The sequence below is a fragment of the Clostridium prolinivorans genome (genome assembly GCF_004011155.1).
GTDB classification, from domain to species: Bacteria; Bacillota; Clostridia; order Clostridiales; family Clostridiaceae; genus Clostridium_AT; species Clostridium_AT prolinivorans.
In genome coordinates this window covers 1-57,671 of record NZ_RJWG01000012.1, presented here as the reverse complement: position 1 = coordinate 57,671, position 57,671 = coordinate 1, and the positions used below count along the sequence as shown (strand labels likewise).

The window sequence follows — 57,671 nt, the reverse complement described above, 5'->3', positions numbered from 1 at the left end:
ACATAAACATTTTTTGGTATAATTTTACATAATATTATTCAAAATTTAAATAAAAACAATTTTGTATTTATTTCTATTTTATTATTAAAATCACAATGCATTCCTAAATTCATATAATAATTATAAATAAAAGTTAAAGCAGGTGATGTATATGTTAGGTTATTGGTCTTATACTTCTCCTTATAGAAATATGATAGTAGGTGTAGATACAAAAGTTCCTTTATCAAATGGAAACTCCTCAACTTATATAAATTTTGATAATGCTGCTACAACTCCTCCTTTTGTATCTGTACTTAAAGAAATTATAGATTTTTCTCCCTGGTATTCTTCTATAAATAGAGGTAAAGGTTACAAATCACAAATTTCTTCTAATTTATATGAAAATTCAAGAAAAATAGTTTTAAACTTTGTAAAAGCAGATGAAAAATATAATACAGTTATATATGTAAAAAATACTACTGAGGGTATAAATAAACTCTCTTATAGACTTTGCGACAAAAATAATGAATGTGTAATTTTAAGTACAAACATGGAACATCATTCAAATGACTTGCCTTGGCGTGATAAATATAAGTTAGATTATATAAAGTTAGATAAAAATGGACGTTTATCTATGGAAGACCTAGAACAAAAATTAATAAATTATAAAGGCAATGTAAAACTTGTAACAATTTCTGGTGCTTCTAATGTTACTGGCTTTTTAAATCCTATTTATGATGTCGCACGTCTTGCACATCAATATGCGGCTAAAATATTAGTAGATGGTGCTCAATTGGTCCCCCATGTACCTATGGATATGAAAAATCAAGACTCTTTAGAGCATATAGATTTTTTAGTTTTTTCTGCTCATAAAATGTATGCACCTTTTGGAATAGGAGTTTTAATAGGTCCTAAAGAAATCTTTAAAAAGGGAGAACCTCATTACAAAGGTGGAGGCACTGTAGATTTTGTAACTCATGACTATGTAATTTGGAATGATCCTCCAAACAATGAAGAAGCAGGTACTCCTAATGTTATGGGAGTAATAGCTTTAGTTGCAGCTATTAATACATTAAATCAAATAGGTATGAATAATATAGAATCTTATGAAAATGCCCTGCTTCGTTATACTGTATCAGCTCTTAAAAACATAGAAGACGTGGAGCTTTATGGAGATTTAGATAATTTAAATAACAAAGTAGCAATTATTCCATTTAATATAAAAGGTATTCATCATAGTAAGGTTGCTGAAATATTATCTTCTAAAGCAGGAATAGCTGTAAGAACAGGATGTTTTTGTGCACAGCCCTATGTTCAAGAACTTTTAAATATTTCAAAAGAAGAATCTTTAAATTTTATTAAAGATTCTAAGCAAAAAAGACCTGGTATGATAAGAGCTAGTTTTGGACTTTATAACAGTTTTTTCGAAATTGACTATTTTATAAATGTTTTAAAACATATAGTAAAAAATAAAAATCTTTATATTAATTAATCATATATATATCTATAAAAAAATAAAAGTTAGTTTGAAATATAAAAGTTCTAACATCTATAAGAAAAATAAATAAAATATCTGTAATAAGTATTAAGATAAGTCTAAAACTCTAATTACACATATTTTATTTATTATAGCTTAATTTCAAACTAACTTATATTTTACGACAGCCATTTTTACTTATAATTTGTGAAATATTAATTTTAGCTATAAAACTAATTGATAAATATTATTCTTTATAATAAAATATCAATAAGTATCTTCAAAAATAAATTTAAAAAGAGAATGAGAGAGTGATATAAATGAAATTTGTTTCATGGAATGTAAATGGATTAAGAGCCTGTATAAATAAAGGGTTTTTAGACTATTTTAATAAAATAAATGCAGATATTTTTGCTATACAAGAAAGTAAGCTTCAAAAAGGACAAATTGATTTACATCTTGAAGGATATTATCAATATTGGAATTATGCAGAAAGAAAGGGTTATTCCGGTACTGCAATATTTACTAAAAAAGAGCCAATTTCTGTATCCTATGGAATAGGTATAGAAGAACATGATAAAGAAGGTAGAGTTATAACTCTTGAGTATGAAGATTTTTATTTTATTACAGTATATACTCCAAATTCAAAAGAAAATTTAGCTAGATTAGATTACAGAATGGTTTGGGAAGATGAATTTAGAAATTTTTTAAAAAATCTCGAAAAAAAGAAACCTCTTATAATTTGTGGAGATTTAAATGTTGCACACAATGAAATAGATCTTAAAAACCCTAATAATAATAGAAAAAATGCTGGTTTTACTAATGAAGAAAGGGGCAAATTTACTGAACTTTTAAATGCTGGTTTTATAGATACCTTCCGTTATCTTTATCCAGATAAAGAAGGAATATATTCTTGGTGGTCTTATAGATTTAATGCAAGAAAAAACAATTCAGGTTGGAGGATAGATTACTTTTTAGTTTCAGAAGCTTTAAAAGATAGAATTATCGATAGCCAAATACATACAGAAGTTTTAGGATCAGACCACTGTCCTGTAGTTTTAGAAATAAAAGATAATTAAAAATAAAAATCATGCATAAAAATTTTTAAACCTATTTTATGCATGATTTATTAATTTACAAAATAATTTATGTATTTATTTATGTATTTTAAAATATACATATTTTTTATACCAATTATATCTTTAAGTTATCATTAAATATTCCCATAATTAAATAATTACTCATATCTGAAATTTTTATGTTTAAACTTTTTTCATCAAGAAGAAGTGCTAATGCAAAAATATTAGCTTCATGTTCTAATTCACTGTTTCCACCTTCATCAAAAGAAGCTGTAAAAATTGGATGTAAAAATTCTGTATGCAATAAGGCATGCCCTAATTCATGAGCGCAAATAATTTTTTGCGCTTTAAGATTAAAATTAGAATTTATAACAATATGAAGTTTATCAAAAATTTTAATACAATATCCTTTAATTGCACTTCCATATTCACGATATATAATAGGTATGCCTAATTTTTCTGATATAATAAATGGGTCTTTAGTGCCAAAGGTTTGTGTAATTTCATTTGCATTTTTAACAATTCTTTCGTATCCCATATAATCCTCTCTATTTTGCAAGTCCCTTTGCTTTCCAGTAAAGGTCCGTAATATCTTTAAAAATAGCTTCTTTATCTTCTTTAGTTAAATTATCACTAAGAAATAAGGCTTCTGCTTGAAGTATAAAAGAATTTTGATTTAAAGGTTTTTCATCTATCTTTTGAGAAATTTCTTCATTACTTGTATCCTTAAATAGCATATACAAAGGTATATTAAAAGCTTCTGCAAGCTTTCCTAAAGTTTCTACACTTGGTTGTTTTTTATTATTTTCAATATCAGATAAAAAAGAAGCTGTAATTCCTACTTTTTCTGCAAGTTCTTTTAATGTTATTTTTTTACTAAGTCTATAAGCTTTAATAGTACTTCCCAGATTCATGGTTTCACTCCTATTATAAATAAACAAATCCATTTTTATTTATAAATTATTTATTTATTTATATTTTTCTTATTGTAATTGTACTAAATTTATACTATCATGTAAATATTAACTTGTAGCGAAATTTTATGTATATATTAGAAAATCACTGTAAAACTTAACTAATCTTAATTTAATATGAATTTTTATAATTATTATATAATTGAATTTAGCTGTAAGTGAAATTATTATATTTATATAAATATAATGGTGTTTTTATAAAATTCAGTAAAATATAAAATAGATGATTACAAGGGAGGAAATTTTTAATGGATATGGATGTTTTTTCAACCTTCCCTGCCAACATTAAAGTAGTAGGAGTAGGAGGCGGCGGAAATAACGCTGTACATAGAATGATTGATTCCGGCATGAAAGGTGTTGAATTTATTATTGCTAATACAGATTTAAAAAGTATTAGATCTTCAAAAGCAAATAGAGTTATACAAATAGGTACCAAACTTACAAAAGGTCTCGGTGCAGGCGCTGTCCCTGAAATAGGTGAAAAAGCAGCAGAAGAGAGCGAAAATGAAATACGTGAAGCCTTAATGGGAGCAGACATGATATTTTTAACTGCTGGAATGGGCGGAGGTACTGGTACAGGTGCTACTCCTGTAATAGCTCGTATTGCAAAAGAACTTGGAATACTTACTGTTGGTATAGTTACAAAGCCTTTCCCATTTGAAGGTTCTAAAAGAATGTCTAATGCCGTTAAAGGAATTGAAAAACTTAAAGAAAATGTAGATTCTCTCATAGTTATATTAAACAAAAATCTTTTAAATATAGCCACAAAAAAAATGACTATAATAGAGGCTTTTTCTGCGGCAGATGATGTTTTAAAAATAGGTATACAAAGTATTTCAAATATAATAAATATTCCTGGCCTTATAAATCTTGATTTTGCTGATGTAAGTACAATTATGAGAAATTCAGGTCTTGCACATATGGGAATGGGTGTTGCAAAGGGCGATGAAAGAGCTATTAATGCTGCAAAACAAGCAGTAAATAGTCCCCTTTTAGAAACTGCAATAATTGGTGCAAATGGACTTTTAATAAATGTAACAGGAGGAAATGATTTATCTTTAACCGAAATAGACGAAGCTATTGAATATATAAGAAGTGAAGTTAATCCTGAAGCAGAAATAATTTTTGGTGCTTCTATAGATGAAAATATGAAAGATGAAATTCATATTACTCTTATAGCTACTGGTTTAAACAAAGAAAAATCACCTTTAGTTGAAGATTCTTCTAAAAATGAAAATTCTAAGGATTCTACTTTAAATTTTTTAGAACCAGACATTATTGAAATTCCTACAATACTTAGAAGAAAAAAAATATAAAAGGCAAGAGGATATCCTCTGTCTTTTTTATTATGTAAAAAATTTTTAAATAAATATTATTTTTTATTTTAACTTTTCTAATTTATCCCAAATTTCTGGATTTTTCTTTTTTATGTTTATTATCTTAAAATTATTTTTATCTACAAAAGTCTGAATTGTTTTCCCTTTTGAAATAAGCTTATTATCACTTTCTCTTATAACATTATAATTAAGAGTTATCTTAACCGGAGTAAGTTCTTCTAAAGTAGTTTCTATTTTAATACTATCTCCATATTTTGCTCCTTCAATGTATCTGCATTGTGTCTCGATTAAAGGCATCATTATTCCTGTATCTTCAATATATTTATAAGAAATACCTGCACCTTTTATAAAATCTTCTCTTGCAGCTTCAAAATATATATAATAATTAGAATGATGTACTATTCCCATTTGGTCTGTTTCTACATATCTTACCTTTAAATTTGTTATGCTTTTATACATAAAAAATCACTTCCTTTCACATATTAATTATAAATTTATTAATATGATTATCTCACAAAAATTATTTTCCCTTAGAATTGACAACTATATTTTGAAGTAAATCAATAATAAACATACTACTTATTGTATAATAGAAATTTATTTACAGCTTATTGTGTTTTAATCATTAATATAAATTTATAATATACTTTCCATTTAAATTTAAAATTTATATATATATTAAATCAGCACAATTTAATTGTCAATTATACTAATTTAACTAACTAATTATAAAAACAATATATTTAAAAATTTTTATAAAATATATTGAAATTTTGTCCGTCATGTATTAATATATAATTGAAAGAAATAATTCAAATGTTATTTTTTAATGCAACAAAAATTTTAATATATAATATAATGTATTATATATTATATCATGGGGGTGCTTATAAAATGTTTGGTTTAACTTACGAATACTTGAAAACTTATGAATTAAATGAAAACGAATTATCTCAAGGAAATGAATTTTACAAAAACGAAAGAAATTATAATAAACTTGCTGGAAGCTCCCGAGATACTATACGTGATATTTTATTAAATCTTCCATTCTTTAGATTAATGTAATATACAATTTTTAAATTATCTTTGCAAAATATATTATGCTGCATAACTATATTAATCATATATAAATAAAAAAGTTCCATGAAAAATTCATGGAACTTTTTTTATTATATGGCTTTAGTCGCTTGCTTTAAATATTCAAGTTCTTCAGTTTCAAGATATGGTGATAGCTTTTCAAAAACCATCTTGTGATAGTTATTAAGCCATAATCTTTCTTCATCATTTAATAAATCTAAAACTATAGCATCAGTATCTATTGGGCATAAAGTTAAAGTTTCAAATTTCATAAATTGACCACCATAATAAGTTTTTTCATCTTCCTGAACAACAACTAAATTTTCTATTCTTATTCCATGTTTATTTTCTTTATAAACACCAGGTTCATTGGAAACAATCATTCCTTTTTCAAGTTTTACAGTACTAGGTGCCATAGATATTCTATGCGGACCTTCATGTACATTTAAGAAAAATCCTATACCATGACCTGTTCCATGCTTAAAATCCATTCCTGCATTCCAAAGAGGCATTCTAGCTACTATATCTAGATTAGATCCTGTAGCTCCATATAAAAATCTCTGCTTAGATAAATCAATCATTCCCTTTAATACAAGAGTATAATCTATTTTTTCTTCTTCTGTAAGTTCCCCTACAACTATAGTCCTAGTTATATCCGTTGTTCCATCTAAATATTGAGCCCCTGAATCTACTAAATAAAATCCTTCAGGTTTTATTAAAGATTGATTCTCTTTTGTTGCATGATAATGTGGCATTGAAGCATTTGCTTTATAGGCTGATATAGTTTCAAAGCTTAAATCATAAAAATTATCTCCTTGTTTTCTTATTTCTTCTAATTTATCTGCAGCATCTATTTCTGTAATTTTGCCTGATGATACATTCTTTTTTATCCAATTTAAAAATTTAACCATAGCAACGCCGTCTCTTATCATAGCTTTTCTTAGATTTTCAATTTCTACATCATTTTTTACAGCCTTAAGCATTGTAGTTATATCAGTTTTTTCTATTATTTTAAGTTTAATAGAACTATAAATTAAAGTATTAGTCTTAGATGGGTCTAATAAAATTGTGCCTTCATCAAGATTTTCTAAAAAGTTTACTATACTTTCATAAGGTTTTATAAAAACTTTTGATCTTTCAAGTTCTTCTCTAACTTTAGAATTAATTTTACATTCATCAATGAATAAATAACATTTTTTTTCTGAAATAAATGCATAAGATATAGTAAGAGGATTACATTCTATATCTCTTCCTCTAATGTTTAAAAGCCAAGCTATATCATCTAATGATGATATTATGTAATAATTTGCTCCTAAATCTTTCATTTTTTTTACTACTTCAGAAATTTTTTCTTCTCTTGATTTTCCTGCATATTTTATATCATGTAAAATTACTTCTGTTTGAGGCTTTTTAGGTCTTTTATCCCAAATTTTATCAATTAAATCCTCATTAATTTGATAAGAAAAATTTTTTTCTTTTAATAAATTTTTCATATTTCTAAAATATTTTTCAGAAATTACTTGACCATCAAATCCTATTTTAGCACCATCTGGTAAATTTTCTTTTAAAAATTCTTCAATAGTTTTAACTCCTTTTTCACCCATTTTAAATAAAGTTATGCCTGTACCTTTAAGCTCATTTTCAGCTTGGATAAAATATCTGCCATCAGTCCATAATCCAGCTTTATCTAATGTTATAACTGCTGTCCCTGCAGAACCAGTAAACCCTGTTATAAAAGCTCTTGCAGCATAATGCTCAGCTACATACTCACTTTGATGAGGATCGGAACTTGGTACTATATAAGCATATATATCTCTTTCTTTCATAAGACTTCTTAATTTTTCAATTCTTTCTTTTATTTCTATGATAATCACCCCGTTTGTTGTATATTTTATTTTTCATAATTTATTATAACATAATATTTTTAAATATTTTAAAACTACAAAGTGTTTCTTCCATAAAAAACAAAGACGACAACTATAAAATTCGTCATCGCCTTTAAAATTTATTTTTATTTAATATAATTAAATACTCTTTGCATTGGTTTTAATAAATATATAGTTGCTATAAAAGTTACTGCTGCATTCCCTAAAGATACTTGAAACCCCATTAATAGTCTTATAATAAAAGCTTTATAACTTAATTTTGCACTTATCATAAATGGTAAATCAATAAGTGTACCACATAAAAATGCTAATATAAAACCTACGGATGCTAATATATATTGATTTTTAGTTTTATTTTTTACTAAAGAATATATAAGTGCATATTGAGGAAATACAACTAAATACATTATACTCCAAGGTGCTATACCACGTGTAAGCATTACAATAAGACAAAATACTACAGTTGAAAGCCATGCCTCTTTTCTTTTAAGATAAACACCATAAGTAAGTATTGTAAAATTAACAAGCTCAAAATAAAGTACGAATGAACCTAAAAATTGTATTATATAAAGGAAGGCTGCAAGTAAACTTATTTTAGTAATTTCCCTAGCACTCATATTCATTTTACATACCTGTGTTCTTTGTAAATACTAACTCTATTTCATCTTTATCATGCAAACCAAGCTGTTCTGCTCCTGGTGCTTCTCCAATTTTCATTTTAACATTTTGGCTTGGAGAATTATATGAATACATCCACCATGGTCCTTTACTCATATCTGTAGTTTTTAATCCTTTTAATCCAACTATGAAACGTCCATATTGAGAATTTTGCATTTCTACTTGAAATTCATCTTTATATTGATCCAAAAATTGTGCTAAATTTTCTGCATCTGTTTTATACTTTTTCTTATCAACTAAAACTTTATTTGATGTATCATCTTTAATTGTTATAACTATTGTCTTGTTTCCACTTTGACCACTTAATACATTTTTAATTCCAAAGTATCCAAGGAAAAGAACTAAAACTGCTAATACTGTAACTCCTGCTTTTATTAAATTTGATTTTTTCATATTTTATCATCTCCTGTTTTTTAATTAATATGACTTTGATTGAAATGAAATTTCCTCAATGTTATTTAATCTGTTTATTTCTAAAGAAAATACAAATAATATATTTGCCGTTAAATTAGCAAAATCAATACAAATTTCAGGTACATTTATACCTTGTTGTTTTAATAAATATAAATTTCTTGAAATAATTTTTGCTTCACATCTTGCTTTATGATATTCACAAGCTATTGTATGGCCTGTTGGATATATAAACCCATTTACTCTATGTTTATTTTTCTCTTTAAAAGAATTATAAATAGCTAGTCCTTCTTTTAGATCTTCTTCTGTAATTGCAAGCTTACCTCTTATTGATCCATTAAGATGCAAAATTTTATCCATAAGCCACCAAGTTTCCTCTTTTAAAGGAGTATCAATGGATAATATATATCCTAATGTTGCAGAAAGTTTATCTGTCAAAATCTCATGATTTACTAAAGAAGATTTTTCACTTAAAAAAGGATAAGCTATTAAATCAAAATTCTTTGTATCCATTTTATTCACCTCAATTCAATAAAAAAAACTCCTCATTGCGGGGAGTTAAGGTATAAAAGCATGATGCAAAGCTTAAAAGCTGCTATCAAACGTTCCTCCTTTCCCTCCGAAAGTTGAATACTTTAACTTTTAGGTAGGTCTCCTGGCTTATGGCTCATAGCTTGGTACACCTTCCCATAGTTTCCTACAGTGGCAAACGACCAAGCAGCACCACATACAGTAGCGGGGGCTGCAGCGTTTCACGCATTTCCCTGTTATGTTTTTTCAAACACCTAAAAGCTTTATTAAGTTTTCATCATTAAATTATATACTATACTTTATTAAAATTCAATGTAAATAATATTACAATCAATATAATATAAGCTTACACATACATTATTTCTTCTTTTAATATACCATTATCCATAGATAAAACCCTGTCAGCTACCATCTTAGCAAAAGTCATATCATGAGTTATAATTAAAACTGTCATAGATTTTTCAGCTCTTACTTTTTTTATAAGATTAGCAACTTCTTCTGTCATACTTGGATCTAAAGCAGAAGTAGGTTCATCAAAGCATATAAGTTTTGGTTCCATAGCAAGAGCTCTTCCTATAGCAACTCTTTGTTTTTGTCCTCCTGAAAGTTCAAAGGGATAATTTAATTTTTTATCTTCAAGCCCTAAAAATTTTAAAATTTCTAAAGCTTTTTCTTCAGCTTTAAAAGCTTCCATATTAAGTACAACTTTAGGTGCTTCGGTAATATTTTGTAAAACATTCATATGAGGAAATAAATTGAAATTTTGAAATACCAAACCTATGTCTTTTCTTATTTCAATCTCTTCTTTTTTTTCTGCCATTACTCCATTTTTATATAAGTATCTTCCATTTATCAATATAGATCCATAATCAGGTTTTGTAAGCCCATTTATACATCTTAATAATGTTGTTTTTCCTCCACCTGAAGGCCCAACTATAACACCAATCTCTCCCTCTTTAAGTTCAAGATTTACTCCTTTTAGTACTTTATTTTTACCAAAACTTTTTTCTAATCCCTCAATTTTAAGCATAGTTTAATCACATCCCTATTGATAATAGCTGTATCTTTTTTCTACTTTTTTAAAAATCCTTGTAAATATTGCAATTAACAGCAAATATATAATTCCTACTACAACTAAAGGTATTAATGAAGCTTCTCTATTAGAAGCCATCTTGCCAACCTTTAAAAGCTCATCCAAGCCAACTACATATACAAGAGCAGTATCTTTCACAAGAGTAATAATCTCATTAGCTGCTGCTGGCAATATTACTTTTACAGCCTGTGGAAGTATTATTTTAAAAAATGTATATTTGGGAGAAAAGCCAAGAACTTTAGCACCTTCATACTGTCCTTCATCTATAGATGCTATACCCGCTCTAAATATTTCTGCAAAATATGCTGCATAATTAAGTACAAAAGCTAATATAGCTGCAGGAAATCTATCAAAAGTTATTCCAACTATAGGCAATCCAAAGAATATAAATACTATTTGAAGTAAAAGCGGAGTTCCTCTCATGATTAAAACATAAAAGCCTGTTATCTTATTTAATATAGGATTTTTAGATAATCTTCCTAGAGCTACTATTATTCCAAGTGGTATAGAAAAAAGCAGTGTAAGTATAAAAACTTCTAAAGTTACTATAAGACCTTCACCTATTTGAGGCATCAGGCTGATTATATTATTCATGAAAATCCTCCTATAATTTTATTTAAATAAATTTTCTCCAAACCATTTTTCGGATATAGCTTTTGCAGTACCATCATTTTTCATATCTTCAAATGCTTTATTTATTTTTTCTAAAAGCTCTTTATCATCTTTTCTTAAACCAACACCATAAGTTTCGCTTCCAAAATCATCATTTAATATTTTATATTTTTCTGCACCTTTTTTATTTATATAATACCTTACTAAAATTTCATCTGCAACTACAGCATCTATTCTCTTTGCTTCTAAATCCATTAAAGCATCATTATTAGTTTCAAAAGTATAAACTTTCCCTCCATCAAAGCTTTTTAAAAGCTCTGGCTCTTTATTTATTGCATCAACTGCACTTGATTCATTTTGTGCTCCTACTTTTGCTCCTTTTAAATCAGCTTTACTATTAATCTTTGAATCTTTTAAAGTTATTATAACTTGTCTATTATCCAAATATGGATTTGTAAAACTTACTTTTTCTTTTCTTTCATCAGTTATAGTATATCCATTCCATATTAAATCTATTTTCCCTGAATTAAGTTCTGATTCTTTCATAGACCAATCTATAGGCTGAAAAGTTATTTCTTTACCAATTCTTTTAGATACTTCTTTTGCTAAATCTATATCAAAACCTACTATTTCCCCATTTTCATCTTTAAATCCCATAGGAACAAATGTATCATCAAAACCAAGCACAAGACTTTCTTTTCCCATTGTATCTTTTGATTTATTGCTACATCCAGCTGCACCTAAAACTATTACTCCAATTATTCCAACTGCTAAAATTTTCTTTATTATTTTGTTCATTATAAGCACTCCTTACATATTTATCAATCTACGATATTACTTTATCATGATAAAGTAATAAAGTCAATACTTTTTTTATATATTAGAAAAATTTAATAATAAAAGTCATTTATAAAAAAATGAAACGCCCCTTTTATGTAAGCAGTTTTATTTTTTAACTGTCTACTATAAAAGAGGCCTATAAAAAAGTTTCTCTTAATTTATGATGTATTTTTAATTTATACAATCATTTTTACATTTTATTAGAAATTAACTATAAAATAGAATACAAAAACTATAATAATAAAACTTAAATATTTATCTATAATTTTAAAATATACCTGCAATTCCTGCAATAATTACTATAACTGCAAATATCATTCTATAAATAGCAAAATTTTTCATTGGTTTTTTCTGAAGGTAAGAAATAAATTTTTTAATTACAATAAGTGCAACTATAAAAGAAACTACAAAACCTACAATAAGAGAATTTAATTCTTGAGAAGTAAGAATTGAAAGTCCTCCAAGTTTTAAAATTTTTAAAAAACTCATTCCAACCATAACTGGTATTGCCAAAAAGAAAGAAAACTCTGCAGCAGCAACAGTTGTTAAGCCTGCTACCCATCCTCCAATTATAGTTGATGCGGAACGAGACATCCCTGGAATTATAGCCAAACATTGAAATAAACCAATTATAACAGCCTGTCCTGGAGTTACATTTAAATCATCTTCATTGTAGTTATTATTTCTAAATACTTTTTCAGCATATATCATCCAAATAGCACCTAAAAATAATGTTATGGCTACTGGTACTGGTGCTAATAAATATTTATCTGCTAAATCATCAAAAAGTATACCAAAAATACCACCGGGTATACATGCTATAAATATCATAAACCAAAATTTAAATCCAGATCTTTCATATCCAACTTTCTTTGGAGAAAAATTTATTAAAGTGTCTTTTATCTTCTTCCAATAAAGAATAATAACAGCAAGTATAGCTCCAAGCTGTATAACATAAGTATACATTTCAATATAATTTTCAGTAATTCCTTTAAAATTCATTAAATTTTGAAATATAATTAAATGGCCAGTAGAAGATATAGGTAAAAATTCTGTTACTCCTTCTACAATTCCCAAAATCATAGATTTTATTAAAAAAAGTATATTATCCATAAAAAACATCCTCTCTTAAAATAATACCTAATTTAACATAACATAAATTTCACAAAAATGGTAGTATATTATTATACTAATAACAATATTTTTTATTGAAATTTATGTTAACAAAAAATATTTAAGGAAGGAAGATTTTTATATATTTAAAAATCTTCCTTCCTTTTTATGATTAATTTACAATTAACCTCTTGATTTCTTTTTTGAAATTACATCAAAAGCTACAGCCATTAAAAGTACAAAACCCTTAATTGTCATCTGCATATCGCTTCCTACTCCAAGTATAGACATACCATTATTAAGAACTCCCATTACAAGAGCACCTATAATAGCTCCAACTACTGTTCCAACTCCACCATAGGCAGAAGCTCCTCCTATAAAGCAAGCAGCTATTGCATCCAGCTCAAAATTTGTTCCTGTTTGTGGTGACGCTGCATTAATACGAGAACTAAAAGCAATACCTGATACAGCAGCTAAAACTGCCATATTAACATATGATAAGAAAAGTACTTTATTTGTATTTATACCTGAAAGTACAGCAGCTTTTTCGTTTCCTCCCATTGCATAAATATAACGTCCAGATATAGTTTTAGTTGTAAAGAAAGAATAACCTCCTATAAGAATTCCTATAAGTACTAAAATTATAGGTATACCTTTATATGATGCTAACCAATATGAAAAAAGATTTATTATAAATAATGTTAATATTATCTGAGCTGCAAAAATTCCAAAAGGTGTATCATTAAAATTATATTTCTGTCTTTCATTTCTTCTTTTTAATTGTAAGTATACATAAATAACAGAAATTATAAGTCCTATTAAAATTGTTGTAATATTTAAATTTGTTCCAAGTCCCTTAAATATATCTGGTATAAAACCCGCACTTACAAACTGATATTTTTCTGGAAATGGAGAAAGAGTTAACCCTTTAAGCATTGTTATGGTAAGTCCTCTAAACATAAGCATACCTGCTAAAGTTACTATAAAAGCTGGTATCCTTACATATGCAATCCAAAACCCTTGCCACATTCCTATAACAAGCCCTATTAATAGACAAATTACCACTGCAAGAATTATATTCATTTTCATATTTATCATAAGTATACCTGCTATTGCTCCGATAAAAGCACATACAGAACCAACAGAAAGGTCTATATTCCCCCCTGTTAATATACAAAGAGTCATACCAATTGCTAAAATAATTACATAACTGTTTTGAAGTATTAAGTTTGTAACATTCATAGGAACTAAAAGTATACCATCAGTTAGTATTTGAAATAATATTATTATTGCTACAAGTGCAATAAGCATTGCATATTGTCTTATATTGCTTTTAAAAGTGCTTTTTATTGTTTCCATAATTTTTGATGATGATTTATTTTCAGAAATTTTCTTAACAGGTTCCATCATACTACCTCCTTATTGCTCTGCATTATACACTTCATTATGCTTTCTTGTGATGCATCTTTATTATCAAGCTCTCCAACTATTTTCCCTTCATTCATTACATAAATTCTATCACACATTCCAAGTATTTCTGGGAGTTCAGAGGATATAATTATAATAGATTTCCCTTCCTCTGCAAGCTTATTTATAATTGTGTAGATTTCATACTTTGCCCCAACATCAATTCCACGAGTTGGTTCATCCAATATTAACACATCAGGATCTGTAAATATCCATTTGCTTAACACAACCTTTTGTTGATTTCCGCCTGATAAATTGCCAGTTTTTTGTAAAATGCTTGGTGATTTTATATTAAATTTTCGTCTATATTCCTCTGCAACCTCAATTTCTTTATTTTCATCTATAATTTGATTTTTGCTTATTTTTTTAAGCTTAGCCAATGTTATATTTTGTTTTATGCTTTGTATAAGAATAAGTCCTGCATTTTTTCTATCTTCTGTAACATAAGCCAGTCCATTTTCTATTGCCTGTCTAACATTTTTTAATACAATTTCTTTACCATCTTTTATTATTTTCCCTGTTATACGTTTTCCATAAACTCTTCCAAAAATGCTCATGGCAAGTTCTGTTCTTCCTGAACCCATAAGACCTGATATTCCAACAACTTCACCTTTATGAACTTTTAAGTTTACATCCTTAATAATCTTTCTCCCTTCAATTATAGGATCATATACATTCCAATTTTGTACTTCAAAATATACATCGCCAATTTTAGATTTTCTCTTTGGAAATCTATTAACTAAATCTCGGCCTACCATTCCTTTAATTATTCTATCTTCATTTACATTTTCATCATTTTTAAAAGTTTCAATTACAGCACCATCACGAATTTGGTGTTAGTATAATATTGTAGACACAGAAAGCCGAACACATTAAAATATAAATAAGATAAGGATGTGTTATAAATGGCAAGAAGTCAAAAACAATATACAGAAGAATTCAAAAATACAATAATAGAACTTTATAATGCTGGTAAGAGTTTATCAGCGTTAAGCAGCGAATATGCCCTATCAAAATCAACAATAGCAGGATGGATAAAGAAGAATAAGCCTATAGCTGTGGATAAAGATACAACTATAACTGCAGCAGATTATCAAGCTATAATTAAAAAGAATAAGCAGCTTGAAGAAGAGAATGAAATATTAAAAAAAGCCATGGGCATATTCGCAAGGAAGTAACTACTGTATTTGAATTCATAACTAACAACCAAAAATATCATGATATTAAGCTTATGTGCAAAGTTTTAAAGGTGTCTAGGAGCTCTTATTATAAACACCTACATAAAAAGCCTAGCAATAGAGCAATAGAAAATAAAAACAAATAGAAAATAAAAACATAGGAGAAAAAATTATAGATATCCACAAAGAGAGTAAACATCGATATGGAGCAAGTTAAGATAAACGAAGCTTTAAAATCAACAGGTATAACTATTAGTCTAAAGAGAACCCAAAGATTAATGAAGAAACTGGGGATAAAATTTGTAATAGTAAAAAAATATAGACCTACTTCATCCAAAAAGAAAATAGAGGCACAAGAAAACGTTTTAAAAAGAGATTTTAATACTACTACAATTAAGGAAAAATGGGTAACAGATATAACGTATATTCACACAATTAAAGACGGATGGTGCTATTTAGCCTCAGTTATGGATTTATATAGTAGAAAAATAATTGGCTATGCTATGTCTAAATCTATTGATACGGCACTTGCTCTCCAAGCTGTAAAAAACGCTATAAAACTCCAGAAACCAACCAAGCCTCTAATTTTACATAGTGACTTAGGCTGTCAGTATACAAGCTCTGCTTTTAAAGAGTATATAGAGAGTACTAAACTAATTAAACATTCTTTTAGTGGTAAGGGTTGTCCCTATGATAATGCCTGTATTGAGTCTTTCCATGCCTCTTTAAAAAAGGAAAAAGTGCATCTTGTTAAGTATTTTGATTATGATGCTGCAAGACTTGCTATATTTGAGTACATAGAAGCCTAGTATAACAGAAAAAGGATACATGGTGCTATTGGATATTTAACTCCCCAAAAATGTGAAGATTTGGCTAGAAAAATCTCATAAAAAGTTCAACTTTTGTGTCTAAGATATTGACATAGATCCAGAAGTCTCTTAGAATATTTTTTTGTACATAATTATTTTCCACTTTTCGTATATTCTTATCTTGACATTTATATATTTTACTAATTAACATCTATAAAAATATTTTATTCTAGTAATCTAATAATAATATTTTTATTAGTATTTATATTAACAAAATTTTTTAAGAAACAAAATTTTTTATATATTTATTTAATAAAACTCAATAAAAAACACTATTTCTTATTAAAAATGTTTTTAAATAATATCAGTCATTTTTTTAAGAAATAGTGCTTTAAATTTATTTTGTTATTTTATTAATCTAATATTAAAATCATAAATTATCATTTGTATAAACTATTTATTTCAATATTTTATATAAATTTCTATTATTCTATAAAACTTATTCAACATCTTGCAATGCTTCATAACCTTCTTCACCTGTACGTACCTTAATTACATTTTCAACATTATATATAAATATTTTTCCATCACCAATATTGCCTGTATATAAAACTTTTTTAGCTACATCTATAACTTTTTTTACTGGAACCTTAGTAACCACAATTTCTACTTTAATCTTGGGCAAAAGATTAGTATCAACTTCAACACCACGGTAATATTCCGTTTTTCCTCCTTGTATACCATAACCAAGTACATTAGTTACGGTCATACCTGTTATGCCAATTTTATCCATAGCACTTTTTAGTTGTTCAAATTTACTTTGTTTTGTTATTATTTCAATTTTAGTAAATTTATAACCAGAACCAGAAATTGTATTATTAGATTTTATATCTTGAGCAGGTAAAGATTTATCCTGAGAAACTTGTTTATCATCATCTTCTTCATTTTTTAAATCAATTGAATAGTTATTTACATTACTATAATCAGAGCTTATAAAATCTGCATAAGCACTTTCCAATCCATGTTCTGAAATATCTAATCCATTAATTTCATCTTCATTAGAAGCACGTAAGCCAACAGTTTTATTTATTAAAAAGAAAATAATTATCATAGTAACAGAAACCCAAATAATAACTGATACAACTCCTAATAATTGAATTCCCAAAAGCTTAAATCCTCCACCATAAAGCAATCCTTTAGGCATTGTTCCTCCAGCATATGAATATTCGTTAGCTGAAAATAAACCAACCATAAGTGTACCAAAAGCACCGCAAAGTCCATGAACACCAATTGCTCCAACCGGATCATCAATTTTTAAAACTCTATCAATAAATTCAATACCATATACAACTAAAAAACCAGCCATTATTCCAATAAAAAAAGCACCAACAGGAGTTACTAAATCAGTACCTGCAGTTATAGCAACTAAACCAGCTAATGAACCATTCAATGTCATTGAAACGTCCGGTTTTTTATAACGAATCCAAGTTATTATCATTGCTGTTATAGTTGATACAGCTGCTGATAAATTAGTAGTAAAGAAAATATTCCCCATAGAAGATAATACATTATCTCCTTCTGCAGAAACAGTAGAGCCACCGTTAAATCCAAACCAGCAAAACCATAAAATAAATACACCTAATGCAGTAAGCGTTAAATTGTGTCCAAGAATAGCTTTAGGATTACCATTTTTATCATATTTTCCTATACGTGGACCAATAGTTTTAGCCCCAATTAGTGCTGCAACTCCTCCAACCATATGAACAGCAGTAGAACCTGCAAAATCATGAAATCCTAATTGTGAAAGCCATCCACCTCCCCAGATCCAGTGACCTGAAATAGGATATACAATTGCACTAATTAATGCACTATAAATACAATATGAAATAAATTTAGTTCTTTCTGCCATAGCACCAGATACAATAGTAGCAGAAGTAGCACAAAATACTGTTTGAAAAATAAAAAAAGCATACTTAGGAACACCTTCTGGAAGTATATTACTGTATGCCCCTCTACTTAAAAAATCAATGCCTCCAATAAATGCACTATTTCCAGCAAACATAATTCCAAACCCAAAAAGCCAATAAATTAAAGTTCCAATTGCAAAGTCCAGCAAATTTTTCATAATAATGTTCCCTGCATTTTTGGCTCTTGTAAGTCCACTTTCTACCATTGCAAAACCTGCTTGCATAAAAAATACAAGAGCTGTTGCTAATAATACCCATATAGTATTTAGAGATGAATACATAAAAATCCCCCTTTGAATAAAAAATTATTTAAATTTCAAAAAAGAAAAGGTGCTGTGGATTTACAAATCCACAGCACCTTTGCTGATCTTGTTTAAATTATATATCTTGTAACTATATTTTGTCAATATAATTTTTTATTTTTTGCAAGTTTGTTTTATAAATATTTCACGAAACAAATATTGTATAATTTTCTATTTATGGTAAGGCTGATTATTTAAAATACGATATGCACGATAGAGCTGCTCAAAAATTACAGTTGTTATAAGGCCTAAATCCATTTCCATAGAGCTTATAGAAATAGCCTCATCATATGTGATTTTTGCAGCACCAATAATTAATGCAATATCTGAATTTCCAGATATACAAAAGGTGTTAATCTTATCTGCAAGTTCTTCTGATGATATATTTTGTCCAGTAACTCCTATAGATATTTTATAGTACTTATCAGAAATTTTCTTTAAAATCTGTTCTTCATTTTTAACTTGAATTAATTCAATTTTGCAGTAACGAGATAATCGTTTTTTATATTCTTTTATTGCTTCAATATAAAATTTGTCTATCTTATTTGATACAGTATATATTTTAAAATTCATATAAATACTCCCAATTTCTTTTAAACTATGATTTTGATAATTATTATAAATGCTCAATAATTATATATAAATACTCAATAGAAAAATAAATATAATTTAGTAAAAATTTAATTCAAGAAATAGCTAATTTTTATTCCTTGTAAAATGCTGATAAAGAACAAATTTGTTCTAAAAGTATAACTCTCATAAGCTGATGTGGAAAAGTCATTCTAGAAAAAGATAATTTATAATTAGATCTATTTAGTACTTTTTCAGAAAGGCCCAAAGATCCACCAATTATAAATGCAATATTATTTTTCCCTGTAAGTTTTAATTTTTTTATAAAATTTCTAAAATCTGGTGAAGAAAGCATATTCCCATCTATAGCAAGTGCTATAACATACATATCATCTTTTATATGTTTTAAAATTAAATCTCCTTCTTTTTGTTTTATCTGAATTTCTTCTTTTACTGAAGCATTATCTGGAATTTTTTCGTCTGGTACTTCTATTATTTCAAATTCGCAGAATTTTGAAATTCGTTTTAAATATTCTTCTACTGCATCTTTTAAATATTTTTCTTTTAATTTACCTACAGTTATTAATTTTATATTCATTTATTTCTCCTTATATTTTTATATAGTTAGAAATTATTTCTTAGGAAATAATTGTTTATTTTCTGCAATAAGCAAGTCTACCATTCTTCCATAACTTTGTACTCCATCCTTTTGTCCATTAGATTTTAAGTATGTATTATTTATATTATTAGAAATTTTTTGTGCTTTCCCTTCATATTTTTCCCAAAACTTTTTATCATAAATAAGATCTTTTTTTACTAAATCTGAATATTTGGCTTTAAGTACATTAAAACCTTCAATATCGTTTTTATATAATTCATTCATAGAATATACAAGTGCAAGCATTATACCTGAATATTGAAAATCTTTATCTGGATGCATAGTACAAGTTAAATAAGCAATATAATTTGCTTCATCTTCTCTTGCAAAGCCTCTCTGATGCGCCATTTCGTGAGCAACAGTAGAAGGAATAGTAAATTCTGTTATATTTACATTTACATTAGCTTCACAAGTATAAGGAATATAAATACCAGTTATTCCTGTATATGACATTAATTTTGAAAATAATATTTTTTTAGGGATACCATATTTATAAGAAAGTTCCGGATATATTTCCCCTGCTTTTTCATATCCCTTTTGTGCTCTTATAAATGCATCTTTATAGTTTATGTTTACTATGCCTTTTGAATCTCTGTTAACTTCTTTACTTAGAATATTTGCTCTATTAATTAAATTTTCACAAAGATCATAAAGATCCTTTGTAGATGATTTTTTTATATCTAATCCTGCTATTTTATCAAATGATAATCTATTATAGTTAAATCCCCATAAAAACATGAATAATATATATAATACTGAAATATAAGTACAAAGATTTATAAAATTTTGCAAAAATCTATTTGTTTTAAAACTAAATAATACTAACACAAATAAAATAATTAAAATTACTGCAAGTATAATTATTAAAAACTCTGCTATAGAAAAAGGAACCAATCCTGTAATTGAACTTATTACTTGGATTGTAATTTTATTTATAAATAAAGAATAATATTTTTCTATAATATAAGGAAATTTCTTTAGTATTATATTTATTAAAAATGTAATTGAAGCCAATATAATTATAATAAATTTAGTTTTATTCTTCATATTTTTTCACCTAAAATAAAAGAGCTGTTTTTAAAATATATAAGTATATTAAATAAATTCAAAAGCCATACATAAATTAGGTAAAACTCCTTTTTTATGAATGGCTTTTATACATAAATTTACATAAATAAAACTTTTAATATAGCTCTTTTGTTGTTTTTTTATAATTATTTATTTGTTTGCACCACAGCATTTTTTGTATTTCTTACCACTTCCACATGGGCATGGATCATTTCTTCCTATTTTGTATTCATTTACAATAGTCTTTGACTGTCTCCATTTAATTTGGATTTCTTTTCTCTTTTCTTTGGAAAATATTCCTTCCCATTGTGGAAGTTCATATAAATAATCTGCTTTAGCATCAAGCATATTAAAATATAATTTTTCAAAATCTATTTTTAATTCAATTTCAGAATTTTCCTCTAAGTTTTCTAAATTTAAACTCTCTATTAAGCTTTCATTTATTCCGTCTAAAAATCCCATAAAAAATACAGGTGTTACTCCATATTCTTTCGCTAAATCATTAATGCTTCCTTTAATTTCATTTTTATGATTAGCTAAAAGCTTGCTGTATATATTCTTTTCTATTTCTCCGTATTCTTTCCAAAAAGCACTTTCTCCTTTTGTTTTTACATATTCTATAACCATATCTGTCCACTGTTTATACAAACTCATTTTCTCTATCTCCTTTGTAAAAATTTATATTTCTGTATAAATTATGATTATAATAAATTACTTTTTATTTTTTAATATTATTTCTAAATCTTCCTTACCAATAGGCTTAGAAACATCATAATTTCCACCAAGAAAATCAGTATCTTTATTATTAAGCATTATTTTTACCTTCTTTACTGAAGGAAGCTCAGTTAATGAATTTACCAAACTTCTTAATGTTGCTTCTTCTTTTTGCGGGCTCATTGTAACTCTTGCTTCATCATTTAAGTTAACATATGCTATATTATCTTTTATTGAAAAGCTTAAAAGTTTAGTCCCTTTAGGTAAAATAGGCTTTAAGTTACTTACATTTGAAGGTCCTTTTAAAAGTTCCTGTACTATGATTTCTCCTAAAAATTCTTCTTTATTTATAAGCCTTTCTTCTTTTGAAACGCTAACACTTTTATCATCCGAAGAATCAAAATATAAATTAATTTGTATAGCGTTATCTTTTTCATTTGGTAAAACAATATTTTCAACTTTTTCTTTATTATTTATGCTTGCATTATCTTTTTTTTCGCATCCAAAGAAACTCAAAAGAACAAGTGTCATAATTCCTATAAAAAAAAATGATAAAGCTTTTTTCATTATATCACTCCTTTATTTAAAGGTAGAGTTAATGCTTCATATAAATATTAAAATTTAATATAATTACTTGGCATGTCTCTTTTTGCAACAGTAAGACCTATATCTTTATTTAATTCTACATTCATTTGCTTTAAAAAACTTACTACGGTTTGATATGCAAGTTCGGGATAATTATTAGTTTTACTTAAATGTCCAAGTATAACTCTTTTTCTTTTTTGGCCAATTATATCAACTATAGCTTTTGCACAATCTTCATTTGATAAATGTCCTATATTACTTAATATTCTTCTTTTTAAAGTATATGGATACGGTCCAAATTTTAGCATTTCAACATCATGGTTACTTTCAATAAGAACTACGTCTGAATCTACTATATTTTTTTTAATTTCATCAGAAAAATGTCCTATATCTGTAGCAATAGCAGCCTTTTTATTTTTATTATATACTGCATATCCTTGAGGCGAAGCAGCATCATGAGGTATTTTAAAACTTACTATATCCATATCTTTTATGCTTAAACATCCACTATTCATAATCTTTATATTATGTTCTTTTATTTTTCCTATAGAACCCTCCATAGCCTTCCAAGTAAATTCATTTGCATAAATAGGTATATCATATTTTCTGGATAATACACCAACCCCTTTAACATGATCAGAATGCTCATGTGTTACAAAAATTCCATCTATTTCTGAAGGATTTTCATTAATATCTTTTAAAGCTTTTTCAATGTTTTTACCAGGAAGTCCTGCATCTATAAGTATTTTGGCATTTTCGGAGGATACAAATATACTATTACCACTGCTACCGCTATATAAAGAACAAAAAATCATAATTTAATCCTCCTGAATTTTTATTTAGCATTCTTCTATTTTAACCCTTTTTATATCTGCACCCAACATCTTAAATTTTTCTTCTATATGTGGATATCCTCTGTCAACGTGATCAATTGAAGTTACTTCAGTTGTACCTTCTGCCATTAAACCTGCAATAATCATAGCTGCACCAGCTCTTAAGTCTGTTGCTTTAAGCACTGCTCCAGTAAGCTTATCTACCCCTTCTATAATTGCAGTCCTTCCTTCAACCTTTATATTGGCTCCCATTTTTTTAAGCTCATCTACAAATTTAAATCTGCTCTCCCAAATACTTTCATTAACTATACTTCTACCCTTAGAAACTGATAAAAGTGTAGTCATAGGCTGCTGTATATCTGTAGGAAATCCTGGATAAGGGAGAGTTTTTACATTAACACCTCTTAATTTTTTATCAGACTTTACAATAATAGAATCCTCTTTTTCTATTATTTCAACTCCCATTTCTATAAGCTTTGCTGATATAGATTCCATATGTTTTGGAATAACATTATTTATTATTACCTCTCCTCCACAGCCTGCAGCTGCTATCATATATGTACCAGCTTCAATCTGGTCAGGAATTACACTATAGTTACAACCTTTTAACTCTTTAACACCAGTTATTCTTATAATGTCAGTTCCTGCTCCCTTTATATTAGCCCCCATTGAATTCATAAAATTTGCTACATCTACTACATGAGGCTCCTTTGCTACATTTTCAAGTATAGTAGTACCTTCTGCAAGACTAGCTGCAAGCATTACATTTATAGTAGCTCCTACACTCACTACATCAAAATATATGTTAGTTCCTATAAGCCTGTCAGCTTTTGCTGTAATAACACCATGTTCAATATTAACAGAAGCTCCTAAAGCCTCAAAACCTTTTATATGCTGATCTATTGGTCTTACACCTATAGAACATCCCCCTGGAAGAGCTACTTTAGCTTCTTTAAATCTTCCAAGAAGTGCCCCTATAAGATAATAAGAAGCTCTCATTTTTCTTACATCATCAGTGTTTGCACAAACACTATTTATAGCTGTACTATCTATAATAACTGAATCTTTATTCCTTGTTATTTTACCATTAAGACTTTCTATAATTCTTTCTATACACTGAACATCTTCAATATCTGGAATATTATCAATAACACTCTTTCCTTTACTCGCCATAACAGCTGCTGGTAATATTGCAACAGCAGCATTTTTAGCTCCGCTTATATCAATTTTCCCAAATAACTTTTTTCCACCATTAATAACTAGCTTTTCCATGCCAGCACCCATCCTTACCAATTTTATTTATATTAATTATTAACTCTTTAAATGTCTTGGCCTTGATTTTATTACGAATTTTATTATAGCATAACAAAATAAAATTAACAAAATTTTTCTTAATAACATTTATAGATATTTTTTGCATTTATGGTTAAAAAAATACATAACAATTATATAATATATTTTCCTTTCTTTCTATAGGAAATAATTTAAAAATTAAGAATTAATCTGTTGTAAAATAAATATTTATGTAATTTAATAAATAAAGCCATTCATAAAAAGGGATTTCACCCTTAATTTTATGAATGACTTTTAAATTTATCTAAAATTTATGCATTTAAATTTAATCTTAAACTTTATTAGCTAAGTTCAAAACTTCCGCAATCAGTACATTCTGGTGTTTTCGCACCTTGTTCATGTTTTACAACTTCTATCTTTTCTAAAGTACAATAATTATTATTTTTAGAGTGAAATCTGCACTCTGAAACAGTACACCCTACACTTGAATTATATTCATTAGCTTCTAATCTCTGTTTCATATTTTTTCCTCCTACATAATTTAAAATTTTATTTGTAAACATTTTTATTATTTCAATAAACAATTTATATTATACTTAGTATAAATATGTTATAATATTGTTATATTTCTAATTGTTGTTAATGTTATAATTCGGGGGATAAAAATGAAATATTATTTAGTTGCATTATTCGATCGTGAATCTTATTTATCTATGGAACAAATTCAAAGAAATATATGTAAAAAATATAAACTTTATAAAAATGCTCATACTCTTTGTATAGCTCTTGAAATAATAGAAAATCCTGATATTAATAAACTTAATAGTGTTATAACTAATATACTTAAACCTTATAAAAAGTTTAAAGTACAAACAAATGGATTTATTTATTTTGATGCTCCATATAAATCAGTTAATCTAAAAATTGAAAGCAAGGGTTATATAATAAGGCTTGCTAGAAATATAAATGATACATTAAAGCTTCATGGTTTTAATGTTAGAGAAAATATTGATAATTTAGATTTACATGTCTCTCTTGCAAATACCAATTACGCTTTAAAAGATTTATCTGGTAGTGAATATATAGCAGCTTGTAACTCATGTGAAAATAATGACTTTTATAAACTTGCTAAAATAGAAAGAATAGAGCTTTGGAAAACTATAAATAATAAAAAAGAAATATTTGTGAAAAGTTTTCCTTTAAGAGATTATTAATTAAAAAAAGCCTAAGTTTTTATATTTCTTAGGCTTTTTGCTCTTTACCGCATTTAGGACAAAATTCTGCATTTTTATCTATTTCTAATCCACAATTTTTACAATTTTTTTTATCTTTAATCTTAAGAATTTTCTTTTTAAGAGAACTTATCTCCTTTTCTATTTCTTCTATTTCTTTGCATTTATCTATAATATTTTTGTTATTTATTTTTCCTTCTTTAAAATCTTTATATATTTTTTCTCCTATTTTAATATAAATTTCTTGTATTCTCTTTTCTTTAGAAGATATAGCAATATTTAATTTTGAAATTTCAACAAAATTGCTAGATTTTAATGCAGCATTTGATGCTCCATCTTCTATATATTTTCCTATTTTGGATAAATTATCTTTAATATTAATAATATCCATAATTTTTCTCCTAATATTTCTTATACTTTAATATATGAAAAAAATAAAGAAAGTGATTTACACTTTCTTTATTTTTATTAAATATCAATTAAATTTTTCTTATAATTTGAATAAAGTTTTCTAAGTATTTTCATTTTATCATCAAGTTCAAGTTGAAGTTTTGAAACTTCCTCATAATCTTCATTTGCTATAGCTTCTTTTATTCTTGTAAAAAGACATTTTTGAGTATAAGAGTCTTTCATTATATAATATCTTAAATTATTAATTTCCATCCAATTTGAAACATCTAAATCAAGTGCTTTATCTAAAGAATGAAGCATTTTATAACTTCTTATTTCTTCCATAAAATTAGGAATTATTCTTCCTAAAATTTCAGTAACCCATTTATTTCTTGTAGCTAATTTAAAACTATTAATAAGACTGTCATTTATAACATCGCCAGCTTTAAGCACTTTAAGCTTTTCTGGAAATTTTTCTAATGCTGATAAATTTTCGTAAACTGTAGCTGGTGCCTTTCCAAAATATCTTTCCCTATCTTCAGGAGTAAAATCTTCAAATACATCTTCTTCTGTTCTATATGCTCTTTCTTTTTCAAGATATGAAGCATCTTCTCCAGGTTTTTTGGAAAGTTCTTTTAAAAGATCATCTTCATTTTTATTATTTGTTATTGCGTACTTAATACCATCTATCATAGCCATATATAAACTTGCTAAGCATATAAAAGTATTAGTATGTGGATTTGGAGACCTAAGTTCAAATCTTGTTGCCAAAGGATTTTCTGGATCTCTAATTAATCCTACAAGTATAGTTCTGTTTCTTGATGGCATATCTACACTATGACCTAAAGAAGTAACTATGCAAACTGGAGCTTCAAATCCAGGTTTTAATCTTCTAAATGAATCATTAGTTGCAGACACAAAAGGATTTATTATTTCATAATTTTTTAAAATTCCCATAAGAGAAGCATAGCCAATTGTACTTAAAAAATGCTCTCTGGTTGCTGTAAATAAATTTATTCTTTTACCATTTTTAAGTTTAATTGCCATACCAACATGTGTATGTTCGCCGCTTCCTGCAACTTTATCTATAGGTTTTGCTAAGAATGTTACTTCTAATCCATGTCTTCTAAAAGTTTCTCTTACTAAGTTTCTAACAAGTATCTCATTATCTGCAGCTTGAAGTGAAGTTGAATACTTCCAATCTATTTCAAGCTGTTCCATAATGTGAGTTAATTTACCTGTTTCTGTCATCTTAGCTTTAACTCCGCCTACTTCTTTATGCCCCATTTCAGGTTCTATACCATATAATTCCATAAGTATCAATGTTTCTTCCATTGCAGTACGCACAGAGCCTCTAGTTCTGGTCCAATACTGCTCGTGTAATCCTTGAGAAGTTGTTAATTCTTCTACAACAGCTTCTTCATTAGGAGTTTTTACCCAAAATTCTAATTCTGTTGCTGATGTAGGAACTAAATCAGCAATATCTTCATAATTAATTCCATAAACTTTTAAACTTTCTGGATATTTTTTAAATAAATCTAAAAGTGTACTTTTAAAATAGTTTATAGAATTTTTTAAAATATATCTTGAGTCTACAGCCTTACCTTCATGATATAAAAAACTTGGAATTCTTAACGTACCAATTGGCTTATTTGTTTCACTGTCAATAAATTCATAATTATAATCTACAAACCAATTAACATCTAAATCAGCAACTATGTCTACTTTTGCATTGTTTAAACTTGCAATTCCTGGAAGAACAACAGAGGAGCCATCAGTCTGAACTGCACCATTTAGAAATGTTTTAATGTCTTCTAAAAAAACTTTCATAGGTATTTTTTCATCAGTATCATGTCCTGCTAAATCTATAGCTACCAAAGATACAAACTTTATTTCAGGATGTTTTTCGTGCAGCCTTTTTAATGCTTCTTCTGAATGTTCTTCTTTTGGAACAACATAAACTAAATCCTTATACATAAGTTTCCGCCCTTTCTATTTCCAATCATACATAAAATTCTATTATTACATATGTTATATGTCAATATAAGAAATGAAACTTTATAAATTAATAATTTATGCCGCAATTTTATTACAATGAAATAATTCTTTCATATTTTTTTGACATATTAAAAATATAACCTTCTTATATTGAATACTATTATTTTAAATAGTTATTTCCTAAATGAAATTATTAAATACACAAAATAACTTTTTTAGGTTATAATAGTAATATATTTTTCTATGGATAATAACAAAATTTATTGTTATTGGTGGTGAATATTTTGGATAATATGTTAAAACCTATTGGTTTTTTTGATTCTGGTATAGGTGGAATAAGCGTACTTAAAGAAACAATCAAAATTCTTCCTCATGAAGATTATATATATTTTGGAGATTCAAAAAATGCCCCTTATGGAACAAAAACCACAAACGAAGTAAAAAAGCTTACATTTGAAGCTGTAAATTTCTTATTATCAAAAGATATTAAAGCTATTGTTATAGCTTGTAATACAGCTACAAGTGCAGCTATAGATGATTTAAGAAAATTTTATAAAAATATTCCTATAATAGGAATTGAACCTGCTCTAAAACCTGCTGTAGAACTTAAAAAAAGAGGTAAAATTATTATAATGGCAACCCCTATGACTCTTTCTGAAAAAAAGTTTAATAATTTAATGAATAGCTATAAAAATGATAATGATATAGAACCTCTTCCATGTGCAGGATTAGTAGAACTTATTGAACAAGGGTTATTAGAAGGAGAGGAACTAAATTTTTATCTAAAAAATAAGCTACAGCCATATTTAAACAGTAATATAAGTTCTGTAGTTTTAGGTTGTACTCATTATCCTTTTATTAAAAAAGAATTGTCAAAAATACTAAATAAAGATATTGAAATAATTGATGGAAGTCTAGGAACTGCAAAACAGTTGAAAAGGCAGTTGTTAAAAGAGAATATTTTAAATCCCAAATTATCTTTAGGCAAAGTAGAAATTCTAAATTCTCTTAATGATGATAATATAATTGAATTAAGCTATAAATTATTAAACTATCAATAAATTTTTAGTTTAAGCTTTATATATAAAATTTAAACTCACAGTATCTATAAATATAAAAATTACATATTGGACTTTAAAATAACTTTATTCCAAGTACCTATACAAAATAGAACATATTTTAACCACTTAGAATATACTAAAGTATAAATATACAGTAGAAATAAGGTGGTTAATTTATGAAAGTTTTTTATCTTGATAAACCTACTGATAAAGATTATAATTCATTTTTCAGAAGTTCAGACAACATAATAAATGTTTCTAAAATATGTATTGAAGAAAACTTTCCTTTTAAGTACCTAACGATTAATAATACAAAAGATAGTAATTATATATTATCATTATATAGCATTAAACTTAAAACAAAAGATGATAATACAGCCACTCTTTTTATGGGTGAAAATTTAGTTCTCGAAGAAAATTTAAAAGAGATAGACAATTTTAAAATTGGACATAAAGTTAACTTTGAAGATACTTCATCTTATATAGAGCTTTATTCTGTTAAAACTTATTCTAAAAATCCAGTAGATCTTCTTGATAATCACTATATACTAATGATACCTGGTGGAAGTGTAATTATAAAATTTGATATAGAAATTTATAATGTAGAATTAACTTTAAACTCATTAATTCAAAAAATTTAAGGGACCATTGCAAAATAGTAACTTAATTTTAAGCTACTATTTTGCAACAGTCCCTTCTTCAATTTTTTTGAAGTTTATTGTATAATTATATTTGATATGGCAATAACTAGTAAAAGAATATTTTAAGATTTAAGGAGAGATTATTATGGCAAATCCTATAGTTACTTTTAAAATGAAGGATGGAGGCATTATGAAAGCTGAACTTTATCCTGAAATAGCACCTAATACAGTAAAAAATTTTATAAGCCTTGTAAATAAAGGTTTTTACAATGGTCTTACATTTCATAGAGTAATTCCAGGTTTTATGATACAAGGTGGAGATCCAAAAGGTAATGGTACAGGTGGTCCTGGATATTCTATAAAAGGTGAATTTACAGCTAATAACTTTAAAAATGATTTAAAACATACAGAAGGCGTTTTGTCTATGGCAAGAGCTATGAATCCAAATTCAGCAGGAAGCCAATTTTTTATTATGGTTGCAGATGCTCCTCATCTAGATGGACAATATGCTGCTTTTGGCAAACTTATAGAAGGATTGGATATAGCCAAAAAAATAGTAAATGTCAAAAGAGACTATAATGACAGGCCTTATGAAGATCAAATTATAGAAGAAATTACAGTAGATACTTTTGGAGTAAATTATAGCGAACCAGAAAAACTATAATTCTGTATTTTCTAAAGGAAGGAGTAAATGATATTGAGTAATAATAAACTAATGCTTATTTATGGTTTTGAAGAAAAGGAAAAAGATTTTTTAGACAAAATTATTTTAGAGCTAAATTTACCTTCTTATAAAATAATTGAAAAAACTATGGGCAATATGACTTTAAGAGACATTATAAATGGACTTAAAATAGAAACTTATAACCAGTATATACCAGATGAAAAGGTTATTCTTTTTAATAACTTTTCTGATGAAGAAGTTAATGCTGCTGTTAAAGCTATAAGATCAAACAAAGAATTAAAACCAATTTTAGCCGTTGTAACTCCAACTTCAATAAATTGGGAATTCCATACTCTTCTTGAACATCTTTTAGAAGAAAGAAAGCAGGCTCAAAAATATATAAAACAAAAAAATAAGTAAAATACAAGCTCGGCTTACAGTTAGAATTTATATGATTTTAAGTTTCATTAATTTCATAAAAAATTCTTTACTGAAGCTGAGCATATTAATATTTAGCAAATCATATTTTTAAACTTAATAAATTATATTACATTTCTTATTTTTACTTTTCATTAAACAAAATACTCCATTTATTTTAAATTTATATGTAAAATATCCTTTTATTAGTAATAATTTTTTAACAATTCACTCAAATTCAAAAAATTTTTAAAATGAAATAAATATTTTTTTGTAATAGTTTTCATGACTTTAAAATTTCGTTAACTTTATGTAAAATATATTATAAGATTAAAAATTTATAATATCTGCTAAAGAAAGGCGGCTTTTGTATATGAATTTGGAAAAATTATACGAGTCTCAAAATAAGCTGGATAAACAGATACATTCAATAGTAAATTTAAAGGAAAAGACATTGCTACCAGAAAAAATTTTGGCTTTGCAAGTTAAAATCGGCGAACTTGCAAATGATACTCAATGTTTTAAATTTTGGTTGTCAAAAAAAACTATGACAGAAAGAAAAGTTTTAGAAAAGTATATACAAGTTCTTTCTATGGCTTTAAGCATAGGGATTGAAAAAAATTTTACTGAAACTGAATTCCCTATCAAATCAATAGATTCTAATCTAACAAATCAATTTTTAAATTTATTCATTGATATTAATGATTTTATGGTCTGTTCTTCAAAGGATCACTATATTACATTAATAGAAGACATTTTAAGTTTAGGTTTAACTTTTGGATTTACCGAAGAAGATATATTAGAAACTTATAACAAAGTTTTTATAGCCTGATACTTTCTTATAGCAAATGTATTTATTTAAATCGATAAATCAATATAAAATCACCTTCATTATACAATATTTTAAAGCACATAAATAAAATATATAGTTACTGTATAAACTAAAAAAGTATATATTTTATTTTAAGCTTTAAATATATTTTAGAAGGTGATTATTTTATGATAGGAGTAATTTTTTCAATAATAGCTGGTATTGCAATGAGCCTTCAAGGAGTTTTCAATACAAGACTTGGTGAAAAAATAGGTACATTAGAGACAAATGTTATTGTTCAGGCTTCTGGATTATTGCTTAGCATAATTGTTTTGTTGATTTGGGGAAATACTGGAAATTTCAAAAACATAAAATACGCAAACAAATTATACTTACTTGGAGGCGCACTTGGAGTTATTATAATAATTACAGTTATGATGGGAATAAAATCTTTAGGACCTACCTACGCAATTTCAATTATTCTGGTAGCACAACTTATTGGAGCTGCATTAATCGATGCTTTGGGATTATTTGACTCAACAAAAATTGTTTTTGCTACTAATAAAATAATTGGAGTAATAATAATGACTGTAGGAATAATAATTTTCAAATGGAAATCCTAAATAAAAAAACAAATTCAGGCATTATTTAATTTTACTGCCTGAATTTGTTTTTTATTTAATTCATAATTGCCTAATTGCCATTAAAACAGCTCCATAAGCAGCATCATGCTTCATATTAGATATTTCTACAAATGGCAGATTTTCATTCATTAATCTTTTAAATTCTCTATTAACGCATTCATTTTTTACTATTACACTCCCATTTATAGCTAGTTTTATATTTTTATCATTTAAATTTAAATTATATATAACTGCTTTTGCACATAAAAAAAGTTCAAAAGCTGCTTTTAAAAGTATTTTCTTCGCTGCAAAATCTCCTTTTTTATAAGCTTCATCTACAAGTATTGCAAGATAGGCTATTTCACTCTTTCCGGCACCGCTTCTATAAACATAGTCTATTAAGTCTTGAGGACTTTGAAGCTTTAAATAATCAAGTATTAAATCAGTCATTATAGTTTTTTCATTTATACCATCATAAGCCTTAGCTATGTAGTTAATAGCATTAATTCCTATATAATATCCACTGCCTTCGTCCCCTATTATATGTCCCCATCCACCAGCTCTTTTAATTTCTCCTTTTTTGTTTCTTCCATAACAAATTGAACCTGTCCCTGATATTACTATAATTCCTTCATCTTCACAAGTTCCGCCAAAAAGAGCTATTTCTCCATCATTGGTAACAATTATTTTCCCATTAAACCCTAAATTTTTAATTATTTTTTCAATTATTTTTTTATCAGAAGGCCTGTCCACACCTGCTGTACCAATACATAAAGCTTTAATATCTTCCATTTTAAGACAAGTTTTAGTTAATGTATCTTCTATAAGTTCTTTTAGCATATTTTTAACATATACTTCTTTCATGGAATTTATGTTACAAGGTCCACCTTCATTTTCTAAAAGTATATTCCCCTCTTCATCAGCAAGCTTTAATGCTGTCTTTGTTCCTCCACCATCAATACCTATAACATACCTCATTATTATTCACCTCTATATTTTGTTGTTATGATTATTCCACAAAAAGTATTTTTCTTAAAATTAACCACTATATGTTGAAGTAAATAAATAACGAACCTACTTACTCATTGTATAGTAAAAATTTATATACAGCTTATTGTGTTTTAACCATACTATTACTTTATAATTATAAGTAATAGTTTTCAATACTTTTATCTATAATCGCACAATCTCCAATTCTCTTTTTTATAGTTTCAGTACTATCCAAATAATTTATATAACTTCCATTGTTAAGCTTAACTTTATTATTTTCAAAATCAACTTCTTCTATAAATTTTATATTTATATATCCTATACATTTATCTCCTCTTGCAAAAGGTTTTATTGTTTTTATAGGTATAAGAATTACCCCTTCTTTTATATAAAGAGGAGTAATACATTTTTTGCCTGTAATAGATCGACATATTCTTTTTATGCTATGTATACTTCTCATATTTATACTGCAATAATCATTAATTATTTTATCCACAGAATATTTTATATATTCATATCCGCCTTCTTTAAAATATATTTTTGTAACTTTCCCTGTTCCTGTTAAATAACACGGAACAAAAGCACAACCTTTTTGAAGCTTATTTATATATTCATGGTTCATTGGTATTCCTCCTTCGTCTATATTTTTATTTTAATACGAACATATGTTCTTATCAATAGTTTTTATAATTTAATTTTTTATATATTTCGACAGATTTATAATTCAAAAAAATGATTTTAATTATAAATTTTATTTCATATATTTAATTTATTCACATTATTCTATACTTGTCCACAGTTTTGTGAATTTTATACACAGATTTTGTGGATAACTCTAAAACATTGAATTCGTTAAATTTTCATTAAAAGACAATTTTTTTATCCACATTATCAACAATTGCTATGTTAATAACTTGTATATTTTTTTGTGGAATACTTTATATTTTTTTGTTTTTCTACTTTCATTTTTTTTACTTTTCATAAATTAAAATTATATATATCAATAAAGCTTTAAATTTTAATTAAGATATATCATAAAACTTATATCAATACTTAGAAAAAATTTTCCCTCTGACTTGAAATTTTAATTTAAAGATATAATAAATTGCTTGAAATATAGTAAAATAAAAAACTTCCGTAATTTTTAATAATACGGAAGTTTAAAAAATAATTGATTTATTATATATTTATATTACTTTCTTCTTCTAAACTTTCAGGATCAAATTTAATTTGAAGCTCTTTTAGCAAATCATTTTGAAAAAACATAATACCATAGCATAAAACTGCCAATATAAATAATATAAGTACTGATGATGACTTAGTATTAAGTAAAAAATATGTTATAATAAATAAACCTACACAAGATAAAGTTACTTTCCACTTTTTAACTAAATAATAAAATGATATTTTTATTATATCTAAATTTTTTAAATAAAATCTTGATAGTATAGGATATATATAAATTCCTACTAAAACATCTAAAATCATTAAAGCATAAAAAATAGGAATAAAAAATCTTCCATAGCTTTTTATAGCAAAAAACCTTATGTCAATTAACAAAATAGAAAATATTACTAATTGTGCTGTCCAGAAAAATAAAGATTGAAAAAAATTAGTTTTATAAGCTTTAAAATAATCTCTTGTAAGATTAATATCGTTTTCTCTGACTAGTTTACCCATTACACTTAAAAGTGCTGTATATGCAGGCCCTATAGGTATAGAGAATAAAATAAATAATATCCAATATTCTGTTGTAAAATTTCCATTAAAGCTTAATAATATAAATAAAAATGGTATGTTACATAACATAAAGTAAATGTTTCCACCAAAAAACCACATTATGTAATTAGTTATAGTATAAATAGGTCCATCTCCAAATTCTCTTTTTTTACTCATGCCTTTATCTGCTAAAGTGCAGATTCCCCCCTTAACTGTATATTTTTTATTTTTTAGTTATTTTATTTTTTAGTTATTTTATTATAACATACTATTAAATTAAATAAAATCAAAAAATCTGTGTAAAAATTTGTATATTTTTATTAAATATATTGACTTTTGAATAATATGGTAGTATATTTACATTATATAAACTTTAGGAATAAATTTGTAAATTTATTAAAAATTTAAAAAAACATATTGACTTTTTATGTAATATTTGTTATAGTTTATTAAGTAAATTGTCGAATATTGTATTATTAGGAGGAATTTTATATGAAATCAACAGGTGTAGTAAGAAGAGTAGATGAATTAGGAAGAATAGTTATTCCAATAGAACTTAGAAGAACTTTAGATATTGCAGAAAAAGATGCATTAGAAATTTATGTTGATGGTGAACAAATAATTCTAAAAAAATATGAGCCAGCTTGTATTTTCTGCGGAGACGCAAGAGATGTCATCAACTATAAAGGCAAAAACATCTGCAAAAATTGTCTAAACGAACTAAAAGCAGAATAATAAAATTTCTATGTCATTTTTAATCTTTAAATACTATAATCTTTAAATATAAAATAAAGCTGTAGAATAAATTTTCTACAGCTTTATTTTATATTATTTTATTTAACTCTTTTTGCAGTATAATAATCACTTCTGCTGGAAAGATCTGATACTTTTATTACATCACCAGTTTGAGGTGCATGTATATAACATCCATTTCCTACATATATACCTACATGGTGTACTGGTCGTCCACTTTTTTTGAAAAATACTAAATCTCCAGGCTGTAACTCATTACGAGATACAGAAACTCCCACAGTTGCTTGATCTGCAGCTACTCTTGGAAGATTTACTCCAAAACGTCTGTATACATATTGAACGAATCCTGAACAATCAAACCCAGCTGGTGTTGTTCCACCCCATACATATGGAGTACCTTCAAATTTATAAGCAAATCCAACTACATCATTTCCTGAAGCTGAAACACTAAGACCTGATCCTCCTCTTGATGCTGAAACAACTGGCGCAGGTTTTTTTCTTAACTCTTCAAGCTGTTTAGAAATACTGTTAATCTTATTTTGAGATTCAGATATTTCTGCAGTATATTTACTTTCTTCTTCTTTAAGCTGAGCTATTAACTTAGCTTGTTCATCTTTATTTTGCTTAAGCTTAGCTAATTTTTGTTCATTTTCAGCTTTTAATGCTTGTAAACTTGCATTCTTTTCATCTAACGTCTTTTTCTTTTTAGCTATTTCTTCTTTTTTAACATTTAATTCATCGATAATTTTCTTATCCGCTTCAGCTATTCTTTTAATGTCTTCTACTCTTGATAAAAAATCACTAAATCCTTTGGATTCTAATATAATATTTAGATATCCATCTACACCATTTATGTACATGGCTCTCATTCTTTTATTAAATAAATCTTTTTCTATTTGCATTTCTTCTTCAGTCTTTTTTATTTCTTCTTCTGCAGCTTTAATATCCTTTTTAACTTGCTCTATCTTACTATTTGTAGTACTTATACTTATCATAAGATTTTCTATGTCAAAGTCTAACATCTCAATAGCTTCTTCAATTTCCTGTCTTTTATTTTTAAGATTTTGCAAAGCACTTTTATTTTTTGAAATTTCACTTTGATGTTGCTGTAATTGTTTATTCAGCTCACTTTCTGTAGGCTGTGCAAAAGCTGGTACACTATAGGAAATAATTATTCCTAAAGTCATCAAAGCTGCAATCGCCTTTTTATTCAAAAGTAACACCCTCCCCTTTTGTTTAAACTACATAATCACATATATATAATTTATAAAATTAGATAAATAAATTCAAGCATAATTTTAAAATATCAGAAATTTTTACCTAATATTTTAAAATACAATAAAAATATGAACTTATTTATCTTTAACATAAAATATTATAACACTAATTTGTAAAAGATAACAATGGAAATATGTGTTTTTTTGCATAAAACATTATAATATTTGTTTTAAAATACAGAAACTGTGAAAATTATATATCAAAAGACTCTTTATAAATTTCTGATTTAGATACATTTCTATCCTTTGCTACCTTTTTAATTGCCTCTTTTTTACTTAATCCCTCTTCTATGTACTTATTAATATGTTCTTTAACACTAATATTTTCCCATTTTGCTTTTTCTTCTAATTGTATTTCTTCTTGACTTTTTCCTTCAACTACAAGAACATATTCTCCTCTAGGTAAATTATATTTATAATATTCAACACTTTCTTGTAAAGTAAGTCTTAAAATTTCTTCATGTAATTTTGTAAGTTCTCTGCATATTGATATTTTTCTATTACCTAAATTATTTTTTAAGAATTCTAATGTATCTAAAAGCCTATGAGGAGCTTCATAAAATATAAGAGTTTCTGTCCTGTCTTTAATATCTTCTATTACTATTTTTCTTTCTTTATTTTCTCTTGGTAAAAAACCTCTAAATAAAAATTTTGTAGTATCTAATCCTGAATTGACTAAAGCTGTAGTTATTGCAGTTGCCCCAGGTAAAACTTCAAAATCAATACCTGCATCTATACATTTAGATACAATAACACTTCCAGGATCTGAAATCCCAGGGGTACCTGCATCAGTAACAAGTGCTATATTTTCTCCATTTTGAAGCCTTTTTATTATATCCTCACTTTTTTCTTTCTCATTATGCTGATGATAACTTATAAGCTGTTTTTTTATTTCATAATGGTTTAAAAGCTTTAAAGTTTGCCTTGTATCCTCTGCTGCAATTAAATCTACTGATTTTAAAACATCCAAAGCTCTAAGTGTTATATCTTTTAAATTTCCTATAGGTGTAGGAACTAAATAAAGCTTTCCTATCATAAAATCAACTCCTATATTATTCTTCCGTAAATTTTTTCTATTTCTTCAGTATATCCACCATTATCATTATAAATATAAAGAGGTGGTTCCCATTTTAAAAATGCTCCACCATCTCTTTGTCCTTCAATGAGAACTATATTAGGAGCTTTTTTTGTATTTGGATGAACCATTCTTATAGTTTTAGGCTCTATTTTATGTTTTCTCATAAGACATAATATATCTGCTATTCTTTCCGGTCTATGAACCATATATACTCTTCCATTATCTTTTAAAACTATCCTGCAAGCTATTATAACATCTTCAAGTGTACAACAAATTTCATGCCTTGCTATGGCATTTTTATCATTAGAATTTATAATTCCAGAATTTTTCAATTTATATGGAGGATTTACCGTTACTACCTCTGCTTTTTGCATATTTTTTAAAAGATTTAAATCTTTTAAATCCCCACTTATAAACTCAACTCTATCTTCAAGTTTGTTGTATTTAACAGAACGATTTGCCATTTCTACCATTTCTTCTTGGATTTCTATCCCGCTTATATATGAAGCTTCTGTTTTCCCTGCTAATATAAATGGTATTACCCCTGTTCCACTACAAAGATCAATTACTCTCATTCCTTTTTTTATTTTTGCAAAATTAGCAAGAAGTACAGCATCAACTCCAAATCGAAATGCATTTTTCTTTTGTATTACACAAATTCCTCCAAGTTGTAAATCATCTAATGTTTCATCTTCTCTTAAATTCATAAAAATCACTCTCTTTATTTTTGTTTAATCATATTATATATTTTGATTTAAATATATACAAGTTAAATAATACATTAAACTTAATATACCAAAATCTTATAATTTTTTATTATATTATTAACCTACAATAAACCGTAAATTAATTTCCAGTATACAATTTTATAGTATTTATAAATTTTTATTACATCTATTTTGCGAAATTTTCTGCATCTTCAACTAAACTAGAAGCTTTACTATTATATAAAAAGATCTAAATAGTTTTCTGCAGACTACTTTTGGTATTTTAGACAAGTTATTATTACATTATATGGTAATAAATATTTAATCAAAAGACTTTTTGTTATATAATCATAAAGTTTTGCTAATTATATTAAAATATGTAATAAGATAATAAGACAAACTTATGTTTTCTGATTTTGATAAAGAATTTTTAAAAATGTATAATAAAAATGTATAATAAAAATAAAGCTGATGGAAATTTTTAAATTTCCATCAGCTTTATTTATTAATTTTATTATTATTTTCTAAAATTTTTCTCCAGTCGATACAGCTACACCCTTGCTTTGTTTTTATACCATAAAAACTATCTTCACAGTTGCAATTTCCTTCATAATTTAAAGTTTGTATAAATTCCACATTAGTTTGTCTTTCCCCTCTCCAGAACATACAAGTAGCACATACTTTTTCATTTATTCCATAAATCGACATACAACTCCCCCCTGCAGTAAATTATATGCAGGTATCTGTAAATTAATTACAAGTATTTGTTGCTTGTAATTTCATTATTAAAATATCCATTTAGTATATTTTTAATATTTATTTAGTATATTAATAGTGTATTATATTATTAAACATGAAAAATAAATATAATATAATTAAACAAGTACTTTTATATATGGATTTTTTGTAAAATTATCTTAAGTATAAGTATATAATATATTTTAGAATATTATAAAATTATAAAATAAAAGTATTATTGGTATAGATATATAAGTATTTTCCCTTTATATGGTTCTATATCATTTTTTTGAATAGTTGAAAAATTCATTATTTAGTGTAATTATATTATTATAAAATATTTTTATAAAGTTTAGAAAACGATATCTTAAAATATAAATATCAATTTTTATAGGAGGAATGGCTTATGCTATATCCAATGCATGGTTACATTGATACTTTAAATCATGAAATAAATCATGGAAATTCACAAAAATTAAAATTAGTGACAAAATCTAAAGAAATATTACTTAAAGAACGTAATCATTTTAATTATAATTCTAATGAATTTACAAATAAAATACTAGAAAAAGTAATGAATGATTTAAATAACGAAAAAATTTTATACAAAAATATTTCTATTGAAAAAAGTATATTAAAGCTTTCTGCTAAAAATCAAATACGTCATGGTAAAACTTATCATGAGCATAGTTTAAATTTTAAATTATACCCTTTTGAAAATGGTGCTATTATAACTTTATATGAATTTAATATAATTGCATATTTTAAAAACATTATAACTTATACAAAAAAAGAAGGTGTTTTAAACAAAAAATATTCTTTTGAAGAAAATCAATCTTATCTTTTAACTATTCCTGAACATTCTATTCAAGTTCATCTTAATAATTTTAATGATTATAATTCTTTTAAAAAATTTATTTTTGATATATTATATAAAGATATATCTTCTGTTATTATTAATGAATTAAAAAAAGTTAATCTTCCAAAATGGAATATCAATTTAAATAATACTAAATTAGATATAAAAAATATAGTAAATGATAATATACAAGTTTTAACAGCATAAAATTCATTTCAATTTTAAGACTTTCTTAAAATACTAAAACTAATTATTAAATAAAAAAGAGTACAAAAATTAATTTAACAAATCTTTGTACTCTTCTTTTTTCTTTTTTTATTTAATTTTAAAACTTAAAATTTCATCACATCCTGCTTTAACTTCAACCCCTATATTAGCACTTATATCTTTTACATCATCTACATTTGTTATAAGTACAGGAGTTATAAGAGAGTATCCACTGTCTAATATTTCTTTCCTATTAATTTTTATAATAGGATCTCCTGATTTTACTTCTTGACCTTCTTTTGCTATTCTCTCAAAACCTTTTCCATCTAAAGCTACTGTATCTATACCTATATGTACTAATAATTCTATTCCATTTTTAAGGGTTATTCCAAAAGCATGGTTTGTTTTAAATATCATAGATAATTTACCATCAGCTGGTGAAACTATAGTATCTCCTGTAGTTTCAATAGCAACACCATCTCCAGCCATTTTTTCTGCAAAAACAGGATCTGGAACTTTTGAAAGTTCAACTACTTTTCCATCAATTGGGGCTACAAGTTTATAAGTTTTTTTAAGAAAATCAAACATATTCAATCATCTCCTCCATAAATATTATATGTTATTTGTAATAAATATTCAATTTAAAAAAACATTAATTTTTTATATTTATGATATTTTTATTTTTTATCTATTATTGTAAATTAATTAACAAAATGGTATTATAAAAATAGATATATAAAAATTTTGTCATTATATTTTTTATTTTATATATCAATTTACTAATAAAAATACACGAGGATATTTATGATTGAAACTATATTATTAGCAATGCTTGTTGCAAAAATCAAAGGGTACAAGCTAAAACCATTTTTTAAATCCTTGTATGCTTATCCTATAATAATATTTTCATTTATTTATATTTTTATAGGAATTAGTATATTTTATGATAACTATAGTTTTATTAAATATGAAGTTTGGCTTGAAAAAATTTATATTTTAATGTTTATTCCTTTAATATTTAAATATAAATTATACATAAGCTCTATAATAGGTTCGGAACATATTTAAATAATATAGCAATAAATGCAAACAATGGTAAAATGCCTGTGTTCCCGACTTTATCTTATATTACTGGTTATGTTAAACCTGATTCTTTTTCAAAAATAAAAGATATACATATTTTAGGTAATAATAGTACAAAGTTGAAATTCTTGACAGATTATATCGATTTAGGTTACAGTATTTTAAGTATAGGTGATATTTTTATTAGATTTTTTACATTTATTGTTATTTTTGATTTTATAAAGTATATTAATATAAATTTAAAAGAAAAAACCTCATAAACAACTTAGGAGGAAATTTAATATGCTGAAATTATCTTTGTTTGAATTTATTGTAAGATCTATACCCGAAGAATTTTTGTTTGTTTTAGCAGTTCATGCGTTTTCAAAAACGCGTATTAATCTAAAAAAATATTTATTATCAGGAATATTATTTTCATTTATAGTCTATTTAATTAGGATGCTTCCTATTCAATTAGGTATACATACTATATTAAATTTGGTTATAATTGTTACAATAACCAGTTTTATAAATAAAATTGATATTATTAATTCCATACGTGCTGGATTTATTATATTTATTCTTGGTTTTATATTTGAAGGAATAAATCTTTTATTTATACAATTTTTATTAAAAAAAGATTTAAACTATATAATGAGTAATACTATTTTAAAAACTTTATATGGACTACCCTCTTTATTTTTATTTGCGATTTTTGTAATAGCATATTATATTATATTATTAAAAAGAAATGAGCTGAATTAATATGGAAAATTTAACAAATAGTATAGCTGAAAAAATTAGTTCAGAATTAGGATTAGATAATGATAGTAAAGAAGTCATTGCTTATGGTACTTTTGCTTTAATACAAACATTGCTTTCTATATTTTTAGTTGTTATATTTGGAGCTGTATTTAAAGTTTTAATTGAATCTTTAATAGTATCATTTACTATTAGTATTCTTAGAAAATATTCAGGAGGTGCACACGCTAGCTCACCTGGTATTTGTACTGCAATTGGTACTATTATAGCTGTTGGATTCGCACTTATTATATATTTTATTATAGCTCCATTATTTAATATAAATTTAACTATATTTTTCGGTTTACTTACTTTCTCTTGGTCTTATTATATTATATTAAAATTAGCACCAGTAGATAGTATTTCTAAACCAATTAAGACACAAAAGAAGAAAGAGAGAATGAAAAAAGAATCTATATTAGTTTTAGGTATATATCTTATAATTGTTCTTATTAACATTATTATATATATCTTAATTCACAATAAAAGTTTTTTAATTTTTTCTATATGTATTTATAGTGGTATTACGTGGCAGACATTTACGCTTACTTATAAAGGTCATATTGCTTTCCTAAAAATAGATTCTTTTTTTAATAAATTATTAAATTTAGCAAAGGGGGAAAAGTAATATGAAAAAGAAAATATTAACATTAATAGCTTCTTTAGCAACTGTTTTAGCTGCTACAGTTGCTTCTTCTGCTTGTATATGGTCAGCATATCAACCAGAAGAGCCTAAATGTTTAAGAGAAGAATAAGCTTTTAGGCAAAAATAAATCTTAAGGTCGGTTTTACCGGCCTTAAGTACTTTTAAATTAAAATATAAATATTTTACTAAAATATTTATATCTGGAGGATTAAAATGAATATTTTAGAAAATGATAATGAAAAAAACATTAATAGCATATTGGCAATTATTAAATCTGTATCGCTTATTTTTGGTATAATTATAAATTCATATGAAAATTTAATAAATGAAAATTTTAATTCTGGTATGAATTTTACTCAAACCCTTCTAATTATGTATGGAGTGTTTATACCTTTTATGCTTATTGTATATTCATTGTGGTCTTATTTATATTTAAACAAAAAAAATATTAAATATTCTAGGAATACATTAATAGTAGAAAATTTTGTTTTTGTGTTCTTTTTTTCAATATTAATTATGTTATCAGATTCTTATTCAAGTGAATATAAATTTTTATTTCTATTTGTTGTTATTTCTTCTGTAATTCAACTAGGTGCTAAATTTGGAATTATTATAGCTTCAGTTTCATCATTTATAATATTATCAATAGATTTATTTTTTGCACCCCAATCAAATGTTAATATTTATTTTCAAGGTGATTTAATTCTTACTGCTGCTCTTATACTTGTTGCATGGTCTTTAGGTAAATATGTTACATTGCAAAATGAAAACATAGAAAAAAAAGATGCTCAGCTTCAAATATTGAACAAAAAATTAACTGAACAAGAATTAAAAAGAAGATATATAGAACATATTATTGTAAACAATGAAACTTGTTACAATCTTCTGATTAATAATAGTAATGATGCTATATTTGTTCATCGTAATAATAAATTAATTTTTGCAAATGAAAAAGCTGCCTCTTTAATAGGTATAGAATTAGAATCATTAATTAATAAATCTATTTTAGAATTTGTTCCTAATGATGAAATAGATTATATAGAGAATAAATATAATGATATTTATAAAAATGAATCACATACAGCATCTTTTGAACAAAAATTAATAGGAGTTAACGGAATAATAACCGTAGTTCAAAATACTTCTACTTATTTTATTTATGATGGAGAACCAACAATACTTACAATACTTAGAGATATTACTTCTGAAAAACAGGTTGAAATATTACAAAAGGATGTTCAAAAAAATATAAAATTATTAAATGAAACACGTGAATTCAATAAACTTATAACAGAGTTTTTTTCTAATATATCTCATGAGCTTAAAACACCTTTAAACATTATTTTTTCTTCATTACAGTTGTTAGATTTATATAATGAAAATGATGAAAATAAATTTATGCAAAATAAAAACAAATATATTAATATAATGAAACAAAATTGTTATAGACTTATGAGGTTAATTAACAATTTACTTGATATAACAAGAGCAGATTCAGGATTTTTAGTTCCTCATATGAAAAATTGCAATATAATAAGTATTGTAGAAGATATTACAATGTCTGTTACGTCATTTGCAGAAAGTAAAGGTATTAACCTTATTTTTGATACTGACTGCGAAGAAAAAATAATGGCAATTGATCCTGATAAAATTGAAAGAATTGTTCTAAACTTACTTTCAAACGCTGTAAAATTTACAAATTGTAATGGACAAATTCTTGTAAATATATTTACAAAAGAAGATTATGTAACAATTTCAATAAAAGATAATGGAATTGGTATACCTAAAGATAAAACTCAATTAATTTTTGAAAGATTCAGGCAAGTAGATAGAAGCTTTACTAGAGCTCACGAAGGAAGCGGTATAGGGCTTTCACTTGTAAAATCTTTTGTTGAAATGCATGAAGGAACAATTGAAGTAAATAGCCAATTAGGTAAAGGTAGTGAATTTATAATTAAACTTCCTGTTAAGCTATGTGATGAAGATTATATAGAAGAATCTTTAATAGATGATAATATTATAGAAAGGATTAGTATTGAATTTTCAGATATATATTCTTAAATATAATACAATATGCTTTTAAAAATCCTCTGATATAAATAAATTTTTAAAAAATCGCTGTCTAAGTAAATAAAAGTTACTATATATTTAACAACTTTTATAAAACTTAAACAGCGATTTTTTTCTAAATTTAACTTGCTTTCTCTTCTAATAAATTAACATCTTCTTTTTCTTCTTTAGGTAGAACAATATTTAAAATAAATGCAATAATTCCAGCATTAGCTACCCCTGAGGATCCAAATACCATTTTAAACCATTGAGGGAATACATCTAGTGCTCCAGGTACCATTCCTACTCCAAATCCTAAACCAAGTGCTACTGCTACTATCATACTGTTTCTATTATTAAGAGGTTCTATTGTAATCATATTTATTCCTGCAATTACAATCATTGCAAACATAATAATAGCAGCTCCTCCAAGTACACTTGAAGGCATAATAGCAATCAAAGATCCCACTTTAGGAAAAAGACCTCCTAAAATAAGTATTCCTGCACCAGTAGCTATACTAAATCTATTAACAACTTTTGTCATTGATATTATACTTACATTTTGCCCAAACGCCGAGTTAGGAAGTACTCCAAATATAGCTGCAAAAGAACTTCCAACAGCATCAGCTACAACCGCTCCACTTAATTCTTTATCTGTTATCTCCCTATTTAGTCCATTTAAAGCTATAGCTGAAGAATTTCCTATAGTTTCCATAGCGCTTATAGCAAAAACAATAAGCATTGATATTATCGCATCTATATGAAAAGTTATTCCAAAATCAAAAGGTATAGGTATAGATATCCAGCTTGCTGAAACAATTTGACTAATATCAAGTTTTCCCATAAAAAAGGCTACTATATATCCTGCTAATATTCCTATTAATATTGCTGCAGAGCTTGTGGCATCTTTTCTAAACATACTAAAATACAAAACTACAACAAGAACAATAAGCCCTAAAAATAAATTAGAAAAGGATCCAAAGTCAGAAGCTCCTTGTCCACCTGCAAAATAATTCATACCTACAGGAAGAAGTGAAAGACCTATAGATAATACTACTGTTCCTATAACTATTGGGGAAAAATACTTTCTAAAAGATTTTAAAAATATTCCTAAAAAGGCTATAATTATTCCGGAAACAAAACATGCTCCCATAATTGCTGAAAATCCATATTTTGTTCCAATTGCTATGGCAGTAGGAACAAAAGTAAAACTAGTTCCCATTACAATAGGAAGCTTTGATCCAATAGGTCCTATAGGATATAACTGAAATAAAGTAGCTACTCCCGCAACAAACATTGCACATTGTATTAGTTTAATTTGTACTTCTATAGGTAATTTTAATGCATTGCAAACTATTATAACCGGTGCAATATTTCCTACAAACATAGCAACTACATGCTGCAATCCAAAAATTAAAGAATCTTTTAAAGCTGGTCTTCCATCTAATTCATATACTTTTTTATCCATTTTATCCTCCTGCATTTTTTATAATTATTATAAGGTTATCTTAAAATAACTTTATTATTTTCAAATTTATCAATTATAGCAAGTGATTCAACTCTTATACCTTCTTTTTCAATAGCACTTCTGCCTTCTTGAAACCCCTTTTCTATAACTATTCCAACCCCAACAATTTCAGCACCTGCTTGTCTTATAATATCTATAAGCCCTAAAGCAGCTCTTCCATTTGCAAGAAAATCATCTATGATAAGCACTTTATCTTCAGATGTAATATAATCTTTACTTACTTTTACCATATATTTTTGTTTTTTTGTATAAGAATAAACCTCTGATTCATAAACATCTCCAAAAAAATTACTACCTAAGGTTTTTTTTGCAAAAACTACTGGAACAAAATCAAAATATTGTGAAGTAATACATGCAATTCCAATCCCTGAAGATTCTATAGTAAGTATCTTAGTAACTTTATTTCTTTCGAATCTTCTTTTGAATTCCTTTCCTATTTCGTTAAATAATTTTATATCCATTTGATGATTTATAAATGAATCCACTTTAAGAATATTTCCTGGCAATACCTTCCCTTGTTTTAATATTTCATCAACCAAAGCTTTCATATATCATTCTCCTTTAAATAAAAAAAATTCCTAAGCAGCTAAACTACCTAGGAATATATAATTTCAATGCTTTAATTATAAGCTAAAATATCAATTAAACTATAAAGTTTAAATTATAGTTTATAAAATACATAAAAGCATTGGTTAAATTATATATTCGTAGTCAGGTAGTTTACGGCCTCCTGGTAGAAACACTCAAACCATATTTTTGAGCATATACGAATAAATACTATAATACTCGACAAAATATTTTATATATTAATTATATATAATATTTTATTAAAATCAACCATTATTTTTTATTCAATAAATAAAAAGACCACATTTGTGGCCTTTTATTTAAATTAGTCTTGTTCAGGTGCTCCTACTGGACAAACATTAGCACAGTTTCCGCAATCTATGCATGAATCTGCATCAATTACATAAATACTGTCTCCTTCACTTATACAACTAACTGGGCATTCTGCAGCACATGCTCCGCAGCTTATGCAAGCATCTGTTATTTTGTATGCCATAATATACTCCTCCTAAAATTTATACTTATTTTAGATAATTGCTGCAATATATTTATTGCATAGTTTCAACATCTATTTTACCACTTTTTTATTTATTTTCAATGGTTTTATATTATAGTTTTTTTGAATAATTTTATATTATAGTATAACCTAAATCTTCAAGGCATTGTATTATGTCATCTTGTGTTAAAAAATAATCATCATAAACAACATTAACTTCCTGTTTTTCTTTGCATATTTGACAAGCTACAACACCTTCATTTTTAGATATAGCCTCTCTTATGATATTTACATCTGTTAATGTCCTCATATTAGCAATTTTTATTACTGATTTCATAATATCCCTCTTAGTCTATCAGACTTAATTTTCTTCAAATAATTCTTTTATTTCTTTTATATCAACATCTTCATCTATAATTTCTATTTTAATTTCTTCTTCATTTATAGTACCTTCATAGCCTCCAGAAACTAAAGTAACATTCTTTAATTTATAGTCTTTTATTATCTCATCTTCATTAACTTTTATTTTTACTTTAACTATCTCTTTAATAACACTATTAGATACTACTTCTCCCTCACCATCAGGAGTTTTTACTATAGACCCCACTTTAGGAAGTCTTTTTCTTATATCTTCATAGGCTTCTTGCTCATAATTTAAACAACACATAAGCCTTCCGCATATACCTGATATTTTGCTTGGATTTAATGAAAGATTTTGTTCTTTAGCCATTTTTATTGAAACTGGAGCAAAATCTCCTAAAAAACTGGAACAGCATAAAGGCCTTCCACAAGGGCCAAGCCCCCCAACCATTTTAGATTCATCGCGCACTCCAATCTGTCTAAGTTCTATTCTAGTTCTGAAAATTGCGGCTAAATCCTTTACAAGTTCTCTAAAGTCAACTCTTCCATCTGCAGTAAAATAAAATATAACTTTGTTACTATCAAAAGTATATTCTACATCAATAAGCTTCATAATTAAATTATGCTGTTTAATTTTTTCAAGGCATATATTAAAAGCTTCTTTTTCTTTAAGCTGAAGCTCTTTATGTTTTTCTTCATCTTCAATAGTTGATTTTCGAATAACTGGTTTAAGAGGGGCAATTACTTCTTCATCCTTTATTTCTTTAATATCTGTAACACATTCTCCAAATTCTATGCCCCTTGCGGTTTCTACTATAACATTATCCCCTTTTTGAATAACTGTTAAGCCTGGATCAAAATAATATATTTTCCCCGCTTTTTTAAAGCGTACTCCTATAACTTTTACCATAAAGCCTCCTATATTTTTATGAATCTAAAAATTTTATAAGCATAGTACTGAAAGTTAAAGATGTATTTACATTACTTTCAAGCCTCTGCCTACTTTCATTTACTATATCTATAATAGCACTTAATCTATTAAAAGAAAATATAGAAGACATATCTTTTATAATATTAATTTTATCCAAATTAATTATAATATCCTCTTTACCAGTTTCCTTATACACCATTATATCTCTTATATATGATAAAATCCATGTAAGAACTTCCTGCCATTGATCTTTATATTTAATTAAGAATTTTTCATATTTTAAAAACTCCTCTATATTTTTACTATTTATATCTAATAAAATATTCAATGTATTATCTCTTATATCTTTAAAATTTTTATCTTCTATAAATTTTAAAGCTCGTCCAGGTATACCATCACTAAAAGCTATAATTGTTTTAATATCATTTGTTGTAAGAGTTTTATATCTATAACTTAAAAATTCATACATTTCCTCAAAGCTAAGTCTTTGAAGTTTATGAATCTGACATCTTGATTTTATAGTTTCTAATATTTCATCAAGTTTTTCACATAATAAAATAATAAAAACACCTTTAGGAGGTTCTTCTATAGTTTTTAAAAAAGCATTTTGAGCTTCTACTGTCATCTTATTTGCTTCATATATTATAATTACTTTTTTATCTCCTTCATAAGGCTTTTTATTTATTTCATCTATTACTTTATCAACCACATCTTTAATACCTATAGACTTTTTATTATTAGGTATTCTATATTCCACTAAATCTGTATACTCTCTGTCTAAATCCTTACCTAAAATTTTTAACCCTATTCCTCTTGCTATAAGACTTTTACCTATACCATCTTCGCCCACAATAAGATGGGCATGAGAAAACATGCCCTTATCTATTGAATTATTAATTTGATTTATTATACTTTTGTGTCCTATTATTTTATCAAGCTTCAATTTAATCCCTACTTTGATAGTATAATTTTAATACAGTTTTATTATATTTTTATAAATTTATCAACATCTACAACGAAAATTGTAGCTCCGCCTACCTCAACTTCAACAGGATAAGGTACATAAATCCCTGCAGAACTTGCTATTGGAGATGGTGATGTTACAACTTGGTCACGGGTCTTACATACATCTTCAATTAATCCTAATACTTTATCAACTTTTTCAGCCTCTACGCCTATCATCAAAGTTGTATTTCCTGATTTTAAAAATCCACCTGTAGTTGCAAGCTTAGTTACTCTAAAACCTTCATCAGTCAATACATCTATCAATTCACCAGCATCATTATCTTGAACTATAGCAATTATAAGTTTCATAAATACTCCCTCCTTAATTTTTGGTGTCGTAAAATAAAATTTTACTCTTAATATACCTCATTACATTATATTACTTATATTATAATGTATTTACAGTAAAATAGCAAAAGATTTACATATTTTATATGTTTAAGCATAAATTATTAATTAATACTTTAATTTTATAAACTTTTATAAAATCAATCTTTATAAGCTATAAATAAATTATAAAATTTCTTCTATAAAATTAATTATTTCATTATGTATTTCTTTAATACTTCTATTAGCATCTATCACTTTTATATAATTTGAATTTTTTGAAAGTTCCATGTACCCTTCATAAACTCTTTTATGAAAATCATTCCCACTATTTTCTAATCTATCAAAAGATTTTTGCTTTTCTTTTCTTTTAAGACCTTCTTCATAGGAAATAGTAAGCATAAAAGTTATATCAGCTTTAAGTCCATCTGTTGCTGCTTCGTTTATCATTCTTATTCTTTCTACTCCAAGATTTCTTCCTATTCCCTGATATACTATGGAAGATTCAACAAATCTATCACAAATAACAATCTTTCCCTTATCTATAGCAGGCTTTATTATTTGCTCTACAAGTTGTGAACGTGCTGCGGCATATAATAATGCTTCACACATTGGAGACATATCATTGTTATTATTATCAAGTATAATATCTCTAATTTTTTCACTTATTCTTGTTCCTCCTGGTTCTCTTGTACAAACTACATTAAGTCCTTTATTATTTAAATATTCTTTTAAAAGAGATATCTGAGTAGTCTTTCCTGAACCATCAGGTCCTTCAAATGTTATTAATAATCCTTTACTCATCTTATTCCTCCACAACAGTTATTTTATTATTTTCTAATCCTAATACTGTTATTTTTTGTTTCATGTAATATTTTATCATATTTAAAATTTTATTATCTATAAATTCTCCTGCATTTAACAATGGAATTCCAGGTGGATAAGGTACTACTTCTTCTGCACATATTTTCCCTAAAGATTCATCTATATTAATCTTTTTCTTTTTTTTATCTAAAACTTCATAAGGTAAAAGCTTAGCCTTAGGTATATATACATCTTCTATATTTATAATTAAATCATCTTTTAACTTATTTACATCACATTCATTAAGTGCTTCATATAATCTTATAAAATCTTCTTCTTTATTAAAAGGTGAAAATAATAAAACTACATTTCTAAAATCACTCATCTCACATTGTATTTTTTTACTTCTTAAATATTTTAAAAGTTTATGTCCACTATAGCCCTCTTTAACATTTATTACAAATCGGCTTAAATCCAAAACAGGATATTTGGGATTTTTAAAATCCATTTCTTTTACTATATCATCTTCACTTAATACATGAAGCCATTCTAATTTATTTATCTTTTCTTTATAAATTTCTTCTAAATCAATAAGTTTCCTATATCCTTCTTCCCCAAATTCCTGAAGGTAATATCTAGCATAATCCATGGAACACATAAGCATATAAGAAGGGCTTGTACTTAAAAAACTGCTTACATAAAAATCTACTTTATTTATGTCTATATTTGAATTTTTATTAACATGTAGATACGCAGTTTGAGTAAGACTTGGAGTAGTTTTATGAGAACTCATAACTATCATATCTGCTCCAAGCTTTAAAGCACTTTGTGGAAGTTTTTCATTAACACCAAAATGAGCTCCATGAGCTGAATCTACTAAAACTTTCATATTATATTTTTTAGCCTCAGATATAATAAGTTCTAAATTAGTACAAATACCATAATAATTAGGGTAAGTAACTATAATTCCTTTAGCATCTTTATGTTTATTTATTAAACTTAAAAAATGCTCCATATCAATAGACATAGGAGCATTATATTTTTTGCTTATTTTGTTTCTAACATATACAGGCTTAAGTTTTCTCATTATTATTCCATTAAATATCGATCTGTGGCAATTTCTTTCTATTATTACTTTATCGCCTTCTTTAAAGCTTGAAAATATCATAGCTAAGTTACCGCTTGTACTTCCATTTACTAAAAAATATGATTTTTTACTCCCATAAAATTCACTTAATAAATCCAAACTTTCTTTTATTATACCTTCAGGATGATGCAAATTATCTAATCCATCAACTTCTGTAATATCAGCTTTTAAAAAATTTTTATAAAGTTCTTCTCCTATTTTAGTATTTTGAAATCCTATCCCACCTTTATGCCCAGGCATACAAAAATATATATTATTTTCTTTAACGTATTTTAATACTCCTTCTACAAGTGGTAATTTTGACAATTAATTTCCTCTCCTTTAAGTGCATTTTGAACAATATTCTTTTTTATACAATTTTTATAATACTCATAAAAATCTGTATTCATTTGAGTGTTAATTATTTTTTCTTCACAGCATTTACATATTCTTTTGCCGCTTATTATTATACCACTATTTAGAGGCTTTCTACATATTATACATACTTGTCTTTTCATAATTTCCCCCTTGAAAATAATTTCTTTTTTAAATTGTTGCCTCTTATACTATATTTTATTCAAATACTTTCTTTTTTTTATTTTGTCCACCTAAATATTTATAAATATATTTTTAATTTTAAGGAAACACTATTTTATATTATTTAACGTAATTTTATGGAGGGTGATAGATATGAAACAAGAAATGATAAGCTACCTTCAAACAATAAAAGAAGATATTTTTAATCTTTCTAAATATCTTTATGAAAATCCTGAAGAAAGTTTTTATGAATATAAAGCTTATAATTATTTAATCAAAATGCTTAAAGAGCATAACTTTAAAGTTACAGAAAATTATCTTGAAATTCCTACTGCTTTTTATGCTGAATATGGTAGCGGTCATCCTAAAATATGCTATATATGTGAATATGACGCTGCTACAAAAGAAGGACATATAACTGGTCATAATTTAATTTCTGCTATGTCTATGGGAGCTGCTCTTTCTTTATCTAAAGTTATTGATAAATTTAAAAGTGGTACTATAATTGTACTAGGTTGTCCTGGAGAATTTATAAGTAGTTCCAAAGTAACTATGACAAAGCAAGGCACTTTTGAAGATATAGATGTTGTGCTTATGGCTCATCCTGATATAGAAAACCATGAAAGTGGTACTTCTATGGCACTGCTTCCTATAAAAATAAAATACACAAGCAAAAACACTTTAACATATTCTCAAGATGGTGTATATTCTTCACTTGATGCTTGTTATTTTATATTTAATGCAATAAGTTTTCTTAAAAATGGATTTAAAAAAAATTGCTATATAGATAACATTATAATAAAAAATAATAGTTCTCCTGATGTTATTCCTAAAGAATCAACTATAGAATTTTACATAAGAGCTTCTAAAATGACTCAAGCTTGTGAGATAGAGAAAAAAATTGAACAATTAGCTAATACTGTTTCTAATTTAATGGAAATTATTTGCGAAACATCAAGGCCATCTCTTCCATATGATGAAATTATTCCAAACACTACTCTTTCTAGAATATTTTCTCATAATCTTAAAGAAGTTGGAATAATAGATATAGGAGATGCTAAAAATTCTTTAGCTGGTATAAGTATTGGAACTGTAAGTCATGTAGTTCCATGTATACATCCATATATATCTATAACAGATGATAAATCCATAAAATATTCAAGTCTTGAATTTGCTAAAGCTACTGTTTCTAATTATGCTAAAGATACTATATTAAAAGCTGCATCAGCCTTAGCTATGACTGGTCTTGATTTATTAGAAAAAGAATCATTACTTCAAGAGGTAAAATCTGAATTTTATAAAAATGTACAAAACTTAAAAATTAATTGCTAAAAATAAAAGTTTTCTATGTTACTTTTATAGACAATATTTTTTTATATATTATAATATAATTAAGAATGAAGTAAACTCCCTTCATTCTTAATTATTTTGGGGAGGTTTTAATATGGTTTCAATTTACAAACACATAGATGAATCCGGGAATACTTTAAAAAAACTTGACAATATTGAACCTGGATGTTGGATTAATATAGTTGCTCCCTCTGAACAAGAACTTTTATTAGTATCAAAACGAACTGGAGTGTCTATAGAATTTTTACGTTCTGCCTTAGATGAAGAGGAAACTTCTCGTATTGATATGGAAAACAATAATTTACTTTTTATAGTTGATATACCCTTTACAGAAATGGAAGAAAACTCTCTTACATATGACACTTACCCTTTATCAATAATACATACTGAATCTGTTATTATCACTATATGTTTAAAAAACAGTAAAATATTAACTGATTTTATTGAGGGAAAGGTCAAATCTTTTTTTACTTTTAAACGCTCAAGATTTATTCTTCAAATTTTATATAAAATATCCACTTACTATTTATTGTATTTAAGACAAATAGATAAAAAAAGTTTAATGATTGAAAAAAAATTACATAAATCAATGAAAAATAAAGAACTTATTCAACTTTTATCTTTAGAAAAATCTTTAGTATATTTTTCTACATCTTTAAAATCTAATGAATTAACTCTTGAAAAAATGCTTAAACTAGATATTATGCAAAAATATCCAGAGGATAAAGACGTTTTAGAAGATGTTATAATAGAAAACAAACAAGCTATTGAAATGGCAAATATATATAGTAATATTTTAAGTGGAACTATGGATGCTTTTGCTTCTGTAATTTCTAATAATTTAAGCATAGTTATGAAATTTATGACTTCTATAACTATAGTAATGTCAATTCCAACTGTAATAAGTGGATTATTTGGTATGAACGTTGCAGTGCCTTGGAATGATTCTTTAACTCCTTATGGATTTTGGTATGTATTAATTTTAATTACCATAGCTATTATAATTGCCATAATTTTATTAGATAAAAAGGACATGTTTTAAACCTATGATATCAGAAAACTAATAATTATAATTTTATAAATAAAACCATATAAAAGCCATACATAAAAAGTTTTTATTAATTTATGCATGGCTTTTATAATTTAATACATTAACTTCAGTTTAAAATTAAATATTCTTTAAAGCTTCATCTAAATCATTTATTAAATCTTGTGCATTTTCAATTCCTATAGAAACTCTAATAAGCTCTGGAGTAACACCAGCTTCCTTTTGTTCTTTTTCATTAAGCTGCTGATGAGTTGTTGATGCTGGATGAATAATTAATGATTTTGCATCTCCAACATTAGCAAGATGAGAAAATATTTTTAGATTTCTAATAAGATTCTTTCCAGATTCATATCCACCTTTAACTCCAAAAGTAAAAATTGCTCCTGCCCCTTTACTTAAATACTTTTTAGCTAAATCTTTATACTTATTTCCTTCTATTTCTGGATAACTCACCCATTCAACCTTAGGATGATTTTTCAAAAATTCAACAACTTTTCTTGTATTATAAACATGCCTTTCCATCCTTAAAGAAAGAGTTTCAAGACCTAATATTAATAAGAAAGAATTAAATGGAGATATGCATGCTCCTGTATCTCTTAATAAAGAAACTCTAAGTTTAGTTATATAAGCTGCTTCACCTATATCATTATAATAAGAAAGTCCATGATAACTTAAATCCGGCTCAACTAAATTAGGAAATCTTCCATTATTCCAATTAAATTTTCCTGAATCAACAACTACTCCTCCAATTGCAGTTCCATGCCCTCCAATATATTTTGTAGCAGAATATATTACTATATCTGCACCAAAATCAAATGGTCTACACAAATAAGCAGTTGCAAAAGTATTATCAATAATAACTGGTACTCCATTTTCATGAGCTATTTCTGCTACTTTTTCTATATCTATAACATTTATTCCTGGATTACCTATAGTTTCTATAAATACCGCCTTAGTCTTTTCATTTATAGCACTTCTAAAATTTTCTGCCTCATCTGGATTAACAAATTTAACTGTTATGCCTAAATTTTTAAATGTATGTGAAAAAAGCGTATATGTTCCTCCATATAAAGTACTTGCAGCAACTATCTCATCTCCAGCACCTGCAATATTTAATATAGAGTACATAATAGCTGCCATACCAGAAGCTACTGCTACTGCTCCAACTCCGCCTTCAAGTTCTGCAATTCTTTTTTCTAATACATCTGTAGTTGGATTCATAATTCTTGTATATATGTTACCTGATTTCTCAAGTGAAAATAAAGCTGCTGCATCTTCTGGTGAATCAAAAACATAAGAAGTAGTTTGATATATTGGAACTGCTCTAGACTTTGTTGCAGGATCTGGTTCCTGTCCTGCATGCACTTGTAATGTTTCAAATGCTAATTTTTTATTCATTTTAAAGCCCCCATTTATTTAAAAATTTTTAATAAAGCAAATAAAAAAATCTTCTTGCAGATAAAAACTACAAGAAGATTTAACTCCTTATTGTTCTTATCTTTCAGGATAACACCTGCTGGAATTGGCACCGATAAACTAACGTTCCGGTTGCCAAGGTTTCACTGGGCCAGTCCCTCCACCTTTCTTGATAAGCTACTTTATTAAATTAATATGATAATAACACCAACTATTTTAAGTGTCAATATATTTTTTGTAATTTTTATAAAATTTATAATAATATCCTAATATAGCATATAGCACAATTTTGTTGATAACTCAGGAAAAATAATTAAAAAAATCACCAATAAAGTTAATTATAATATTATAAAAATTTTAAGACATTTTTATAATAATTGATAAAGAAATTTACTCTTGCATCATTAAAACTTACTCTACTTTCTATACTTTGCTAAAGCTGGACATTTTATTTTTAAAATAGATATTTTTTATGTTTATTATAATAATTGATAAGTATAAAAATTTTTTGTATTTATTATAATAATTGAAGGTAAATTTTAAATTATAGATATTTAATTATATAGATATTTTCAAATCACAATAGAAAAACTAACAAAAAACCACTAAGCTTTTAAACTTAGTGGTTTTTTAACCTGGCAACGTCCTACTCTTCCACTCGGTCTCCCGAGCAGTACCATCGGCGCTGAGAAGCTTAACTTGCGTGTTCGGAATGGGAACGGGTGTTACCTTCTCGCCATCATCACCAGATAATTCATTTCTGACAGATTGTATTTTATCACCTTTATATACAGCTGTCAATATAATTTAAAAAAATTTTATTGTTTAGAATTTATTGTTTTATTATACTCCGTCACTAAACTATCACGGAATAATAATATCAAAGAAAACAATATTTTAATTGTTCTCTCAAAATTGCACA

Annotated in this window: 61 protein-coding genes, 1 rRNA gene, 3 pseudogenes and 3 riboswitches; of the genes and pseudogenes, 21 read left to right on the top strand and 44 right to left on the bottom strand. The window is 26.2% G+C overall.

Annotated elements, in window-relative coordinates; all coding sequences use genetic code 11:
* Nucleotides 1-151: 151 nt before the first annotated feature.
* Nucleotides 152-1,471: an aminotransferase class V-fold PLP-dependent enzyme gene (locus EGD97_RS09785; protein WP_127837203.1), complete on the top strand. Its 1,320-nt coding sequence runs from the start codon at nucleotides 152-154 to the stop codon at nucleotides 1,469-1,471.
* A 305-nt stretch (nucleotides 1,472-1,776) separates the two neighbouring features.
* Nucleotides 1,777-2,535: an exodeoxyribonuclease III gene (locus EGD97_RS09780; RefSeq protein ID WP_127837202.1), complete on the top strand. Its 759-nt coding sequence runs from the start codon at nucleotides 1,777-1,779 to the stop codon at nucleotides 2,533-2,535.
* A 115-nt stretch (nucleotides 2,536-2,650) separates the two neighbouring features.
* On the opposite strand, the gene EGD97_RS09775 is transcribed toward EGD97_RS09780, so the two are convergent.
* Both EGD97_RS09775 and EGD97_RS09770 read right to left on the bottom strand, forming a co-directional pair.
* Nucleotides 2,651-3,073 carry an ImmA/IrrE family metallo-endopeptidase gene (locus EGD97_RS09775; protein ID WP_127837201.1) on the bottom strand — a complete coding sequence of 141 codons (423 nt, stop codon included), beginning with the start codon at nucleotides 3,071-3,073 and terminating at the stop codon, nucleotides 2,651-2,653.
* Nucleotides 3,074-3,083: 10 nt separating this feature from the next.
* The gene (locus EGD97_RS09770) at nucleotides 3,084-3,449 is read right to left on the bottom strand and encodes a helix-turn-helix domain-containing protein (RefSeq protein ID WP_164850199.1); all 366 of its coding nucleotides are present in this window, start codon (nucleotides 3,447-3,449) and stop codon (nucleotides 3,084-3,086) included.
* 308 nt (nucleotides 3,450-3,757) lie between these two features.
* Between EGD97_RS09770 and ftsZ the strand changes: the two genes are divergently transcribed.
* Entirely contained in the window at nucleotides 3,758-4,825 is a 1,068-nt protein-coding gene (gene ftsZ / locus EGD97_RS09765; RefSeq protein WP_127837199.1) for a cell division protein FtsZ, read from the top strand.
* 63 nt (nucleotides 4,826-4,888) lie between these two features.
* Here the strand turns inward: ftsZ and EGD97_RS09760 are convergent, their stop codons facing one another.
* Complete coding sequence (locus tag EGD97_RS09760) at nucleotides 4,889-5,305, bottom strand: acyl-CoA thioesterase (protein WP_127837198.1); 417 nt, start codon at nucleotides 5,303-5,305, stop codon at nucleotides 4,889-4,891.
* Nucleotides 5,306-5,740: 435 nt separating this feature from the next.
* On the opposite strand from EGD97_RS09760, the gene EGD97_RS12420 reads away from it, so the two are divergent.
* Nucleotides 5,741-5,911, top strand: coding sequence for a hypothetical protein (locus EGD97_RS12420; protein WP_164850198.1), 171 nt, complete (start codon nucleotides 5,741-5,743; stop codon nucleotides 5,909-5,911).
* Between the two features lie 104 nt (nucleotides 5,912-6,015).
* Here the strand turns inward: EGD97_RS12420 and EGD97_RS09755 are convergent, their stop codons facing one another.
* From EGD97_RS09755 to EGD97_RS09710, 10 genes and pseudogenes are all read right to left on the bottom strand, one after another.
* Nucleotides 6,016-7,788, bottom strand: a complete 1,773-nt coding sequence (locus EGD97_RS09755; RefSeq protein ID WP_127837207.1) for an aminopeptidase P family protein — start codon at nucleotides 7,786-7,788, stop codon at nucleotides 6,016-6,018.
* A gap of 146 nt (nucleotides 7,789-7,934) precedes the next feature.
* A complete protein-coding gene (locus EGD97_RS09750; protein ID WP_127837197.1) occupies nucleotides 7,935-8,432 on the bottom strand; it encodes a hypothetical protein in 498 nt (165 codons plus the stop codon).
* Between the two features lies 1 nt (nucleotide 8,433).
* The gene (locus EGD97_RS09745) at nucleotides 8,434-8,880 is read right to left on the bottom strand and encodes a DUF4430 domain-containing protein (protein ID WP_127837196.1); all 447 of its coding nucleotides are present in this window, start codon (nucleotides 8,878-8,880) and stop codon (nucleotides 8,434-8,436) included.
* Between the two features lie 24 nt (nucleotides 8,881-8,904).
* Nucleotides 8,905-9,411, bottom strand: coding sequence for a hypothetical protein (locus EGD97_RS09740; protein WP_127837195.1), 507 nt, complete (start codon nucleotides 9,409-9,411; stop codon nucleotides 8,905-8,907).
* A gap of 115 nt (nucleotides 9,412-9,526) precedes the next feature.
* Nucleotides 9,527-9,702, bottom strand: a riboswitch (cobalamin riboswitch).
* Between the two features lie 73 nt (nucleotides 9,703-9,775).
* Complete coding sequence (locus EGD97_RS09735; RefSeq protein ID WP_127837194.1) at nucleotides 9,776-10,459, bottom strand: amino acid ABC transporter ATP-binding protein; 684 nt, start codon at nucleotides 10,457-10,459, stop codon at nucleotides 9,776-9,778.
* Between the two features lie 15 nt (nucleotides 10,460-10,474).
* On the bottom strand, nucleotides 10,475-11,116 hold the full coding sequence (locus EGD97_RS09730; RefSeq protein WP_127837193.1) for an amino acid ABC transporter permease: 642 nt from the start codon (nucleotides 11,114-11,116) through the stop codon (nucleotides 10,475-10,477).
* 18 nt (nucleotides 11,117-11,134) lie between these two features.
* A complete protein-coding gene (locus tag EGD97_RS09725; protein ID WP_127837192.1) occupies nucleotides 11,135-11,932 on the bottom strand; it encodes an amino acid ABC transporter substrate-binding protein in 798 nt (265 codons plus the stop codon).
* Between the two features lie 309 nt (nucleotides 11,933-12,241).
* A complete protein-coding gene (locus EGD97_RS09720; protein WP_078682973.1) occupies nucleotides 12,242-13,087 on the bottom strand; it encodes an undecaprenyl-diphosphate phosphatase in 846 nt (281 codons plus the stop codon).
* A 183-nt stretch (nucleotides 13,088-13,270) separates the two neighbouring features.
* Nucleotides 13,271-14,446 carry a multiple monosaccharide ABC transporter permease gene (gene mmsB, locus EGD97_RS09715; protein ID WP_127837206.1) on the bottom strand — a complete coding sequence of 392 codons (1,176 nt, stop codon included), beginning with the start codon at nucleotides 14,444-14,446 and terminating at the stop codon, nucleotides 13,271-13,273.
* A 47-nt stretch (nucleotides 14,447-14,493) separates the two neighbouring features.
* A pseudogene (locus EGD97_RS09710) lies at nucleotides 14,494-15,384 on the bottom strand (ATP-binding cassette domain-containing protein); the annotation flags it as partial.
* A 75-nt stretch (nucleotides 15,385-15,459) separates the two neighbouring features.
* Here EGD97_RS09710 and EGD97_RS09705 point away from each other — a divergent pair.
* Nucleotides 15,460-16,622: pseudogene (locus EGD97_RS09705) on the top strand (IS3 family transposase).
* Between the two features lie 418 nt (nucleotides 16,623-17,040).
* Here EGD97_RS09705 and EGD97_RS09700 read toward each other — a convergent pair.
* The 9 genes from EGD97_RS09700 to EGD97_RS09660 form a co-directional block, all read right to left on the bottom strand.
* On the bottom strand, nucleotides 17,041-18,789 hold the full coding sequence (locus EGD97_RS09700; protein WP_127837190.1) for an ammonium transporter: 1,749 nt from the start codon (nucleotides 18,787-18,789) through the stop codon (nucleotides 17,041-17,043).
* 192 nt (nucleotides 18,790-18,981) lie between these two features.
* Nucleotides 18,982-19,383: a 23S rRNA (pseudouridine(1915)-N(3))-methyltransferase RlmH gene (locus tag EGD97_RS09695; protein ID WP_078682967.1), complete on the bottom strand. Its 402-nt coding sequence runs from the start codon at nucleotides 19,381-19,383 to the stop codon at nucleotides 18,982-18,984.
* 130 nt (nucleotides 19,384-19,513) lie between these two features.
* Nucleotides 19,514-19,978 carry a 23S rRNA (pseudouridine(1915)-N(3))-methyltransferase RlmH gene (gene rlmH / locus EGD97_RS09690; RefSeq protein WP_078682966.1) on the bottom strand — a complete coding sequence of 155 codons (465 nt, stop codon included), beginning with the start codon at nucleotides 19,976-19,978 and terminating at the stop codon, nucleotides 19,514-19,516.
* A 33-nt stretch (nucleotides 19,979-20,011) separates the two neighbouring features.
* Entirely contained in the window at nucleotides 20,012-21,085 is a 1,074-nt protein-coding gene (locus EGD97_RS09685; protein WP_127837189.1) for a DUF3810 domain-containing protein, read from the bottom strand.
* A gap of 171 nt (nucleotides 21,086-21,256) precedes the next feature.
* Nucleotides 21,257-21,760 carry an SEC-C metal-binding domain-containing protein gene (locus tag EGD97_RS09680; protein WP_078682964.1) on the bottom strand — a complete coding sequence of 168 codons (504 nt, stop codon included), beginning with the start codon at nucleotides 21,758-21,760 and terminating at the stop codon, nucleotides 21,257-21,259.
* A 57-nt stretch (nucleotides 21,761-21,817) separates the two neighbouring features.
* The gene (locus tag EGD97_RS09675; protein ID WP_078682963.1) at nucleotides 21,818-22,387 is read right to left on the bottom strand and encodes a GerMN domain-containing protein; all 570 of its coding nucleotides are present in this window, start codon (nucleotides 22,385-22,387) and stop codon (nucleotides 21,818-21,820) included.
* 47 nt (nucleotides 22,388-22,434) lie between these two features.
* Nucleotides 22,435-23,220, bottom strand: coding sequence for an MBL fold metallo-hydrolase (locus EGD97_RS09670; protein ID WP_078682962.1), 786 nt, complete (start codon nucleotides 23,218-23,220; stop codon nucleotides 22,435-22,437).
* Between the two features lie 24 nt (nucleotides 23,221-23,244).
* Nucleotides 23,245-24,510: a UDP-N-acetylglucosamine 1-carboxyvinyltransferase gene (locus EGD97_RS09665; RefSeq protein WP_078682961.1), complete on the bottom strand. Its 1,266-nt coding sequence runs from the start codon at nucleotides 24,508-24,510 to the stop codon at nucleotides 23,245-23,247.
* A gap of 362 nt (nucleotides 24,511-24,872) precedes the next feature.
* The gene (locus EGD97_RS09660; RefSeq protein ID WP_078682960.1) at nucleotides 24,873-25,052 is read right to left on the bottom strand and encodes a DUF1540 domain-containing protein; all 180 of its coding nucleotides are present in this window, start codon (nucleotides 25,050-25,052) and stop codon (nucleotides 24,873-24,875) included.
* A gap of 144 nt (nucleotides 25,053-25,196) precedes the next feature.
* On the opposite strand from EGD97_RS09660, the gene EGD97_RS09655 reads away from it, so the two are divergent.
* The gene (locus EGD97_RS09655) at nucleotides 25,197-25,745 is read left to right on the top strand and encodes a 2'-5' RNA ligase family protein (RefSeq protein ID WP_078682959.1); all 549 of its coding nucleotides are present in this window, start codon (nucleotides 25,197-25,199) and stop codon (nucleotides 25,743-25,745) included.
* A gap of 28 nt (nucleotides 25,746-25,773) precedes the next feature.
* On the opposite strand, the gene EGD97_RS09650 is transcribed toward EGD97_RS09655, so the two are convergent.
* A complete protein-coding gene (locus EGD97_RS09650) occupies nucleotides 25,774-26,154 on the bottom strand; it encodes a zinc ribbon domain-containing protein (RefSeq protein WP_078682958.1) in 381 nt (126 codons plus the stop codon).
* Nucleotides 26,155-26,231: 77 nt separating this feature from the next.
* On the bottom strand, nucleotides 26,232-28,130 hold the full coding sequence (locus EGD97_RS09645) for a type I glutamate--ammonia ligase (protein WP_078682957.1): 1,899 nt from the start codon (nucleotides 28,128-28,130) through the stop codon (nucleotides 26,232-26,234).
* 305 nt (nucleotides 28,131-28,435) lie between these two features.
* Between EGD97_RS09645 and murI the strand changes: the two genes are divergently transcribed.
* The 6 genes from murI (at nucleotide 28,436) to EGD97_RS09615 (ending at nucleotide 32,368) form a co-directional block, all read left to right on the top strand.
* On the top strand, nucleotides 28,436-29,212 hold the full coding sequence (murI, locus tag EGD97_RS09640; RefSeq protein ID WP_078682956.1) for a glutamate racemase: 777 nt from the start codon (nucleotides 28,436-28,438) through the stop codon (nucleotides 29,210-29,212).
* Nucleotides 29,213-29,388: 176 nt separating this feature from the next.
* Complete coding sequence (locus EGD97_RS09635) at nucleotides 29,389-29,853, top strand: hypothetical protein (RefSeq protein ID WP_127837188.1); 465 nt, start codon at nucleotides 29,389-29,391, stop codon at nucleotides 29,851-29,853.
* A gap of 145 nt (nucleotides 29,854-29,998) precedes the next feature.
* Nucleotides 29,999-30,517 carry a peptidylprolyl isomerase gene (locus EGD97_RS09630; protein ID WP_078682954.1) on the top strand — a complete coding sequence of 173 codons (519 nt, stop codon included), beginning with the start codon at nucleotides 29,999-30,001 and terminating at the stop codon, nucleotides 30,515-30,517.
* A gap of 33 nt (nucleotides 30,518-30,550) precedes the next feature.
* Nucleotides 30,551-30,937 (top strand): DUF3783 domain-containing protein, encoded by a 387-nt coding sequence (locus tag EGD97_RS09625; RefSeq protein ID WP_078682987.1) that lies wholly within the window; start codon nucleotides 30,551-30,553, stop codon nucleotides 30,935-30,937.
* Between the two features lie 370 nt (nucleotides 30,938-31,307).
* The gene (locus EGD97_RS09620; protein ID WP_078682953.1) at nucleotides 31,308-31,766 is read left to right on the top strand and encodes a dUTP diphosphatase; all 459 of its coding nucleotides are present in this window, start codon (nucleotides 31,308-31,310) and stop codon (nucleotides 31,764-31,766) included.
* A 167-nt stretch (nucleotides 31,767-31,933) separates the two neighbouring features.
* The gene (locus tag EGD97_RS09615; protein ID WP_078682952.1) at nucleotides 31,934-32,368 is read left to right on the top strand and encodes a DMT family transporter; all 435 of its coding nucleotides are present in this window, start codon (nucleotides 31,934-31,936) and stop codon (nucleotides 32,366-32,368) included.
* A gap of 60 nt (nucleotides 32,369-32,428) precedes the next feature.
* On the opposite strand, the gene EGD97_RS09610 is transcribed toward EGD97_RS09615, so the two are convergent.
* The 3 genes from EGD97_RS09610 to EGD97_RS09600 form a co-directional block, all read right to left on the bottom strand.
* Entirely contained in the window at nucleotides 32,429-33,346 is a 918-nt protein-coding gene (locus tag EGD97_RS09610; RefSeq protein ID WP_127837187.1) for a BadF/BadG/BcrA/BcrD ATPase family protein, read from the bottom strand.
* A 166-nt stretch (nucleotides 33,347-33,512) separates the two neighbouring features.
* Nucleotides 33,513-33,980 (bottom strand): competence protein ComK, encoded by a 468-nt coding sequence (locus EGD97_RS09605; RefSeq protein WP_078682950.1) that lies wholly within the window; start codon nucleotides 33,978-33,980, stop codon nucleotides 33,513-33,515.
* 557 nt (nucleotides 33,981-34,537) lie between these two features.
* The gene (locus EGD97_RS09600; protein WP_078682949.1) at nucleotides 34,538-35,254 is read right to left on the bottom strand and encodes a YesL family protein; all 717 of its coding nucleotides are present in this window, start codon (nucleotides 35,252-35,254) and stop codon (nucleotides 34,538-34,540) included.
* A gap of 315 nt (nucleotides 35,255-35,569) precedes the next feature.
* Between EGD97_RS09600 and EGD97_RS09595 the strand changes: the two genes are divergently transcribed.
* The gene (locus EGD97_RS09595; protein ID WP_078682948.1) at nucleotides 35,570-35,812 is read left to right on the top strand and encodes an AbrB/MazE/SpoVT family DNA-binding domain-containing protein; all 243 of its coding nucleotides are present in this window, start codon (nucleotides 35,570-35,572) and stop codon (nucleotides 35,810-35,812) included.
* Between the two features lie 98 nt (nucleotides 35,813-35,910).
* Here the strand turns inward: EGD97_RS09595 and EGD97_RS09590 are convergent, their stop codons facing one another.
* The 4 genes from EGD97_RS09590 to EGD97_RS09575 form a co-directional block, all read right to left on the bottom strand.
* Entirely contained in the window at nucleotides 35,911-37,044 is a 1,134-nt protein-coding gene (locus EGD97_RS09590) for a C40 family peptidase (protein WP_127837186.1), read from the bottom strand.
* 256 nt (nucleotides 37,045-37,300) lie between these two features.
* The gene (gene rsmI / locus EGD97_RS09585; protein WP_078682946.1) at nucleotides 37,301-38,143 is read right to left on the bottom strand and encodes a 16S rRNA (cytidine(1402)-2'-O)-methyltransferase; all 843 of its coding nucleotides are present in this window, start codon (nucleotides 38,141-38,143) and stop codon (nucleotides 37,301-37,303) included.
* 11 nt (nucleotides 38,144-38,154) lie between these two features.
* Nucleotides 38,155-38,892 (bottom strand): tRNA1(Val) (adenine(37)-N6)-methyltransferase, encoded by a 738-nt coding sequence (locus tag EGD97_RS09580; RefSeq protein ID WP_205693981.1) that lies wholly within the window; start codon nucleotides 38,890-38,892, stop codon nucleotides 38,155-38,157.
* Between the two features lie 498 nt (nucleotides 38,893-39,390).
* Nucleotides 39,391-39,600, bottom strand: a complete 210-nt coding sequence (locus tag EGD97_RS09575; protein ID WP_078682944.1) for a hypothetical protein — start codon at nucleotides 39,598-39,600, stop codon at nucleotides 39,391-39,393.
* A 436-nt stretch (nucleotides 39,601-40,036) separates the two neighbouring features.
* Between EGD97_RS09575 and EGD97_RS09570 the strand changes: the two genes are divergently transcribed.
* The gene (locus tag EGD97_RS09570; RefSeq protein WP_078682943.1) at nucleotides 40,037-40,696 is read left to right on the top strand and encodes a hypothetical protein; all 660 of its coding nucleotides are present in this window, start codon (nucleotides 40,037-40,039) and stop codon (nucleotides 40,694-40,696) included.
* Between the two features lie 108 nt (nucleotides 40,697-40,804).
* On the opposite strand, the gene EGD97_RS09565 is transcribed toward EGD97_RS09570, so the two are convergent.
* Entirely contained in the window at nucleotides 40,805-41,284 is a 480-nt protein-coding gene (locus EGD97_RS09565) for a PTS sugar transporter subunit IIA (RefSeq protein WP_127837184.1), read from the bottom strand.
* 216 nt (nucleotides 41,285-41,500) lie between these two features.
* On the opposite strand from EGD97_RS09565, the pseudogene EGD97_RS09560 reads away from it, so the two are divergent.
* The 5 genes and pseudogenes from EGD97_RS09560 (at nucleotide 41,501) to EGD97_RS09540 (ending at nucleotide 45,266) form a co-directional block, all read left to right on the top strand.
* Nucleotides 41,501-42,039 (top strand): annotated as a pseudogene (locus EGD97_RS09560) (DUF5317 family protein).
* Between the two features lie 22 nt (nucleotides 42,040-42,061).
* A complete protein-coding gene (locus EGD97_RS09555) occupies nucleotides 42,062-42,523 on the top strand; it encodes a hypothetical protein (RefSeq protein ID WP_127837183.1) in 462 nt (153 codons plus the stop codon).
* 1 nt (nucleotide 42,524) lies between these two features.
* A complete protein-coding gene (locus EGD97_RS09550) occupies nucleotides 42,525-43,187 on the top strand; it encodes an accessory gene regulator ArgB-like protein (protein WP_127837182.1) in 663 nt (220 codons plus the stop codon).
* Between the two features lies 1 nt (nucleotide 43,188).
* Nucleotides 43,189-43,314, top strand: a complete 126-nt coding sequence (locus EGD97_RS09545; protein WP_127837181.1) for a cyclic lactone autoinducer peptide — start codon at nucleotides 43,189-43,191, stop codon at nucleotides 43,312-43,314.
* Nucleotides 43,315-43,418: 104 nt separating this feature from the next.
* Nucleotides 43,419-45,266, top strand: coding sequence for a sensor histidine kinase (locus EGD97_RS09540; protein WP_127837180.1), 1,848 nt, complete (start codon nucleotides 43,419-43,421; stop codon nucleotides 45,264-45,266).
* 130 nt (nucleotides 45,267-45,396) lie between these two features.
* On the opposite strand, the gene EGD97_RS09535 is transcribed toward EGD97_RS09540, so the two are convergent.
* From EGD97_RS09535 to EGD97_RS09490, 10 genes are all read right to left on the bottom strand, one after another.
* On the bottom strand, nucleotides 45,397-46,722 hold the full coding sequence (locus EGD97_RS09535; protein WP_228202006.1) for a uracil-xanthine permease family protein: 1,326 nt from the start codon (nucleotides 46,720-46,722) through the stop codon (nucleotides 45,397-45,399).
* A 35-nt stretch (nucleotides 46,723-46,757) separates the two neighbouring features.
* Nucleotides 46,758-47,330: a xanthine phosphoribosyltransferase gene (locus EGD97_RS09530; protein ID WP_127837178.1), complete on the bottom strand. Its 573-nt coding sequence runs from the start codon at nucleotides 47,328-47,330 to the stop codon at nucleotides 46,758-46,760.
* 140 nt (nucleotides 47,331-47,470) lie between these two features.
* Nucleotides 47,471-47,572, bottom strand: a riboswitch (purine riboswitch).
* A gap of 102 nt (nucleotides 47,573-47,674) precedes the next feature.
* On the bottom strand, nucleotides 47,675-47,845 hold the full coding sequence (locus EGD97_RS09525) for a DUF362 domain-containing protein (protein WP_078682934.1): 171 nt from the start codon (nucleotides 47,843-47,845) through the stop codon (nucleotides 47,675-47,677).
* Nucleotides 47,846-47,978: 133 nt separating this feature from the next.
* Entirely contained in the window at nucleotides 47,979-48,182 is a 204-nt protein-coding gene (locus EGD97_RS09520; RefSeq protein WP_078682933.1) for a heavy-metal-associated domain-containing protein, read from the bottom strand.
* 24 nt (nucleotides 48,183-48,206) lie between these two features.
* Entirely contained in the window at nucleotides 48,207-49,115 is a 909-nt protein-coding gene (locus tag EGD97_RS09515; RefSeq protein WP_078682932.1) for a PSP1 domain-containing protein, read from the bottom strand.
* A gap of 16 nt (nucleotides 49,116-49,131) precedes the next feature.
* Nucleotides 49,132-50,079 carry a DNA polymerase III subunit delta' gene (locus EGD97_RS09510; RefSeq protein WP_078682931.1) on the bottom strand — a complete coding sequence of 316 codons (948 nt, stop codon included), beginning with the start codon at nucleotides 50,077-50,079 and terminating at the stop codon, nucleotides 49,132-49,134.
* 41 nt (nucleotides 50,080-50,120) lie between these two features.
* Nucleotides 50,121-50,450: a cyclic-di-AMP receptor gene (locus EGD97_RS09505; RefSeq protein WP_078682930.1), complete on the bottom strand. Its 330-nt coding sequence runs from the start codon at nucleotides 50,448-50,450 to the stop codon at nucleotides 50,121-50,123.
* A gap of 204 nt (nucleotides 50,451-50,654) precedes the next feature.
* Complete coding sequence (tmk, locus tag EGD97_RS09500) at nucleotides 50,655-51,272, bottom strand: dTMP kinase (protein WP_127837177.1); 618 nt, start codon at nucleotides 51,270-51,272, stop codon at nucleotides 50,655-50,657.
* A 1-nt stretch (nucleotide 51,273) separates the two neighbouring features.
* Nucleotides 51,274-52,725, bottom strand: coding sequence for an aminotransferase class I/II-fold pyridoxal phosphate-dependent enzyme (locus EGD97_RS09495; RefSeq protein ID WP_127837176.1), 1,452 nt, complete (start codon nucleotides 52,723-52,725; stop codon nucleotides 51,274-51,276).
* Complete coding sequence (locus EGD97_RS09490; RefSeq protein ID WP_127837175.1) at nucleotides 52,704-52,916, bottom strand: sigma factor G inhibitor Gin; 213 nt, start codon at nucleotides 52,914-52,916, stop codon at nucleotides 52,704-52,706. The genes EGD97_RS09495 and EGD97_RS09490 overlap by 22 nt, the downstream gene beginning before the upstream one ends.
* A gap of 172 nt (nucleotides 52,917-53,088) precedes the next feature.
* Between EGD97_RS09490 and EGD97_RS09485 the strand changes: the two genes are divergently transcribed.
* On the top strand, nucleotides 53,089-54,267 hold the full coding sequence (locus tag EGD97_RS09485; protein WP_127837174.1) for a M20 family peptidase: 1,179 nt from the start codon (nucleotides 53,089-53,091) through the stop codon (nucleotides 54,265-54,267).
* A 112-nt stretch (nucleotides 54,268-54,379) separates the two neighbouring features.
* A complete protein-coding gene (locus EGD97_RS09480; RefSeq protein ID WP_078682925.1) occupies nucleotides 54,380-55,327 on the top strand; it encodes a magnesium transporter CorA family protein in 948 nt (315 codons plus the stop codon).
* A gap of 126 nt (nucleotides 55,328-55,453) precedes the next feature.
* On the opposite strand, the gene EGD97_RS09475 is transcribed toward EGD97_RS09480, so the two are convergent.
* Together EGD97_RS09475 and rrf are read right to left on the bottom strand one after the other, a co-directional pair.
* On the bottom strand, nucleotides 55,454-56,731 hold the full coding sequence (locus EGD97_RS09475; RefSeq protein ID WP_127837173.1) for an O-acetylhomoserine aminocarboxypropyltransferase/cysteine synthase family protein: 1,278 nt from the start codon (nucleotides 56,729-56,731) through the stop codon (nucleotides 55,454-55,456).
* A 93-nt stretch (nucleotides 56,732-56,824) separates the two neighbouring features.
* Nucleotides 56,825-56,928, bottom strand: a riboswitch (SAM riboswitch).
* Between the two features lie 454 nt (nucleotides 56,929-57,382).
* Nucleotides 57,383-57,499 (bottom strand): 5S ribosomal RNA (gene rrf, locus EGD97_RS09470).
* Between the last annotated feature and the right edge of the window lie 172 nt (nucleotides 57,500-57,671).

Coding starts and splice junctions, on each gene's coding strand:
- EGD97_RS09540 (WP_127837180.1), top strand. CDS start 43,419: ATGAATATTTTAGAAAATGATAATGAAAAAAACATTAATAGCATATTG.
- EGD97_RS09720 (WP_078682973.1), bottom strand. CDS start 13,087: ATGGATAATATACTTTTTTTAATAAAATCTATGATTTTGGGAATTGTA.
- EGD97_RS09650 (WP_078682958.1), bottom strand. CDS start 26,154: ATGGATATTATTAATATTAAAGATAATTTATCCAAAATAGGAAAATAT.
- EGD97_RS09520 (WP_078682933.1), bottom strand. CDS start 48,182: ATGAAATCAGTAATAAAAATTGCTAATATGAGGACATTAACAGATGTA.
- EGD97_RS09775 (WP_127837201.1), bottom strand. CDS start 3,073: ATGGGATACGAAAGAATTGTTAAAAATGCAAATGAAATTACACAAACC.
- EGD97_RS09645 (WP_078682957.1), bottom strand. CDS start 28,130: ATGTATAAGGATTTAGTTTATGTTGTTCCAAAAGAAGAACATTCAGAA.
- EGD97_RS09760 (WP_127837198.1), bottom strand. CDS start 5,305: ATGTATAAAAGCATAACAAATTTAAAGGTAAGATATGTAGAAACAGAC.
- EGD97_RS09575 (WP_078682944.1), bottom strand. CDS start 39,600: ATGTCGATTTATGGAATAAATGAAAAAGTATGTGCTACTTGTATGTTC.
- EGD97_RS09565 (WP_127837184.1), bottom strand. CDS start 41,284: ATGTTTGATTTTCTTAAAAAAACTTATAAACTTGTAGCCCCAATTGAT.
- EGD97_RS09610 (WP_127837187.1), bottom strand. CDS start 33,346: ATGAGGTATGTTATAGGTATTGATGGTGGAGGAACAAAGACAGCATTA.
- EGD97_RS09570 (WP_078682943.1), top strand. CDS start 40,037: ATGCTATATCCAATGCATGGTTACATTGATACTTTAAATCATGAAATA.
- EGD97_RS09580 (WP_205693981.1), bottom strand. CDS start 38,892: ATGAATTTAAGAGAAGATGAAACATTAGATGATTTACAACTTGGAGGA.
- EGD97_RS09630 (WP_078682954.1), top strand. CDS start 29,999: ATGGCAAATCCTATAGTTACTTTTAAAATGAAGGATGGAGGCATTATG.
- EGD97_RS09655 (WP_078682959.1), top strand. CDS start 25,197: ATGAAATATTATTTAGTTGCATTATTCGATCGTGAATCTTATTTATCT.
- EGD97_RS09675 (WP_078682963.1), bottom strand. CDS start 22,387: ATGAAAAAAGCTTTATCATTTTTTTTTATAGGAATTATGACACTTGTT.
- tmk (WP_127837177.1), bottom strand. CDS start 51,272: ATGAGTAAAGGATTATTAATAACATTTGAAGGACCTGATGGTTCAGGA.
- EGD97_RS09615 (WP_078682952.1), top strand. CDS start 31,934: ATGATAGGAGTAATTTTTTCAATAATAGCTGGTATTGCAATGAGCCTT.
- EGD97_RS09535 (WP_228202006.1), bottom strand. CDS start 46,722: ATGGATAAAAAAGTATATGAATTAGATGGAAGACCAGCTTTAAAAGAT.
- EGD97_RS09730 (WP_127837193.1), bottom strand. CDS start 11,116: ATGAATAATATAATCAGCCTGATGCCTCAAATAGGTGAAGGTCTTATA.
- EGD97_RS09780 (WP_127837202.1), top strand. CDS start 1,777: ATGAAATTTGTTTCATGGAATGTAAATGGATTAAGAGCCTGTATAAAT.
- ftsZ (WP_127837199.1), top strand. CDS start 3,758: ATGGATATGGATGTTTTTTCAACCTTCCCTGCCAACATTAAAGTAGTA.
- EGD97_RS09475 (WP_127837173.1), bottom strand. CDS start 56,731: ATGAATAAAAAATTAGCATTTGAAACATTACAAGTGCATGCAGGACAG.
- EGD97_RS09680 (WP_078682964.1), bottom strand. CDS start 21,760: ATGAGTTTGTATAAACAGTGGACAGATATGGTTATAGAATATGTAAAA.
- EGD97_RS09525 (WP_078682934.1), bottom strand. CDS start 47,845: ATGGCATACAAAATAACAGATGCTTGCATAAGCTGCGGAGCATGTGCT.
- EGD97_RS09515 (WP_078682932.1), bottom strand. CDS start 49,115: ATGGTAAAAGTTATAGGAGTACGCTTTAAAAAAGCGGGGAAAATATAT.
- EGD97_RS09685 (WP_127837189.1), bottom strand. CDS start 21,085: ATGAAGAATAAAACTAAATTTATTATAATTATATTGGCTTCAATTACA.
- EGD97_RS12420 (WP_164850198.1), top strand. CDS start 5,741: ATGTTTGGTTTAACTTACGAATACTTGAAAACTTATGAATTAAATGAA.
- EGD97_RS09750 (WP_127837197.1), bottom strand. CDS start 8,432: ATGAATATGAGTGCTAGGGAAATTACTAAAATAAGTTTACTTGCAGCC.
- EGD97_RS09555 (WP_127837183.1), top strand. CDS start 42,062: ATGCTGAAATTATCTTTGTTTGAATTTATTGTAAGATCTATACCCGAA.
- EGD97_RS09660 (WP_078682960.1), bottom strand. CDS start 25,052: ATGAAACAGAGATTAGAAGCTAATGAATATAATTCAAGTGTAGGGTGT.
- EGD97_RS09740 (WP_127837195.1), bottom strand. CDS start 9,411: ATGGATACAAAGAATTTTGATTTAATAGCTTATCCTTTTTTAAGTGAA.
- rsmI (WP_078682946.1), bottom strand. CDS start 38,143: ATGATAGGAAAGCTTTATTTAGTTCCTACACCTATAGGAAATTTAAAA.
- EGD97_RS09600 (WP_078682949.1), bottom strand. CDS start 35,254: ATGAGTAAAAAAAGAGAATTTGGAGATGGACCTATTTATACTATAACT.
- EGD97_RS09745 (WP_127837196.1), bottom strand. CDS start 8,880: ATGAAAAAATCAAATTTAATAAAAGCAGGAGTTACAGTATTAGCAGTT.
- EGD97_RS09735 (WP_127837194.1), bottom strand. CDS start 10,459: ATGCTTAAAATTGAGGGATTAGAAAAAAGTTTTGGTAAAAATAAAGTA.
- EGD97_RS09595 (WP_078682948.1), top strand. CDS start 35,570: ATGAAATCAACAGGTGTAGTAAGAAGAGTAGATGAATTAGGAAGAATA.
- EGD97_RS09545 (WP_127837181.1), top strand. CDS start 43,189: ATGAAAAAGAAAATATTAACATTAATAGCTTCTTTAGCAACTGTTTTA.
- EGD97_RS09620 (WP_078682953.1), top strand. CDS start 31,308: ATGAATTTGGAAAAATTATACGAGTCTCAAAATAAGCTGGATAAACAG.
- EGD97_RS09490 (WP_127837175.1), bottom strand. CDS start 52,916: ATGAAAAGACAAGTATGTATAATATGTAGAAAGCCTCTAAATAGTGGT.
- rlmH (WP_078682966.1), bottom strand. CDS start 19,978: ATGAATATAAAATTAATAACTGTAGGTAAATTAAAAGAAAAATATTTA.
- EGD97_RS09670 (WP_078682962.1), bottom strand. CDS start 23,220: ATGATTTTTTGTTCTTTATATAGCGGTAGCAGTGGTAATAGTATATTT.
- EGD97_RS09485 (WP_127837174.1), top strand. CDS start 53,089: ATGAAACAAGAAATGATAAGCTACCTTCAAACAATAAAAGAAGATATT.
- EGD97_RS09480 (WP_078682925.1), top strand. CDS start 54,380: ATGGTTTCAATTTACAAACACATAGATGAATCCGGGAATACTTTAAAA.
- EGD97_RS09550 (WP_127837182.1), top strand. CDS start 42,525: ATGGAAAATTTAACAAATAGTATAGCTGAAAAAATTAGTTCAGAATTA.
- EGD97_RS09700 (WP_127837190.1), bottom strand. CDS start 18,789: ATGTATTCATCTCTAAATACTATATGGGTATTATTAGCAACAGCTCTT.
- EGD97_RS09505 (WP_078682930.1), bottom strand. CDS start 50,450: ATGAAACTTATAATTGCTATAGTTCAAGATAATGATGCTGGTGAATTG.
- EGD97_RS09725 (WP_127837192.1), bottom strand. CDS start 11,932: ATGAACAAAATAATAAAGAAAATTTTAGCAGTTGGAATAATTGGAGTA.
- EGD97_RS09785 (WP_127837203.1), top strand. CDS start 152: ATGTTAGGTTATTGGTCTTATACTTCTCCTTATAGAAATATGATAGTA.
- EGD97_RS09530 (WP_127837178.1), bottom strand. CDS start 47,330: ATGAAAGCTTTGGTTGATGAAATATTAAAACAAGGGAAGGTATTGCCA.
- EGD97_RS09635 (WP_127837188.1), top strand. CDS start 29,389: ATGAAAGTTTTTTATCTTGATAAACCTACTGATAAAGATTATAATTCA.
- mmsB (WP_127837206.1), bottom strand. CDS start 14,446: ATGGAAACAATAAAAAGCACTTTTAAAAGCAATATAAGACAATATGCA.
- EGD97_RS09770 (WP_164850199.1), bottom strand. CDS start 3,449: ATGAATCTGGGAAGTACTATTAAAGCTTATAGACTTAGTAAAAAAATA.
- EGD97_RS09665 (WP_078682961.1), bottom strand. CDS start 24,510: ATGGAAAAGCTAGTTATTAATGGTGGAAAAAAGTTATTTGGGAAAATT.
- EGD97_RS09605 (WP_078682950.1), bottom strand. CDS start 33,980: ATGAACCATGAATATATAAATAAGCTTCAAAAAGGTTGTGCTTTTGTT.
- EGD97_RS09695 (WP_078682967.1), bottom strand. CDS start 19,383: ATGAATTTTAAAATATATACTGTATCAAATAAGATAGACAAATTTTAT.